Origin of the sequence: Geminisphaera colitermitum TAV2, assembly GCF_000171235.2 — a bacterium.
Taxonomy (GTDB): Bacteria; Verrucomicrobiota; Verrucomicrobiia; order Opitutales; family Opitutaceae; genus Geminisphaera; species Geminisphaera colitermitum.
Genome location: NZ_ABEA03000215.1, coordinates 1 through 40,871, shown reverse-complemented (window position 1 = coordinate 40,871; position 40,871 = coordinate 1). Strand labels below are relative to the sequence as shown.

Annotated in this window: 25 protein-coding genes and 1 pseudogene; 14 read left to right on the top strand and 12 right to left on the bottom strand. The window is 60.4% G+C overall.

Annotation, left to right across the window (positions count from 1 at the left end; genetic code table 11):
- On the bottom strand, positions 1-1,084 hold a 1,084-nt coding region (gene mutL, locus OBACDRAFT_RS24315), incomplete at its 3' end, for a DNA mismatch repair endonuclease MutL (protein ID WP_043589744.1).
- Between the two features lie 72 nt (positions 1,085-1,156).
- A complete protein-coding gene (argH, locus tag OBACDRAFT_RS24310; RefSeq protein WP_052362550.1) occupies positions 1,157-2,632 on the bottom strand; it encodes an argininosuccinate lyase in 1,476 nt (491 codons plus the stop codon).
- 546 nt (positions 2,633-3,178) lie between these two features.
- Between argH and OBACDRAFT_RS24305 the strand changes: the two genes are divergently transcribed.
- Complete coding sequence (locus OBACDRAFT_RS24305) at positions 3,179-3,421, top strand: DUF433 domain-containing protein (protein WP_043589742.1); 243 nt, start codon at positions 3,179-3,181, stop codon at positions 3,419-3,421.
- A 6-nt stretch (positions 3,422-3,427) separates the two neighbouring features.
- On the opposite strand, the gene OBACDRAFT_RS24300 is transcribed toward OBACDRAFT_RS24305, so the two are convergent.
- The 5 genes from OBACDRAFT_RS24300 to OBACDRAFT_RS24280 all read right to left on the bottom strand — a co-directional run bounded on the left by OBACDRAFT_RS24300 (position 3,428) and on the right by OBACDRAFT_RS24280 (position 11,549).
- The gene (locus OBACDRAFT_RS24300; RefSeq protein WP_198529976.1) at positions 3,428-5,326 is read right to left on the bottom strand and encodes a polysaccharide lyase family 8 super-sandwich domain-containing protein; all 1,899 of its coding nucleotides are present in this window, start codon (positions 5,324-5,326) and stop codon (positions 3,428-3,430) included.
- Between the two features lie 128 nt (positions 5,327-5,454).
- A complete protein-coding gene (locus OBACDRAFT_RS24295) occupies positions 5,455-6,873 on the bottom strand; it encodes an MFS transporter (RefSeq protein WP_043589739.1) in 1,419 nt (472 codons plus the stop codon).
- A gap of 85 nt (positions 6,874-6,958) precedes the next feature.
- Positions 6,959-9,709, bottom strand: a complete 2,751-nt coding sequence (locus tag OBACDRAFT_RS24290) for a glycoside hydrolase family protein (RefSeq protein WP_043589737.1) — start codon at positions 9,707-9,709, stop codon at positions 6,959-6,961.
- Between the two features lie 157 nt (positions 9,710-9,866).
- Positions 9,867-10,739, bottom strand: a complete 873-nt coding sequence (locus OBACDRAFT_RS24285; RefSeq protein WP_052362548.1) for a hypothetical protein — start codon at positions 10,737-10,739, stop codon at positions 9,867-9,869.
- 90 nt (positions 10,740-10,829) lie between these two features.
- Complete coding sequence (locus OBACDRAFT_RS24280) at positions 10,830-11,549, bottom strand: prepilin-type N-terminal cleavage/methylation domain-containing protein (RefSeq protein WP_052362546.1); 720 nt, start codon at positions 11,547-11,549, stop codon at positions 10,830-10,832.
- 127 nt (positions 11,550-11,676) lie between these two features.
- Here OBACDRAFT_RS24280 and OBACDRAFT_RS24275 point away from each other — a divergent pair, with 127 nt between their 5' ends.
- On the top strand, positions 11,677-12,792 hold the full coding sequence (locus tag OBACDRAFT_RS24275) for a LacI family DNA-binding transcriptional regulator (RefSeq protein WP_052362544.1): 1,116 nt from the start codon (positions 11,677-11,679) through the stop codon (positions 12,790-12,792).
- 283 nt (positions 12,793-13,075) lie between these two features.
- Here the strand turns inward: OBACDRAFT_RS24275 and OBACDRAFT_RS27185 are convergent, their stop codons facing one another.
- Positions 13,076-15,412: a cation:proton antiporter gene (locus OBACDRAFT_RS27185; protein ID WP_043589736.1), complete on the bottom strand. Its 2,337-nt coding sequence runs from the start codon at positions 15,410-15,412 to the stop codon at positions 13,076-13,078.
- Positions 15,413-15,609: 197 nt separating this feature from the next.
- Between OBACDRAFT_RS27185 and OBACDRAFT_RS30385 the strand changes: the two genes are divergently transcribed.
- The 3 genes from OBACDRAFT_RS30385 to OBACDRAFT_RS24255 all read left to right on the top strand — a co-directional run bounded on the left by OBACDRAFT_RS30385 (position 15,610) and on the right by OBACDRAFT_RS24255 (position 19,672).
- Positions 15,610-16,821 (top strand): ABC transporter ATP-binding protein, encoded by a 1,212-nt coding sequence (locus OBACDRAFT_RS30385; protein ID WP_052362533.1) that lies wholly within the window; start codon positions 15,610-15,612, stop codon positions 16,819-16,821.
- Positions 16,802-17,545: an ABC transporter ATP-binding protein gene (locus tag OBACDRAFT_RS30380; protein ID WP_052362531.1), complete on the top strand. Its 744-nt coding sequence runs from the start codon at positions 16,802-16,804 to the stop codon at positions 17,543-17,545. The genes OBACDRAFT_RS30385 and OBACDRAFT_RS30380 overlap by 20 nt, the downstream gene beginning before the upstream one ends.
- Positions 17,546-17,812: 267 nt before the next feature.
- The gene (locus OBACDRAFT_RS24255; protein ID WP_043589734.1) at positions 17,813-19,672 is read left to right on the top strand and encodes an ABC transporter ATP-binding protein; all 1,860 of its coding nucleotides are present in this window, start codon (positions 17,813-17,815) and stop codon (positions 19,670-19,672) included.
- A gap of 447 nt (positions 19,673-20,119) precedes the next feature.
- Here the strand turns inward: OBACDRAFT_RS24255 and OBACDRAFT_RS24250 are convergent, their stop codons facing one another.
- Positions 20,120-26,788: an autotransporter-associated beta strand repeat-containing protein gene (locus OBACDRAFT_RS24250; RefSeq protein WP_043589733.1), complete on the bottom strand. Its 6,669-nt coding sequence runs from the start codon at positions 26,786-26,788 to the stop codon at positions 20,120-20,122.
- Between the two features lie 714 nt (positions 26,789-27,502).
- Positions 27,503-28,729: an argininosuccinate synthase gene (locus OBACDRAFT_RS24245; protein ID WP_043589731.1), complete on the bottom strand. Its 1,227-nt coding sequence runs from the start codon at positions 28,727-28,729 to the stop codon at positions 27,503-27,505.
- A 152-nt stretch (positions 28,730-28,881) separates the two neighbouring features.
- Here OBACDRAFT_RS24245 and OBACDRAFT_RS24240 point away from each other — a divergent pair, with 152 nt between their 5' ends.
- The 5 genes from OBACDRAFT_RS24240 (at position 28,882) to OBACDRAFT_RS24220 (ending at position 34,176) form a co-directional block, all read left to right on the top strand.
- Positions 28,882-29,346 carry an acyl-CoA thioesterase gene (locus OBACDRAFT_RS24240; protein ID WP_043589730.1) on the top strand — a complete coding sequence of 155 codons (465 nt, stop codon included), beginning with the start codon at positions 28,882-28,884 and terminating at the stop codon, positions 29,344-29,346.
- Between the two features lie 178 nt (positions 29,347-29,524).
- Positions 29,525-30,289 (top strand): type II secretion system protein, encoded by a 765-nt coding sequence (locus tag OBACDRAFT_RS24235; RefSeq protein ID WP_052362529.1) that lies wholly within the window; start codon positions 29,525-29,527, stop codon positions 30,287-30,289.
- A 62-nt stretch (positions 30,290-30,351) separates the two neighbouring features.
- Entirely contained in the window at positions 30,352-31,320 is a 969-nt protein-coding gene (locus tag OBACDRAFT_RS24230; RefSeq protein WP_157837276.1) for a hypothetical protein, read from the top strand.
- A gap of 127 nt (positions 31,321-31,447) precedes the next feature.
- Complete coding sequence (locus OBACDRAFT_RS24225) at positions 31,448-33,232, top strand: glycosyl hydrolase family 28-related protein (protein WP_052362527.1); 1,785 nt, start codon at positions 31,448-31,450, stop codon at positions 33,230-33,232.
- Positions 33,233-33,246: 14 nt separating this feature from the next.
- The gene (locus tag OBACDRAFT_RS24220) at positions 33,247-34,176 is read left to right on the top strand and encodes an alkaline phosphatase family protein (protein ID WP_081722329.1); all 930 of its coding nucleotides are present in this window, start codon (positions 33,247-33,249) and stop codon (positions 34,174-34,176) included.
- Between the two features lie 263 nt (positions 34,177-34,439).
- Here the strand turns inward: OBACDRAFT_RS24220 and OBACDRAFT_RS24215 are convergent, their stop codons facing one another.
- The gene (locus OBACDRAFT_RS24215; protein WP_081722328.1) at positions 34,440-35,702 is read right to left on the bottom strand and encodes a LacI family DNA-binding transcriptional regulator; all 1,263 of its coding nucleotides are present in this window, start codon (positions 35,700-35,702) and stop codon (positions 34,440-34,442) included.
- A gap of 105 nt (positions 35,703-35,807) precedes the next feature.
- Between OBACDRAFT_RS24215 and aroA the strand changes: the two genes are divergently transcribed.
- From aroA to serS, 4 genes are all read left to right on the top strand, one after another.
- Positions 35,808-37,313: a 3-phosphoshikimate 1-carboxyvinyltransferase gene (aroA, locus tag OBACDRAFT_RS24210; protein WP_052362525.1), complete on the top strand. Its 1,506-nt coding sequence runs from the start codon at positions 35,808-35,810 to the stop codon at positions 37,311-37,313.
- Positions 37,313-37,984 (top strand): (d)CMP kinase, encoded by a 672-nt coding sequence (cmk, locus tag OBACDRAFT_RS24205; protein WP_043589726.1) that lies wholly within the window; start codon positions 37,313-37,315, stop codon positions 37,982-37,984. Before aroA ends, cmk begins: the two co-directional genes overlap by 1 nt.
- A gap of 44 nt (positions 37,985-38,028) precedes the next feature.
- Positions 38,029-38,685 (top strand): lysophospholipid acyltransferase family protein, encoded by a 657-nt coding sequence (locus OBACDRAFT_RS24200; protein ID WP_081722327.1) that lies wholly within the window; start codon positions 38,029-38,031, stop codon positions 38,683-38,685.
- 270 nt (positions 38,686-38,955) lie between these two features.
- A complete protein-coding gene (gene serS, locus OBACDRAFT_RS24195) occupies positions 38,956-40,236 on the top strand; it encodes a serine--tRNA ligase (RefSeq protein WP_043589724.1) in 1,281 nt (426 codons plus the stop codon).
- A 197-nt stretch (positions 40,237-40,433) separates the two neighbouring features.
- Here serS and OBACDRAFT_RS24190 read toward each other — a convergent pair.
- Positions 40,434-40,871: pseudogene (locus OBACDRAFT_RS24190) on the bottom strand (hypothetical protein); the annotation flags it as partial.

The window sequence follows — 40,871 nt, the reverse complement described above, 5'->3', positions numbered from 1 at the left end:
GGGTTTGCGGGATGTTGCTGGCGGGTACCGGGGGGGGGAGGGGGGAGGGGTTGTCGGTGGTTGTGTTGGTGAGGCTGGACGCGCCGGGCAGGGGACCGAGTTCGCGGAGGGTTTGCAGGACGCTGCGGATGACGAAGCCGCGCACTTGCGGTTCGCTGCGGAAGCGGACTTCGCGCTTGGCGGGGTGCACGTTGACGTCCACTTGGGCGGGGTCGATGTCGATGAAGAGAAAGGCGGCGGGGTAACGGCCTTTGGGCATCATGTCGTGGTAGCTTTCGATCAGGGCGTAGGTGAGGGTGCGGTTGTCAACGGGGCGCTGGTTGACGAAGGTGATCATTTCGTGGCGCGTGGCACGGCCGGGGCCGGGACGGGCGATGAGGCCGCGTAGTTCCATGCCGTCGTCGTGGGCGTCGATGGGGATGAGGGTGGAGGCGAGCTGGCCGCCAAAGATCTCGGCCACGCGATCCACGAGGGCGGGGCATTCGGGGGAGCGAAAGATGGTGCGGCCGTCTTCGATCAGGGTGAACGACACGCTGGGGAAGGCCAGGGCGTAGAGGCGCACGCAACTGATGATGTGCGCGGATTCGGTGGCGTCGGTCTTGAGGAATTTGCGGCGGGCGGGGACGGAGTTGAAGAGTTGCGCGACTTCAATGCGCGTGCCCACGGCGCGTCCGCAGTCGCGGACGTGGACGAGCTTGCCGCCGTTGATGTGGACCTCCGTGCCGGAGTCGCTGCCGGCGGGACGGGTTTGTAGCGTAAATTTGGATACGGAGGCGATGGAGGGCAGCGCCTCCCCGCGAAAGCCGAAGGAGCCGAGGCTGTTGAGGTCGTCGGCTTCGTTGATTTTGCTCGTGGCGTGGCGTTCGATGGCGAGGACGGCGTCGTCGCGCAACATGCCGTGCCCGTTGTCCTCGATGCGCATGAGCGAGCGCCCGCCGTGGGCGAACTCCACCTCGATGCGCGTGGCGCCGGCGTCGAGGGAGTTTTCCATGAGTTCCTTGATGACAGCCGCCGGGCGCTCAATCACCTCGCCGGCGGCGATTTGATTGGCGACTCGGTCAGTGAGGCGACGGACGTGTTTCATGAAAAGGGCTGAGGGCTGAAGGCTGAAAGGGCGGGGGTGGGTGGTGTGATCCGTGGTTTGTGGTTTCAGCCTTCAGGTTTTCAGGTGTTCAGGCTTTCCATTGAGGATGCGTTCCCAGCGTTTGAGTTGTTTTTTCACTTGCACGGGGCCGGGCATGCCGGTGCCGCGGCGGCGGGTCATGGCGCGTTGGAGGTCGAAGACGGCGGCCCAGTCGTCGCCGTAGCCGGGGTGGAGTTTTTTCACCTCGGCGGTGGGGAGTTGGTTGAGCGGGAGCTTGAGTTGCTCGGCAAGTTTGACGACGGCGCCGACGGCGTGGTGCGCCTCGCGGAAGGGCACGCCGCGGCCCACGAGGTAGTCGGCGAGGTCGGTGGCGAGTAGTGCGGGATCGGATACGGCGGCGGCGCAGGCGTCGCGGTTGACGCGGGTGCCGGCGAGCGTGCCGGCGAGGACGTCGGCGCAGAGGGAGGTCTGGTCAAAGCTGTCGAAGACGGGGGGTTTGTCTTCCTGGAGGTCACGGTTGTAGGTGAGGGGGAGGCCTTTCGTGAGAGTGAGGAGGGTGTGGAGGTTACCCTGGAGGCGGGCGGATTTGCCGCGGAGGAGTTCGCAGGAGTCGGGATTTTTTTTCTGCGGCATGAGCGAGGAGCCGGTGCAGAAGGCGTCGGGCAGGTCGGCGAAGCGAAACTCGGCGCTGGCCCAGAGGATGAGGTCCTCGGCGATGCGCGAGCAATGGACGCCGAAGAGGGCGCAGGCGGTGGCGAATTCGATGAAGAGGTCGCGGTCGGCGACGGTGTCCATGGAGTTTTGCGTGACGCGGGGGCGGCCTTTGGCGTCCACGAAACCGAGTTGCACGGCGCTGTATTCGCGGTCGATGGGGAGGGTGGTGCCGGCGATCGCGCCGGAGCCGAGCGGGGACCAGTTGGCGTGGTCGGCGGTGACAGCGAGGCGTTCGCGGTCGCGTTGGAGCATTTCCATCCAGGCGAAGAGGTGGTGGGCGAGGTAAACGGGCTGGGCGCGCTGGAGGTGGGTGTAGCCGGGGATGAGCACGTCACCGTCGCGGCGGGCGAGGGCGAGGAGGGCGCGCTGGGCTTCGACGATGCGTTCGCCGAGGGTGGCGCAGGCGTATTTGAACCAGAGGCGCATGTCGGTGGCGACTTGGTCGTTGCGGCTGCGCGCGGTGTGGAGTTTGGCGGCGGCGGGGACGCGGGCGGTGAGGGCTTGCTCGATGTTCATGTGCACGTCTTCGAGCTGGGTGCGCCAGGTGAATTTGCCTGTCTGGATTTCGTGCAGGATGGCGTCGAGGCCGGCGTGGATGGCGTCGCGTTCTTTGGGTGTGATGAGGCCGGTGTGGGCGAGCATGGCGGAGTGGGCCTTGCTGCCTGCGATGTCGAACGGGGCGAGGCGGTGGTCAAAGGAGACCGATTCGCTGAATTTGAGCATCAATTCGGCGGGGCCAGCGGAGAAGCGCCCACCCCAGGTTGCCTGGGATTTCCGGGCTTTTTTAGCCGGGGGGGGGGGGGAGGGGACGGTGGTTGGTGTCGCTTTCGCCATGGTATGTGTGAAATTTGGAAAACAAGAAACCTCACTGCGAGTAGCCAACGGGGCAAGCCTGCTCGTGTTGATGGAACAGGCAGGCGCGCCGGGGGGGGGGGGGAGGGAATTTGAGGGCCGAAGGTCCGAACCTATACCAGCCCAGTCCAAGGGGCCGGGATAATGAGTAGAAAACAATATGAACGCTGAAAGCGTATTCCATCAGCAAGGCATGGAGCGCGCTTTCAGCGCTCATCGTCTAAAATAAAAACCTATTTCCCGGCCCTTTAGGCCGGGCTGGTATGGGATTTGACTTTCTCGACGTTTTCAGTGGCGCGGGAGCGCCCGTAGCGCAGGCATCTTGCCTGCCGTCCAGTTTATTGCGCGGAGCGCAGCTTCCCAAAACTAAACGCAGCAAAAGTCACCGCGCTTCGCGCAGTAGATTGGATTGCAGGCAAGATGCCTGCGCTACGGGCGCTTCCGCGCCACCTCTTGCCAATCCACTGAAAACGTCGAAGGGTCATTATTTGACTTCACTTTGAGCTGCATCCGACACCGCATGATAGCATGAGCACATTGAGCAGCGTGACGTTTCCTAAAATCGACAGGGTGACGATCAATCCCTTGGTGATGGGTGGAAAACCGTGCATTCGTGGCATGAGAGTCACCGTAGAAACGGTCGTCAGACTGGTCGCTTCAGGGTCCACGGTTTCCGAGATCCTGCGTCTTTACCCCTATCTGGAAGAGGCCGATATCAAGGCTGCCTTGACCTATGCCGCGAGGCGTTCTGAAGAACGCGTTGTCCAATGAGTTTTCTCAACGCGGGACGGAGACGGTTTGGCCGCCTTCGGATTTGATGCGAAATGATTTTCCCGCGAAACGAAATTCCAACTCTGCGTGTTTTCTGGCCGGGTCCGTCACGTGCAAACGACCGTTGCTGAGCATCGCAAGTGAAGGTTGCATCGCCGTCAGAACACGGTTGTCCGACAGCGTAACACTCCCCGGTTGAAAGAATGCGACCATCGTGACGCCCTCACTCTCGATGGCGTGAATCGTGTCAGAATTTGTTTGGAGTTGACGCACTTCCCTCTCCCCCCCCCCCCCTGCTGCATAGGCAATCGTGTAAAAATAGGAGGCGTTTTGCGGTTTTGTTCCGTGGTCGATGACGATGGAGAAAATGTTTCCAGTCACTGGCGTGTTGGGAAGCGCTGCGGTTACTCGCTTCCAATTTCCGGTGACCTGCTCGCATCTCACGCGGGCGTTTTGCGACGGCACCTGATAACGAAACGCACCGTGAACAAGCGTGCCGTTTTCATCAAAACGGGCGACAGGGGCATCACTCTGCGCGTGATGCTGGGCAACGGTTGTGTAAACAGGCGCGTCGGCATCGCTGGAAATCTGACTGCCGATGCAGGCCATGGTGCGCCCGACAAAAAAGTAACTTTTTAGAGCGCGAAGCCCCTTGTTGTTGAACTCCAAAACACAGAATCCCGAATCGCCATCCGAGACGCCGCCAACGAAAGCAGAGTCGTTGCGATTCAAGGGTGCTTTGCATTCGAGCGAAGAGTTGTCCTGAAGCGAAGTGACGCCCGGAATCTGCCTCCAATTCCACAGCGCGCCCGTCTCTATGATTTCCTTGCGATTGCTCATGACCATCGTTGCGCCAAAGCCGGTCAAGCGGCCCAGCAAGTTTTCCGCATTGGTGCTCTCGCTCCCAATCACGCGGGTGGAACTCATTTTGACTGAGAAAAAACATTCCCGCGCACGATGCACCATGTAATCGCTATCGTAGAAAAAGCGGTTGCCTGAAAAATCGTAAGTGGTCTGGAGGCGATGAGCCGCCGCCGACTGAAAACCTCTCGCCGCGCTGTCAGCGCTGTTGAATTTGCCCTCTATTTGCCGATAGTTGATCTGGCGTCCGCTGGCACTGAAATCCATCTGCCCGTCGAAAAGCGTCCAACGCAAACCGTGGTTAAAATAGTTAACGAGAAGATCGATTTTCTCCTGTGGGAAAGCGAATGCGGTCCCGTCGAGAATTTGCGCCCACTTTGTCATGTCTATCCAATAGGACAGCCCGTAGTTGCCAAATTGAAGTTGGGTCCCGTGCTGGTGGAAACTCCAGTCACTCTGTAGCCCTTCTTTGGTGACAGGTGCGACGACAACTTCGCTTGCGATGAGGCGTGCTCCCTCGCTCACCATTTCGGGGGCCTTGAAGAGGATGCCTTTTTGCAGATGCATTCCTGCAAGCCAGACCTTGTTCTGGCCAGTCATGCCGGGCTTGGAACGGTCGAGAATGAGTTTGAGTTTTGCCTGCAGTTCGGGCGGGAGAAGGTTTTCGATTTCCTCTCCGAGACAGAGGAGAACGACGCAAAGGCTTTTGGGAGTGCCGATGCTTTGGTGCCACCAATTCGGGCTCGTGAAATCATGTTCCAGCCAAAATGAGAGTGAGCGCAAAATCGCCTCGCGAACCTCCGGCTTATGGGAAAAACGCGACTGTTTGTTGGCGTAGGCTTGGGCGATCTTTTCCAATTTGGAAAGATGCTCCCGCGTTTTCCAGTGACCCCGGTTTTTGTTGGCGTAATTAATGCCCTCCCAACTGCCATCGGGCTTCATGCTTTTTAGGGCATTGCTTGCCTCCTTGTCCTGAAAATCTGCTGCGTAAAACCGCTCACAATTCTCCCTGATTTTGGAGAAGTCCGTTTTGGTGTCGGGCATCGACATTGCTTCTGAGAAAATGGTGATAATGGCTAAAAGAAAAAGCGCTGCGATTTTCATGAGGTGCTTATTATCAGGATACCGGCCTGTAGTTGTAAACCACGTTGCGGACAATCATTGATCAGCGGTCAGAGTTTGCCGCGTCGTTGTTCGAGTTGGTTGCGGATTTCCCGGGCACGTTCCTCGGTGATGGGGAACCACCAGAGCAGCGCCAAGGCGATGATCCCGGAGGCGGAGGGGACGATGTAAAACCACCAACGCATTGCATCCACCACGCCTTCGGCCTGTGCCGGGCCGGCCTCGGCCTGATAGCCGGTGATCGTCAAGATGACTCCGGACAGCACGGCGGTGGCCGAGGTGGAAAGTTTGCTGATCCAGGCCGACACCGAGCCGATCGCACCCTCGCGGCGCAGTCCTGTCTTGAGTTCGTCGAAGTCGCAAATGTCGGCCTTGATGGACGCAATGAGCAGCCAGAATCCCGTGTCGGAGGGTATCGTAAAAATAATGACAGCGATGCTGAGCCAGGGATTCTCCGGCGTGTAAAAAAGCCACTTGGCCGGGCCGCTGAGCACGAGCAGAATGAGACAGACGGCGAGTGTCCGGCGCTTGCCAATGTGGAAAGAAAGCTGGTTGAGAACGAAGACACTGGCCAGACCGATGAAAAAGCTGACGTTGCCGGTGATTCCGCTGAGAATGCCTTGCTTCATCTTGTCACCATCGAAGAGATAATAAAGCCCCACATAGAAGCCGAAGATGCCCACCATGCGACTGCCAAGGTTGGTGAAAAGAGTGATGATCACCATCATCAGGAATGGGCCGTTTTTGAGTGTCATCCCGATGGAGCGAAGGATGGGCACCTTTTCCTGATGCTTCGCCCTTTTGAAAAATCGTTCGGTCAGAAAAATGACTGGGATGAGTCCTGTAATAATAATGATGACACTGACGCCGACGCCCATCCATCGCGCTCCGAGCATGGTGTCACCGCCCCAGATTGGAAGCTGGGTAAAGGCAAACGCCCAGGGCACGATGAGGACGACCAGCTTGGCCGTGTAAGCGCGCATCTCCATGAGTCGGGTGCGCTCATTGTAGTCGGGTGTCAGTTCGTAGCCGAGCGCAGTCCAAGGTATGTTGAAGAAGGTCTGCCCAGCGTAAAAGAGAATGGATGTGAGGGTGAGCCAGAGAAAAATAGTGAAGGCAGAGGAGTCTCCAGGAACGCACCAGATAAGGGGAAATGTGAGCCCTGCCGAGATGGCGCCAACGAGCATGAACGGGCGTCTGCGCCCCCAGCGGGTGCGGGCGTTGTCCGAAATGGCCCCGACGATCGGATCGGTGATCGCATCCCAAAATCGCATGATGCCGATGGCCAGTCCGATCAGGCGCGGGTCAACGAGGAGGATGACGTTAAAGATAGGGTTGATATTCCCCATCAGTGTATCCGTACCGATGTGATCGGTAAAGTTGCCGATGCCGTAGGCAATGCGTTTCGGAACGCTCACCCTGTCCTCGGGAGCGGTGGATGTGGTGCTGTGGAAGAGTTTTTGAGACAAGGGTCGAAAAGGGACAGCAGACTGAAGTCCGTCGGGGCTTAAAAAGGGAGAGGGCGGGGGGGGGGGGGGGGACAGGCGAGGCCGATTAGTTGGCGGCAGAGTCGCCGGTTGCGGCGATGATCTCGTAAACCAGAGCCGGCGCATCAAAACGGATTTTTTGCCGGGTGACGGGTGCGGGTGCGGAGGCCGGTTTTGTATCGGCGTTTTTGGGCACGAGCAGCAGGGGCGTTGGTGTATCCGATAAATGGATTTCCCCAGTCACGGGACGGCAGAGCAAATCGGCATCGCGGTCTATTTTGCGGGGATTTCGCCACTTGCGGTCGAAATACATGCCGGCCTGTCCGACGTGCGACACGGTTGCCAGGCGCATGGAGGCGCTTTCGGCAAGCGGACGTCCGTCAAGCGAGGTCAGCGTCACGCAGGCAAACTGGCCTTCATCCAGACGCAAGGTCACGCCATCACCGAGTTGCAGATCCCGGTCGCCGGGAAGATAGCCGACTGCCCATTTGGAGCGCGGGGTCTTGATTAAAAAGTATCCGTCGCGCCACCAGCTTTCGACTTCCCCGCTGTAGTTGATGGCTGGATACGCACTTGCCGGCGGGAGCATCGCTCGCATTTCGCCGCTTCCACCGGCGATGAGACGGCGTCCGTCCGGAGTGCGTCCGGGGGGGGGGGGGGGGAGGGGGGAGTAATCGATGGAGGTGGGTGCCCAGAATGCGGCGCGGGAGAAGTCGGGGAGGTAATCGTTAAAATTGGTTCCGTTGATTTTGTTCAGGAGAATCCCGGCGGGCGGATGGTAAACGAATTCAAAGTCGGGCTGCCGCATGTCGCCCCGCACAAACAGGATCGAGGCGGCGGGGAATAGCGCGGAAGCGGCGGGGTCGTAGCCGATGTTGAGCGAGTTGATATGACTCGCGTCGTAACGCATGGCATCGTGGAAAAGGGCGAACAGGTAGGAGGCGTCGTGTCCGGCGGCGGCGGCGAGGGCGATTTGCCAGATGATCCCGGCTGAGCGGGTGATGGCGCTGCTGTTGCTCATGTTCCATTCGTTATGGACGAGGGGGCGTCCGTGGACCTTGCCGAGGGCGAGGATGGCGGAGCGTCCGTCGGGGCCGTGCGGGGCCGTGCGGTAACTATCGCCCGAGCCGTAAGGATGCAGGGCGGTGTAGTCCATGCCGGCGTTGGCTGCGATGATGCCAAGGCTGCCTTTCCTGCCGTGCATCCAGTTGGTGCCGCTCACGGGAATCCGAACCCCCTCGGTCCGCAGGTATTCGCGGAACAGGTTGTAGTAGTTTCCCATTACGTGAATGTTGAAGGGCGTGGTGAGTTCGCGGGGAGCGGCAAGGTAGCTGACGCGGGGTTGGTTTTGAGCGTCCAGCCAGTCGTGAAACATGCGCTGGAAGGTGTCGCGGTAGGGGGGGGGGATGTGGTCCTTCGGGCCGTGCGTGAAGAGGTCGCTTTCGTTGATGATCTCAGTGGTCACAAACACCGGGTCGTCCTTGTAGGCGAGTCCGGTGTAGGGGTTATGGTGGTTCCACAATTTGCTGAAAAACTGTTTTTGGCGGGAAACGAGGATTTCGTTTTCATAGACGTAGGCGCTGCCTTTGAGTCCGTAGGTCAGTTTGCTGAAATTGGGGATGTCATCTTTGGGGCCGAAACGGACGGAGGTGATGCCGTCGAGGTGGATGTAAACGCCGCGTTTTTTCAGGAGGCTCACGAGGTAATCCATCCGGTCGATCAATTCGTCATCGAAGTTTTGGTGCTTGGCGGGCAGTTCGGAGCGTTTCCAAAGACCGAGGCCGGAGGCGTCGTTGTCGATGTGATGGAGGCGCACGATATTGGCCCCCATCGCGGCGATCCGATCCGCCAAAGCCTGCGCTTTTTGTTTGTCCGGGAATTTGCTGCCGTGCACGAGTTGCACGCCGTTGAAGCGGATGGGTAGGGATGCTTTTTCAAACTGGAATTTTTCGTCCTTCACCGACAGGAAGCCGTATTTTCCCGCGGGCGGGTCGAGCAACACGCTGGAGACATCGTCAAAGGCGGGGCCGAGTGGAATACGCACTGGAAACCATCCTTCATAGGATGGGGCGAACTGGAAGGCGGAGGGCGGGAGGCGCACCGCCTTCCCCGGATCGAGGGTTACTTCAAAGGAGCCTTCTCCTTCGTTTATCCGCTCACGAACAAAACCGATGTAAATATCCCCGTTGGTGTCGTGCGCGAGCGACCAACCGGAGATTCCCGAAAAATCGCGCAGCGAAAACGTCGCCCCGGATGGAAATGTAATCGTGACCTTGCCGGGGCGTTTTTTTCGGAGGGAAGTGGTTGTCTTGTCTGGGCGCTCTGCGAGTGGCAGGGGTTTGTCGTCCACGGATACCGAAACGGGGGTGTTTTTTTCAAGAACGAGGGCGAAGCCTGTTTCGTTTAGCACGCGGTAGTCCTGTTTTTCTTTACGTCCGCGTGTTGTCCAAGCGAGGCGCACACCGGAGGGGACGGCGGCGGTTGCGGATGCGGCGGCTGGCGCGGCGGACATTTCGTATTCGTTGCCGGCTACCATGCCGCGAATTGTAAAGGTGTCCTCTCCTTGCTGCCGGACTTCCGCCGCGCGACTGACCCAAGAACGGTTTTTAGTTTGGCGCTGAAACCGCCAGTTATCCGTCTTGGTGTAAAATTCCAGCAGCACTTCCGCATCCCTGATTCGCAAGCCATCATTGCCGGGCGTGACTTCGCCGATGTGAATCGCGCCTTCGTTTGAGTAACCGATGGCCAGTTGTCGTCCGGCAGCCGGTGCGGACACGTTTGCGGTTGCGGCGATCAAAAAGAGCAGGAGATGTTTCATTTATTTTCCGGTGTATCAGGTATACGAATATATAACACTTCCGTGCCGGCATGGAACCGGAGAAGGCAGGGGAGGAAAGCGGGGCAGGGGGGAGGGGGGGACAAACGAGAGGCAGGGAACACGGTTGTCCTGCCTCTCGTTGTCAGAAAGGACTGGATCAATTTTGTCTGATGCGGCGCGAGCGATGGAGGGCGCACCCGGCAAGACTGAGCAGGGCGATGACAAGCGCGTAAGCGGCGGGTTCTGGGACGGTGGGTGGGGGAGAGGCGAAAGTCACAGTAAGGTTAAAGTTGTCCACGCTGAGAGCTTGTTCAACGCCGTCGATGTTACGGTCCACCCAGCGCAGCCAGAAGGTCTGGCCGTCAGCAATGGAGAGGCCGGTGATGCTGGAGGAACGCGTGCCGGAATAAGCGGGAGTGGTGTGATCCGGGGTTGTGGTTTGGTTCTTGGTGGTTTCATTGGCGGCGAGGGTGAAGGTGGGGACATCAAGGGCGTTGTGATCGATCCACGTGACCAACTCGTCGTTAAGGGAGGTGGCACCGATGGCGTATTGGAAATCGAGGGTGTCGTTGCCGGAGTTTTTCTGCCATTGCTGGGCCAGATAACTGATGTCGAGGGCGGTGATTTCCTTGCCTGTGTTGTTGAGAAAGCGGACACCGAATGCCGCGAATGCCGTGGAAGTGTCGGAGCGTCGGATGGCGAGCGCAGCGCTGGTGCCGCCCTGCCGCGCAAGATAGAGGCCATTCCCGAGTTGTGCGCCCATGTTGGTAGTGATGACCTGCGTGTTCGCGGTGCCAGGTAAGATGGAATACCAGCCGACGATGCTGGTGTTGTCCGTCCATGTGTATGTGGTGGCCGTGGCGATGGTGATGCTGCTGGAAATTTCACTCTGGCTGAACGTCTGCGTATAGCTGCCGTTTCCGGTCAGAATGACTTGCGCGTGCGCGGCGGTTGTTGCGGTGAGGAGAGCGAGGAACGCGAAAAGCGTCCGAAGCGAGGTTCGAGGCGTGATGTTCATGACGGGATTCATGGTTGATGCTTTATGATTGATATTTTGGTGCGAGAGACGCGGGTGAGATGCGGGCAAATGATCAAGACGGCGGGCAAAGGCATCGTTTGATTATTCTTTATTCAGCCAGAGAAGGGCGGTTTTGCCTCCGGCGTCGTTTTTGAAGCCATCCACGGGAAGGCGGGCGACGTGCCCGTCGAAATAGACGAGGTTGGCTTTGCCGCCGTGGCGGTAGGCGGGAGCGTGTGAAGCACCTGTTTCGTTGCCTTTGTATCCCTCCGCTCCATCGGCAAAGAGCTGCCAGTCAACCCCGTCCGCAAAGGCCATGGTTTTCGATGGGCGAAGGATTTCCTCCATCCGAATCTGGCGCATGGGGACGGCGACGCCCGAGACCGTGCTGAAGCGGCTATTCGCATTGATGCCATAGGTGTAGCCCAGGTTGTTACCGGCGGAAATCGCAGTGGGGCAGCGGAGGGCTTTGGGAAAATTTCCCAGCGTGATGTTACCAGGCTGTTTGGAAATGTATTCGAGAAACGCGGGGTTGCGGTGCCACTTTATGTCGCCGCTCGTGATCTGGATGGGCACATAGCCGCCCTTGTTTTCGGTGGCGTAGGCGATGTTGCCTGCCTGGACTTGACGAAGATTGCTGGCGCACTGGGTGGCGCGGGCCGATTCGCGGACCTTGCCAACGGTGGGAATGAGAATCGCCGCCAGAATGCCGATAATGGCAATGACGGTGAGCAATTCGATCAGGGTGAAAGCTTTGGGTAAAGAACCAGAACCAAATGAGGAAGATGGCCGCAGGATAATCGTGGGAGGAATATGGAACATAGTGGGGAGATTTTGGAGGGAAGCTGATCTTGGCATGGTGCGAGACAAGTGTTGCGCCATTTATACGGATAAAATCTGCTCGTGCTTCCATTTCTCCTTTGCCTGCATTGGGCAGAGCTCACCCGACATGACGCAATCATCCAACCCTGTCTCCGCCCCCGTAATCCGCTCCGGCGGCACGTCCCGCCCCACGCAAAAGGACATCGCCCGCGCGCTTGGGTTGACTCAGGCGACCGTGTCGATGGCCCTGCGCGGCGACCCGCTCGTCACACCCGCCACCCGCGAACGCGTGCGCGCCGCCGCCGCCACGCTTGGCTATGCACCCGACCCCTACCTCACCGGCCTCGCCGCCTACCGGCACCGCAAGCGTCCCGTCGAAGTCCGGGCCGTGCTCGCCTGGCTCTCCAACGATGCCGGAGGCGAGAGCTGGAAAAAGAGCGCCACCTTTTGCGACTACCATGCCGGCGCGGTGGACCATGCGCGCGAACTCGGCTACGTGCTCGAAGACCACGCCTTGCGCGCCCCGCGAATGACGCCCGCCCGCGTGGAGTCCATCCTCCTGGCCCGCGGCATCAACGGCCTGCTCGTCGCCCCTCAGCCAGCGCCCGGCTCGCGCATCGAGAATTTTTCCTTCGAGCGATTTTCGTCCGTGACATTTGGATACACGCTTGCCTCGCCGCAGCTTCACCTTGTGGCACTGCATCAATTTCGTGCCATGGAAACGGCGGTGCGCCGCCTGCGCGCCCTCGGCTGCAAACGCATCGGCCTCGCCCTCGCCTCCGACAGCGACGAACGCGCCGACAACAACTGGTCCGCCGCCTTCTGGAGCGAGCAGCGCCGCCTCCCCGCGCGCGAACGCGTGGCCCCGCTCTTTGGCAATCCTCTCACCCGCGAATTGTTTCTCGACTGGCTGGTCCGCCGCCGGCCCGACGCCGTGCTTACGATCTGGCCCGTCGTGTATTCATGGATACATGATGCCGGATTGCGCGTGCCGGATGATGTCAGCTTTGCCCTGCTCTCCATCCCCTCCGGTCCCACGACCGAGTGGATCACCGGGGATCGCGCCCCGGTCTTTTCCGGCATCACCGAGAACCCCCGCCTTATCGGCGCCAAGGCCGTCGAGTTGCTTGTCGAAGCGATCCACCGGGGCGAACGCGGACGCCCGACGGTTCACGTGAGCACGTTGATCGAGGGAACTTGGATCGCAGGCGAAACGGTGGCGGCGAGGCTTGCAGAAAAATAACGTCCCGGTCTCTCTCTCTCCTTCTCTCTCCCCCCCCCCCCCTCCCCCCGGTTTACGCCAACTATCGTTAGGGCAAGGAATTAACAACAGAGACGCAGAGGCACAAAGTCCAATCCAGAGTCAGCCAATGCAGAATCAGAAGGTGTGGGAAAGTCGGTAGTTGATTTTTGGATGCAGACGAGGGGTGGATTGATGTTCTTTGGGAGACGATTTTTTTTTTGGTCGTTCTTTGTGCCTTTGCGTCTTTGTGGTGAATCCCTTCCTTATCTGAACAGTATTGGGTTCACGCCTCTGTCGTTGCCAGCCATTTGCCCAGCTTGCGGATCTTGTCTGGTGCGCCCAGCACCAGCAGTTCGTCGCCGGGCAACAACACCTCGTCCGGACCCGGATTAAGAATGCGTTCCCTGCCGCGATGGATGCCTGCCACCTGCATATGCGGCACGCCCGCGTCCTCCAGTTCACGCAGCGCCCGTCCCGCCGCATGGCTGTCCTCCGGCACCAGCACCGTGTCGAGACTCACACTCTCGAAGTCCGCCGCCGCCGGCTCCCCCGACACACCCGTCAGGAAATGCCGTCCCGCCCTGATCTGCTCCGGCGTGCCCAGCAGCAACACCCGGTCGAGCGGATACAGCGCCGTGTCGGGCGACGGCAGCGAAATCACCGCGCCCTGCCGTTCGATGCTCACCACGATGCACCCGAACGCCGTGCGCAACTGCAACTCCGCCAGCGTCTTTCCCTGGCACTGCGCCAGGTCGGGCAGCACGCATTCGCCGATGCGCAAATTCCACTCCCGGTGCGTGCGCAGCCACGGAGCCGCCGCGCCGTCCTCACCGGAGATTTTTTTCTCCAACATTCCCTGCAACTCCACCTCCAATTCGCTGTGCCAGTAGATCAATTTGCGCCGCAGCAAAAACAATGCGCCCGCCCCGAACACCACCGTGCTTGCGATCACCCACCGCGCCCCGCCCCCGCCCGGCAGTAGTGCCGCCAGCCATACAAACATCGCCATGCCCGCGATGATCTTGATGCACGTCACGATGACCGGCGTAAGCCGCGCAGCGTGCGGATGCCCCCGCACCGACACCTGAGCGTAGATGATGGCGAGCGCCCCGATGTTGCGCCACAATGCCACCAACGGCGCGAGCAACAGCAGGCACAATCCCAGCCAGAAAATCACCGCCGGCGCATGCGTAAACGGCAGCCATTTTCCCAGCCACTGCTCCGACACATCGAAGAGCTGGTCTGCGAACAACAACACCCCCGTCACGAAAACCGCCTCCACGCCGATCTGAATAAACCGCTTCCGGCTCAACTGCCACAACCGGCTCTCCTGACGCCGCACCCGCATTCGCTCCAGCCACCCACGATAGTAACGAATCCACGCCGCCAGCCACACCGGCTGGTGCGACAGCGCCCACATGGCGATGCCCTCCGAATGACGTCCCAGCACCGGCGCGGCCAGCGTGGTGAGCAACGACACCCCCACCACCGCCGGGAAAAACCTCTCCGGCATCACGCCTGACAACACGCCCAGTTGCGCGATGATGAAGGAAAACTCGCCGATCGGCACCAGTTGCAACCCCGCCCGCAACGCCTCCCGCTGTGGCGCGCCTGCGATCAACAACCCCGCCGCCGGCGCCAGCGTGCGCACCACGAGCGCGAACACTGTGAACCCCAAAATTTGCAGCCATGCCTCCGCCAGCAGCGCCGGGTCCACCTGCATCCCCACCGCCACGAAAAACACCGCGCCCAACACATCACGCATCCCTGCAAACGTCCGTTCCACCTGCACCCGCTGCGGCGTTTCCGCCACGATCATGCCCAATAAAAACGCCCCCAGCGCCAGCGAATATCCCGCCCGCTCCGCGATCACCGCCACGCCAAACAACGCCCCCGCCACCATCAACGTCTGCAACTCCGTGCTCGCGGACACACTCATCCGGCGCAGCAGCCACGGCACCAACAGCAACCCCACGATGCCCGCCAGCACGATGAACGCCCCGAAGTGCCCGAGCGTCGTCCCCAACTCCGGTCCGTGGCTCAACCACGGCCCTGCTCCCTGCGCCTCTCCCGTCCCTCCCGCCGCCGCATCGGAAAACTTCACCACCGACGTCAGCACCGCCAGCATCAGCACCCCCACCAAATCCTCCAGCAACGTGAACCCGAGCGCCAGTTGCCCCGACCGCTCATGCGACGTCCCGGTTGCGCCCAGCACCCTGCTCACCACGATCGACGAACTCACCAGCAGCGCCCCCGCGAGGAACATGTTTTGCAACCCGCTCAATCCCGCCGACGATCCCAGCACCCGGGCCAGATAGAAAAAAATACCCGCCGAGGCCAGCACCGCCACAAACATTCCCGTCCCCATCCTTCGCAGCTTCGTGACGCTCAACCGGAGCCCGAGCGAGAACATCAAGACCACCATCCCGATCTGCACCACAACCCCGATTCGCACCTCGCTCATCACCAGCGACAGCGGCGGCGTGTACGGCCCCACCAAAATGCCCGCGAACAAATAACCGGCCACCGCCGACACCCCGATCCGCTTGCAAAACCAGCCCACCACCCCCGCCACCACGAGGATGACCGCCATGTCCTGGAGAAAGCCGATGTTTTGCATGAAAAGACGTGGTGAAGGTTGGGCGGGATGGGATGCAAGACCAGGCGGCGGGACAAACCAAAACAATCCAGAGGACAGAGAACAGAAACCAGAGGACGGAAAAACCAGCCGATTGGCAATCACGCCAACCGCTGGCTTCCATTTTCCCGCTTCCGCCCTCTGACTTCTGTTTTCTGGCTTCCGGCCTCTGCCTTTTCATGACTTCCCAACTCCGCACCCTTTGGCGCCTCATGCGCGGGCAACGCCTCCGCTACACGCTCGCCCTCGTCTGTCTGCTCCTCGCCACCGGACTCAATTACCTCGTGCCCCTCGTCGGCAGCGTCGCCCTCGACCACGCCATCGCCGGCAAACTCGCGCACGACGCCTCCCCGCTCCTCGCCGCCACGCTCTCCGCCCTCGGCGGGCCCGATCATCTCCGCGATCACCTCTGGCTCGCCGTCGTCGCCATGGTTGGCATCACCGCGCTCTCCGGCGCCTTCTCCTATCTCAAAGGCTGGCTTGCCGCCCTGGCCAGCGACGGCATTGCGCGCCGCCTCAAAAACCGGCTTTACGACCACCTCAACCACCTGCCCTCCCGTTACCACGACCGCGCCAGCGCCGGCGACCTCGTCCAGCGCTGCACCAGCGACGTCGAGACCACACGCCAGTTCCTCGCCGTCCAAGTCATGGAAATCGGCAACTCCCTCATTCTCGTCGCCACCGTTCTCCCGCTCATGCTCCTGCTCCACGTGCCGATGACGCTCGTATCCTTCATCCTGATACCACCGCTCGTGATCTACAGCTACGTGTATTTCGTCCGTGTGCGCCACGTCTTCAAAGCCGTGGACGAAGCCGAGGGCGCGCTCACCAGCGTCGCGCAGGAAAACCTCACCGGCATCCGTGTCGTGCGCGCCTTCGCCCGTCAGGACTACGAGATCGCCCGCTTCGCCACCCCCAACGCCGCCTATCGTGACACCAGCCTGCGCATGCTCCGCCTCATGGCCTGGTACTGGTCCATCAGCGACCTCGTCTCCATCATCCAGACCGGACTCACCCTCATCATTGGCGCCTGGTGGGTGGCCCGGGGAGACATCACTGTCGGCACCCTTTTCGCCTTTATCACCTACCTTGGCATCATGCTCTGGCCCGTCCGCCAGATGGGCCGCATCCTCACCGATCTCGGCAAAACCACCGTCTCCCTCACCCGCATCCGCGAAATCCTCGACGAACCCGTGGAGTCGGAAAGCGACACCATGGAGTGCGGTGATTCATCACCGCTTTGTCCCACGCGCTTCAGCGCGTCCCCCGCCTCCCCCCCCCCCCCCTCCCGCCATTCCCACACCTCCCACCCCGCCCGCCACCGGCTGCTGGGGCATCTCTGTCCGCAACCTTACCTTCACCCACCCCGGCATGTCGCGTCCCGCGCTTGACGACATTTCCTTCGACGTCGCTCCAGGCGAGACGCTCGCCATCATCGGTCCCTCCGGTTCCGGCAAAAGCACGCTCATGCACCTGCTCCTGCGCCTCTACGATTACGACGCGCCCGCCAGCATCCGCATCCAATCATCCACGACGAACCAATTTCCTGCCGGGGACGGACACGGACGCGAACTCCGCACCATCCCGCGCAAGGAAATCCGCGCCCATACCGGCGTCGTCATGCAGGAACCCTTTCTCTACGCCAGGACCCTGCGCGACAACCTTCGGCTCGCCCGCCACGACGCCCCGCAGAATGAGATCGAGGACGCCGCGCGCGCCGCCCGTATCCATGAATCAATTACCAGCTTCGAGAAGGGTTACGACACCCTTATCGGCGAGCGCGGCATTACGCTCTCAGGCGGACAACGCCAGCGCATGGCCATTGCCCGCGCCCTCCTCAAACGCCCTCCGCTCCTCCTCCTCGACGACGCCCTCAGCGCCGTCGATGGCGAGACCGAAACACTCATCATCGACGCCCTCCGCCAGCGTCATGGACGCGCCACCACGCTCGTCATCGCGCACCGCCTCTCCACGCTCGCCCATGCCGACCGCGTGCTTGTCCTTGACCACGGCCGCATCATCCAAACCGGCACGCATGCCGACCTTGTTGGCCGCGACGGACTCTACCGCCGCCTCTGGCAAATCCAAAACGACAGCGAAGCCGTCCTTTCTTAATTCCTAGAGCCGTTTCATTTAAACTGTAGCCATTTGATACCTGGTAGGGAGGCCTCTCCGAGGCCTCCGAAATCACGCTCCAACCACCTATGAGTTTTGCATCCTCTCACCACGCACAACGGAGGCCTCGGACGGAGCGCAGCAGCGCGGAGATGGCATCGCCGAAGGCGATGGCCCGAAGGGCTGCCCTCGGCAGAGGGCACAAAGGCCTCCCTACCGCAAGACAACGGACACAATTCAACTGAAAACGCTCTAATTTCCTCTCCCATGCCCGACCACTCACATCAGGAGGACGAATTCAAGTCCCGGCTCGACGCCGGCCTCTGGCTCAAACTCTTCAAGCGCGCCCTCGGCATGCCACGCTACCTCGTGCCGCTTCTTGTCACCGCCGTCATCATTGCCGCCGCCGAGACTGGACTCGGCCACGTCACCCGTTGGGTCATCGACGGCGTCGCCGCGCACGGAGCCGATGCTCCATTTTTCCACTACGCCGCTGTTTTTCTCGGACTCACGCTCACCCTCTGCGTCTGCGTGTGGACCTTCATCGAGATGGCTGGCAACCTCTCCAACCGTCTCGCGCACGACATCCGCCGCGACGGATTCCAGCGTCTGCAAGAGCTTGAATTTGCCTACTACGACACGCGCCCCGTCGGCTGGCTCATCTCGCGCCTCACCAGCGACTGCGACCGTCTCGCGCGCATCATCGCCTGGGGTACGCTCGACATCGTGTGGGGCCTCATCTTCGTGAGCATGATCGCCGCCAGCCTCCTCTGGATGAACTGGCGTCTCGCGCTCATCGTCCTCGCCGTCCTCCCGCCGCTCATCGCCGTCTCCCTGTGGTTTCAGAAACGAATGCTCCTCTCCGCCCGCGAAATCCGGAAATACAACTCCCGCATCACCGCCGGCTACAACGAGTCGATCCAAGGCGTGCGCACCACCAAAACCCTCGTCCGCGAAAAGCAAAACCTCGCCGAATTCGAGGAACTCTCCGCAGGCATGTTCGACGCCTCCGTGCGTAACGCCCGCCAGAGTTCGCTCTACTTTCCCGTCGTCATGACCATTGGCTCCCTCGCCGGCGGACTCGCTCTCTGGCGTGGTGGCTGGCTCGTGCTTAACGACGTTCTCACGCTTGGCACGCTCGTGGCCTTCATCCAGTTCACCGGCCAGTTTTTCCATCCCATCAACCAGATGGCGCGCATCCTTGCCGAAATGCAATCCGCCCAGGCCGCCGGTGAACGCGTCATGGGTCTGCTCGCCACCGAGCCCAGGATCAAGGACAGCCCCGCTGTCCTTGAACGGTTGAAGGCTGAAGAACTGAAAACTGAAACGGAGAGGGAACCGGGCGCGGCGGCGGATGGCCTTCCCGACCGCATCGACACGGTGGAGTTTCGCAACGTCACCTTCCGTTATGAAACCGGTTCCGTTGTCCTGGAAAACTTCAACCTCACCGTGCGTGCCGGCGAAACCATCGCGCTCGTCGGACCCTCCGGCGGGGGCAAGAGCACCATCGTCTCGCTCGTGTGCCGGTTCTACGAACCCGTTTCCGGCTCCATTCTCATCAACGGCGTGGACTACCGGGAACGTTCGTTGCGCTGGTTCCAGTCGCAACTCGGCATCGTGTTGCAGGCTCCGCATCTCTTCAAGGGCAGCGTCCGTGAAAACATCCGCTACGGCCGCCTTGACGCCACGGACGCCGAAGTCGAATCCGCCGCCCGTCTCGTCAACGCGCACGACTTCATCATGCAATTAGAAAACGGATACGGCACCGGGGTGGGCGAAAACGGCAACCGCCTTTCGACCGGTCAGAAGCAACTCGTATCCTTTGCCCGCGCCTTGCTGGCCGACCCGCAAATTTTCGTGATGGACGAGGCCACGTCCTCGATCGACACCGAGACCGAGCAGCTTATCCAGCGCGGCCTTGAGACCGTTTTTCGTGGCCGCATCAGTTTCGTGATTGCGCATCGTCTGAGCACGATTCGCAACGCCGATCGCATTTTGGTCATTGGCAAGGGGCGTATCGAGGAAAGCGGTACGCATGCCGAATTGTTGTCACAGCGCGGTCACTACCACGAACTCTACACCAGCCAGTTCCGCCGCGAACGCGAAGAAGAGGTCTTGCGTTCGTAGGCGGGGGGGGGGGGGGGGGAGGGGGCTAACGAGTGAAGGTATTCTTCACGGCTTTTTCCTTTCCATTCATCGATTGGCGGGCGGGACGCCTGCGCCATGGTAGGGGCTTCGCTTGCGAAGCCCGCGCATGTGATTTGTTGCCTCGACCGGCTTGGCACGGGCGTCGCAAGCGACGCCCCTACAGCGGGCGGGACGCCCGCGCCACTTTAGGGAATTTCAATTTGAGATGTAGCCGTTGGCTTTAACGGTAGGGAGGCCTTTGTGCCCTCTGCCGAGGGCAGCCCTTCGGGCCATCGCCTTCGGCGATGCCATCTGCGCGCTGCTGCGCTCCGTCCGAGGCCTCCGCCGTGCGTAGTGTGAGAATGCGAAACTCGTAGGTGCTTGGAGCGTGGTTTCGGAGGCCTCGGAGAGGCCTCCCTACCAGGTTGGTGATGGCTAGAGATTTCTTTAAATTGCTTTGCGATGGTGGCGGCGACGATAGAGGACGCCTGCTAGGGCGATTGCACCGAGGCACAGGCCGATGGTCGCTGGCTCCGGAATTGCCGTGGCCGCCACGAGCGAGATGCCGTGGCCGAGGCTTTCCAAATAATAATTCTGGCCGCCCAGATTGATCGTGGTGCCTTGGTTGTTCGCGGTGAGCAGAGTGTCGTTTACCATCAACGAGAAGTTCGTGTCGGTGAGGGTGCCGGATAGGAGGTCGAAGCGCTCTGCCATTGTGGCGTCAAAGCCGTTGCTCAGTAGCGTGAGCGTCGGGGTTGCGCCTGCAATGGTGATGGAGCTGGCTTCCAAGTGGCTGTAATTAACGCCGGTGCCGTCGCCGAGATTGAAGAGGAGCGTGGCGTTGGTGTTGAGCGTGAGGTTCCCGTCGATGTGCAGGGTGCCGATGGTGGCGCCAAAGGCATCGGCAGCAACGACGAGTGTGCCGCTGACCGTGATGTCGCCACCATAGGGACCGGTACCGTAGGCGGTCGCGGCGTTGTCGATGGTGAGCGTGCCGGTGAAGTTGCTCGCATCCACAATGACGACCTGACCCGCCGAAGCGCGAATGCCAGCGGTGCCGGTGAGTCCGTTGAGCGTGAGGAGGCCGGTGCCGGTTTTTTGGAGAGTGCCGGTGCCGTTGAGTTGCGCGGCGAGGGTTTGGTTTCTGTTGGCAACATCAAAGGTCGCGGTGACGCCAGCGTCGATGGTGGTCGTCTTGGTGAAGGTGCCGGGCGTGGTCATCGTCATCTTGAGCGTGGAGTCGCCTGTGAAGTGCAGGTCGCCAGAGCCGAGGCGTGCGTAGGTATCGATTTGAACGGTGCCCGCGTTGATCTTGGTGCCGCCGGTGCTGGTGTTGTTGCCGTTGAGTGTGAGCGTGCCGTTGCCGGTTTTGGCTAAAAGGCCCTCGCCGGAAATGTTGGAGATGTTGGCGTTGGTGTCGCCGGAGACGAGCAGGGTGGCGTCTTTGGCAATGGTAATCATGCGCGTAACGTAAGCGTTGCCGGGGTTCAGGGCGTCATAGACGTAGCCAGCAAAACCGTCGGTGCCGTTGAGTTCGAGCGTGCCTGCCTGAACGTCGAGTTTGCCGATGGCAGTCATGCCGATGTTTTTGGTGAGCGTGAGCGTGCCTTCGCCCAGTTTGGTCAAGGCACCGCTGCCGCCGCGCGGAGACGATGGATCGTAGCTCACGCCGCTCGTCTGGCCGTTGTCGATGTAGTCAAAGGACATGTCGATGGCGGTGGAAAATCCGTTCGTATCGACGACAAATCCGTTCCTGCCAACGAAGATGTCTTTGACGGTGCCGGTGGTCGATATCAGGTGGTCAACGTCTGCGGTGAGAACGATTTTGCCGCCGTCAATCGTCATGAAGGCTCTGTTGGCCATTTCGATTCCCTGCGAGGTTTTCAGCGTGGAACCCTGGTCGAGCATGAAGGTGGCTTGGGTGAGTTTCGAGCGTTCCCATTCTTGATTAAACACGGCATGGCTCATGTTCGGTTTTGGGAGACCGGTGGCGCCGTAATCGAGATAGGGATTAAATGCGCCGCGCGCATCCAATTTCATGGCCTCGGTGCCGCGATAATCGAAGGTCGCACCGTTTTTCAAAAAGATGCCGGAGCCGGTGTAGAGGCTGGCGTCGCTGCGTGTATCGACATTCAGGATCGTCAGGTTGCCGCGCTGAATCCAGATGCTTTCGCTGCCAGTGCCATTGTTCCATCCGTCACCCGTGGCAATTGCCGCAGTGGCATCACGCGCCATATAAATTCTGCTGAAATAGCCCAGGATCAGATCGCCGCCGTTATCGACATAACCGTTGGCATGCAGGACGGAGGCGTGAGTGTTGTTTGTGCCGGAGTCGCCGTTGGTGACGTTGCCGAGGGTGATTTTCTGCGTATCGGGATTGTCGGTACCGACGACGATTTTGCTGCCAACGTCAAAGACAACATTGGCCCCCATGAATTCGCCGGATGTGCGGTGGGCAGGGTTGATGAACCATCCGCCGTCCGCCGCGCTTTGGTCGCCTTGGACAACAAGGGCAATGCGTGTGGCGCTGGTCGGTTGGACAAGTGCCGTGCCACCAGCAACGATGGTGCCGCCTTTATGAGCGGTGGGCGCGGTAAGTGTCGTGGTCGTTCGATAGGGATCGCTGCTGAACGCATCATACCAGTCGTTTCGTGTGAGAATTTTCAGGGTGCCGTCGCCTGTAATGGCAGTGTCGATACTGGTGGTGGTGGACGCGGTTCGCCTGTCGATGGTCAGGATGGTGTTGGCTCCTGCGATTTCAACGCTGCCAATGCCATTGGCACCTCCGGAGAATCCGTTCGCAACGGTGGTGTCGGTGCTGAAGCGCAGGACGGCGTCGCGGTCGATGTTGTAGCCGGAGGATCTGTTGGTGCCTGTGAGTTCAAGCGTGCCGGCGTTGATGTTGGTGACGCCGGTGTAGGTGTTGTTGCCTGCGAGTGTGAGTATGCCCGCGCCGTTTTTGGTGAAGGAGCCGGAACCGGCAATGATCCGGTCGATGGTGGTGTCGAAGCCGTTTGTGTCGATGATGCCGCCGCCCGTGCCGAGCGTGAAGGTGCCTGTAGTGGAAATGATACTACCGGTGGGCGCTGCGTTGAGTTTGATCGTGCCACCGTTGGTGAGCGTGAGGGTGCCGCCTTGGATATCGATGGATTTCCCGGCAGCGAGGCCGATGGTGCCGCCGCTGATGGTGCTTGTGCCGCTCGTGAGCGTCCATCCGCCGTCAGCGGCAGTGTTGTCGCCAGTGACGGTAATGTTGCCCGCGGAGATTGTGCCGCCTTTGTAATCGTTGGTGCCGGAGAGCGTGAGCGCGGTAGAGGTCGTTTTCGATACCCCCCCCCCCCCGGTGATGTTTGCACTGATGGTTTGCGCGGCGGTGTTGGCGATCGTGAGGCGTGTGTCGTTGTCGATGGCGACAAGGCCGTTGCCGCTTACGCTGCCGGTGATTGTGCTGTCGGCAGTGATGTGCAGGTCGGCGTCGGCGGCGATAATCAGGTTGGACGAGTTGTTGGTGCCGCCAGCGAGTTCGAGGGTGCCGGTGTTGATGTTGGTGACGCCGGTGTAGGTGTTGTTGCCGGTGAGCGTGAGTGTGCCGGTGCCGTTTTTGGTGAGAATGCCTCCGCCGCCAATGAGGGTGGCCGCCATGGTTTCGGCGTCGTCGATGTTAAGCGTAAATATTTTTCCGGATGCGATGGAAACGGTGCCGGTGTCGGAAATGGCGTGCTTGGTCGTGAGGTCGTTTTTGACGGAGAGGGTCGCGCCGGAAGCGACGGAGATGGCGGAGTCGGCGGCGATGGCGTTGGCGGTGCCGATTTCCAAAGTGCCGCCGTTGATCGTGGTCGCGCCGGTGTAGGTTTTCGCAGTGGAAAATGCGACGATGCCCGCGCCGGTTTTGGTGAAGCTGCCTGCACCGGTCAGGGCGCGGTCAAAGGTGAGGGTGCCCGATGTTTTATCGATGGCGAATCCGGCTCCGGCGGAAATGTTCACGCCGCTCGTGCCGGTGAGCGTGCCGGTGTTGCCGAGTTCGAGGGTGCCTTGGGTGATGTTGGTTGCGCCGGTAAAGGTGTTCGAGGCGGCAAGGGTTGTTTTGCCTTCGCCGGTTTTGGTGAAGGCACCGGTGCCGGTGAGTTTTGCAGTGATCGCGTCTTCGGCGTCGGTGGCGTTGTTGATGGTCAGGAGGGTGGTCGCGCCGTTGAGGGTGACGGTGCCTGCGCCCGCAATGCCTTGGTTGGTTTGCAGGTTTTTGTTGAGCGTCAGCGTGCCTGCAACGGTCAGCGCGGAGTCGGCGGTGATGGCGTTTTCTGTATCGAGTTGCAGGGTACCAGCGGCAACAGTGGTCGCGCCGGTGTAGGTTTTGGCGTTGGTGAACACGATGGTGCCGGTGCCGTTTTTCTCGAAGTTGCCCGCGCCCGTGATGGCTTGCGCGACATTGCTGCTGCCGGTGCCTTTGTTGATGCGGATGGTCGCGCCGGACGAGACGTCGATGCTGCTGGTGGTGAGCGCAGCGGTGTTGGTGCCAGTGGCAGAAAGGAGTTCGAGCAGGCCGTCTTCGACGCGTGTTGCGCCGGTGTAGCTGTGTGCGCCGCTGAGGATCAATGTGCCTGCGTCGCGTTTTGTGAGGCTGCCTGCACCGGCGATTCTCACGGCGGAGCTGGCGTTGTCGGCGTTGTTGATCGTGAGGGTGTCGGCTGCGTTGGTGATGTTAACGATGCCGCTGCCGGTGATGGCTTGGTTGGTCGTGAGGCTTTTTTGGAGCGTGAGCGTGCCAGCGACGTTGATCGCGGAATCGGCGGAGATGCCGTTTTCCTTGGTCACGACCAGGGTGCCTGATGTGACGTCGGTGGCGCCTGTGTAGGTGTTGACGTTGTTGAGCGTGAGGGTGCCTGCGGATTTGTTCATTTTCAGGCCACCCGCACCGGAGAGGACTTGGTTGATGGTGCCGCCGTTGAGCGATTCGAGTGTGCCGCCGTTGAGGTTGATGGTGTAGGTGTCGTTGATCGCGTTGGAAAGTTGGAACAGTCCGTCGTTGATCGTGATGCTTTGGAGTCCGGCGGGGATCGTGCTCGACAGGGTCAGGGTTCCTTGGTCGAGCGTGAAGGTCTGGATGTTGGTGAGGGGTGTCGAGAAGGTGAGTTTTTTCTCGCCGGTCTTGATGATGTGTTTGATGGCGGCGTCGAGGGCGGCGGATTGCGTGGAGTCTGCCGCGATGGTGTTGAAGGTGAGGGTGTCGCTCGCGTTGATAAACTGGACGCTGCCGGTGCCGGTGATGCCGCCGTAGAGTTGGTTGGTGTCGTAGAGTCGCAGGGTGGTGCCGCTGGCAACCGAGATGCTGCTCGACTGACTGGTGCCGCGGATTTCCAAAATGCCGCCGCTGAGGGTGGTGGCGCCGGTGTAGGATTCGTCGGCAAGAAGGACGAGCGTGCCCGCGCCGGTTTTGGTGAGGCCGCCGGCAATGGTGCCGTTTTCACCGGCAAGAAATGCGTTTTCGCGGGTGAGGGTTCCGCTGGCAACGTTGAGGGAGAGGATGCCGCCTTCGAGTCGGATGCGGTCGGGGTTGGCGATGTTGGTGATGTTGGTCAGGGTGAGCGTGCCAGCGCGAATGGTGGTGTCGCCGGTGTAGGTGTTGCTTGTATTCAGAGTTAAATTACCAGCGCCGGTTTTCAGGAGGGAAACGTCAACGCCGTCGATGGTTTTTCCGAAGGTGATGTTGCTGGCGTTGTTGATCGTCAGTTCGCTGCCATCGAGGATGTTGAAGGCACCGGCTCCAGTGACGTTGCCGCCGATGCTGGCGTCGCCAGCGATGTAGAGTTCCGCGCCGTTGGAGATGTTGATGGTGCCGGATTTGTTGCTGCTGCCAGCGGCGAGGGTGAGTTTGCCTGCGGTGACGTTGGTGTTGCCTGCGTAGGTGCTTTGCCCGGCGAGGATGACTTCGCCCGCACCGGTTTTGCTCACGATGGTGGATGTGTTGCCGCCGGTAATGCCGGGGTTGATCGTGATGTCGTCGGAGATGTTGGCGTTGGCGAGCGTGAGGGTTTTGGCGTTGGCGATTGCGATGCTGCCGGTGCCGTAAATGCTGCGGTCCAAGGTGGTGTTGTCCGTGAACGAGAGGGTGCCACCGGAGTTCACCGTGACGGAAGAGGAGGTGTTGATGGGGGCGAAATTCGTCATCGCGAGCGTGCCCGCTTCGACCGTGGTTGTGCCGGTGTAGGTGTTGGCTCCGGTGAGCGTGACGGCGCCGGTGCCGGTCTTGGCGAGGTTGCCGTCACCTGTGATGGCGGTGGCAATGGTTTTGCCGGAGCCGCTCAGGGAGAGGGTTTTGCCGGCGTTGATGTCGATGGTGCCCGCGCCTGTCGTGGCGGCGGCAAAGGTGGAGTCGTCGGTGACGTTGATTTTGGTGCCGTCGGCCAGAGTAAAGGTGCCGCCGCCAGTGTGGTTGCCAGCGAGTTCGTAAGCGCCACCAGTGTTGAGGGTGAAATTGCCCGCGCCCGAATAGGTGCCTTCGAGTTTGTAGGTGCCGCCGTTGATGATGACGTTGCCCGCGCCGGAGTGCGTTCCGGTGAGGCGCAGGAGGCCGGATTCGAGCGTCGTGCCGCCACTGTAGCTGTTGGTTCCGGCAAGGATGAGGGTGCCGTCACCGATCTTGGTGAGTTTGCGGGATGAACCGGTGATGTTGCCCGCGATCGTCAGGTCGCCAGCATCCGCGCCGACATTGACTTCCATGTCGGTGCCCATCGTGAGCGCGGACCCAATCGTGACATTGGCCGCACCGGAGAGGATCAACTTTGAGCCGCCAGCGCTGCTGAGGGTCAGTGTGTTGCCGGTGATGGAAAACGCGTCCGCCATTGAGGTGATTTCCAGCGAGCCGATGGTGCGCGTTGCTCCGAGTGCAATGGCTTTGCCGTTGAGCGCGGCATCGGTGTCGTCGAAGAGGACGTTGGTGGTCGCGTTCCATGTGGTGTTGCTGGGCGACCAGTTGGTGCCCGTGGCCCAGAGCGAGGTGCCCGCGCCGCCGCTCCACGTAATGGGATTGGTCAATGTCGTGTCAGGAGCGGCTCCGAGTTGCGTGACGAGGAATGTCAGCAAAAGGGTGAAGCCAAGGTGAGATATGGTTGTTTTCATTTTTAAAATTATGCGGCAGATTGACCGGCAATTGCCTGTTTGCGGTGGCACCTGAGAGAGGCGAGGGATGGGGAGGAGAGCACACCGGTACGATTTACGGGCGAGGTTACGGATAACATTGGGTTTCCAGCGGATGATTCCGTGGATAACTGGGCCGCGCATGCGTATAAAGTGGTGGTGTGCATCGTAATCGACAGGTGTCAGGTGAATTACCAAACTGCAGATACTACTAAACGGAGGGGGTGGTTCGGTAGTCGGGTAAACGCTGTATATTTTTAGTCTTAGAAATATTAATGAAACTGCCCAGCGCCCTGGCTCGGATAGGTTCTTCGACGTTTTCAGTGGAAAGACGAGAGGTGGCGCGGAAGCGCCCGTAGCGCAGGGCGGGAGGTCTTGCCTGCAATCCAATCTACTGCGCGAAGCGCCGCTTGCCTTGACGTAGTTCGGAGCTTTAGCCCGAACCGTTACCTCTGCGTATTCGTGAGTCGCACGGTTCGGATTGGCAATAAAGCACCGAACTACGTGACAAACCGATGTCACCGCGCTTCGCGCAATCAATTTAGATGGCAGGCAAGATGCCTGCGCTACGGGCGCTACCGCGCCACCTCCCGCTATATCAACTTATCGAGTTTCCACTGAAAACGTCGAAGAACCAAGAAGGGCGCGCTTTTGGCGCGCCCTTGCGTGGATGGTTATGAATAATCAGAGACGCCTTTAGACCTTCGGGCCGCCTTGCGAGAGGCTGCGGGCGCGGAGGCGCAGGCCGTTGAGTCGGATGAAACCAGTGGCGTCGCTCTGGTTGTACCAGCTCTTCACGCCTTCCATCGACGCGATCTTCTCGTCGTAGAGGGAATACTTCGATTTGCGACCACAGGTGATGATGTTGCCCTTGTAGAGCTTGAGGCGGACGGTGCCGGTGACGAATTTCTGGCTTTCGTCCACCAGCGCCTGCAGGGCCTCGCGTTCGGGAGCGAACCAGAATCCGTTGTAAACGAGTTCGGCGTATTTCGGGATGAGCGAGTCGCGCAGGTGCTCGACTTCGCGGTCAAGCGTGAGGCTTTCGATCTGCTTGTGCGCCTGCATGAGAATCGTGCCGCCGGGGGTCTCATACACGCCGCGGCTCTTCATGCCGACGAAGCGGTTTTCAACGAGGTCAACGCGTCCGATGCCGTGTTTGCCGCCGAGTTTGTTGAGGGTTTTGAGGACTTTGCCGGGCGTGAGTTTTTTGCCGTTAACGGCGACGCAGTTGCCTTGTTCGAAATCGAGTTCGACGTATTCGGCCTTGTCCGGAGCGTCCTCGGGCGAGACGGAGAGTTTGAACATGGCCTTGTTCTCCGGCGTAGTCGGGTCGAACCAGGGGTCTTCGAGGATGCCCGCTTCGTAGGAAATGTGGAGCAGGTTGCGGTCCATCGAATAGGGTTTCTTGAGCGAGGCTTCGACGGGGATTTTGTATTTTTCGCAATAGGCGATCATCTCGGCGCGGCCTGGGAAGAGTTTGCGGTATTCCTCGATTTTCCACGGGGCGATGATGGTGAGGTCGGGGGCGAGCGCCATGTAGGTGAGTTCGAAACGGCATTGGTCGTTGCCTTTGCCGGTGGCGCCGTGGGCAACGGTATCGGCTTTTTCCTTACGCGCGATTTCGACCTGCGCCTTGGCGATGAGGGGGCGGGCGATGGAGGTGCCGAGGTAATACTGGCCTTCGTAAACGGCGTTGGCGCGGATCATCGGGTAGATGAAGTCGCGGGCGAATTCCTCAACGAGGTCGAGGGTATAGTGTTTGGAAGCGCCGGTCTTCTTGGCTTTTTTATCGAGGCCTTTGAGTTCCTCTTCCTGGCCGACGTCGGCGGCAAAGGTGACGATCTCAGCGTCGTATGTTTCTTTCAGCCATTTGACGATGACCGAGGTGTCGAGGCCACCCGAGTATGCGAGGACGATTTTCATAGGTTGTGCGTAATGTGAATGCGTGCGGCGGATGCGTGGAGAAATGACGAGAAAGGGCGGATGCAATACCGTGCCGGAACGGGAATCAACGCGGATATTGCGGCGTTGCAGGGTTGCGGCGGGGGGGGAGGGGGGCTTGGATGCGCGTTCGCATGTTGCAGCATCAATCCAGCATCCAGGTCCGTTATGCCGAAACCGACATGATGGGCATCGTTTATCACGCCAATTACCTGCCTTGGTTCGAGATCGCGCGCACCGATTTGTTGAAACACCACGGGTTGCCGTATCGCGATTTGGAGGCGGAAGGTTTTTTCCTGCCGGTGTTGGAGGTGAGCGTGCGTTATCTGAAATCCGCCCGCTATGACGACGCGATCACGGTCATCGCAACAATGGCAGAAAAACCGTCCTTGCGTTTGCGCATCACTTACGAAGTGCGCCGTGGCGCGACGGCGGGGGGGGAGGGGGGGGGAGGGGGGCAGACAGGTAATGGCGACAAGGGCGAGTTGTTGGCAACGGGTTGGACTACGCACGCCTTCATCGACCGCGAGGGGCGCCCGGTGCGTCCGCCGCCGCGCTTCGTGGCACGGATGAGCGAGTTGTTCGCAAAGGCAACGTAACGCGAGAGCGTGGGCGTGGATCGGAGGGCGGGAAGGCGAGAGGAAGGAGGGCTGGAGGTGGAAAGGCGGGAGGTGGGTGCTGCAAAAAGGAAGGAGTGTTATGTAACGCAAAAGCGCTCTTTTCTATGCAGGCTGCGCGACTCTTTAATGCGTCACGTTCAAACACTGCTTTTGCCCTATGAAAAACTCGCGCCATTCATTCCTCCACAATAGAAATTTTTCGCCGCAAGTTCGCGGCTTTACCCTCATCGAATTGCTGACGGTGATTGCGATCATCGGCATCCTCGCTGCGCTCGTGATCGCGAGCGTCGGCGCGACGCGGAAAAAAGCGCATCAAGCCCGCTGCGTTGCCAACCTCCGCCAAGTCGGCGTCGCCATCATCGCCTACTCCGATGAACACAAGGGCATGCTGCCCGGCACGACGGAGACAGCCAACTGTCTCCAAAAAGGAGCCAAGTCGGTTTACTACAACTCGGACTGGTGCCGGAAAAGGCAACTGTCCGCCTACCTCGCCCCGTATCTCGGCAGCCCGGATTCCATGACGCTGGGCTCGGGCGTGTATGTGGACATCCCATTGCTGCGCTGCCCATCGCGCACCTTTCCCGGAGTTCCGCCCGGGGGGGGCGTTTTTGATGCCATGCCAATGTCGTATTTCATCCAATGTTACATGAACAGCGGCGCGCCCTCCTATTCGGATTTCTCGCCGTTTGGAGACAGCAGCAATCCGCCGATAGCGTATTCGGCGCTCGAAAATTTCGGTGGCGCGGCGCGCGTCTGGGCGCTGATGGAATACGACAAAGGCGTCACCTACAGCGCAGTCGCATCCCTCGGCTCGCAAGCCGACGCACCCGCAACACCTCCGCACGGCGGCGCGCGCACCACGCTTTATTTCGACGGCCACGTCAAACTCCTCGCGCAGTTGCCCGAAAAACTGCGCCCGTAAACGCCCGCATTTTCCCACCCAATTTTCCGCTCACTCACCGCATGAAAACCGAGATCACCCATATGAAAAAAACCAGAATTGCCCTGCCAATTCCCTCCATCGCCGCGCTGTCTGCATTGACGCTACTGGCAACATTGTCCGTCTCTGCGAACGCCGCCGAGATCAGTTTCGTCAACGAGAGTTTCGACAACGCAGCCAAAGTCGTGAGCACGAGTGTTAACGTCCTCAAATACGACGGTTGGTTCGGCCACAGCGGCACCGCGACAAACTACACTGTGGATACCACCGCTGGCACGCTCACCGTCGGCAACGTGCATGCGCTGACCTATTTCAACAACGTCGCAACGCTCGCCACTGTCGGAGATTCGCTCACGGCGACGTTTCACATCGTCTTCAACGCGCCTGTTGACGGCAGCAATGGAATCCGCGTCGCGCTTTTTAATTCTGGCGGAGTGGCCAACCGCGTCACCAATAGCGGGCACGGCAACGGCAACAACCTCTTCTACCCCTACACGGGCTACCTCGCGAACACGATTTTCAAGGGAGATGGTTCGCAAAAAGCGGTTCAACTTTTGCATCGCGACGCAATGAACCTTTCTTACGGGAACAACTCGTTCATGCATTCCATCGGCACCGTGGGCGCAAGCAACAGGTATAAAAAAGTCGGCGCCACCGATTCGGGCGGCACGTCCGCCACGCCAGTCAACGGCGGCACTTACACGGGCACGTTCACCATCACACGAGTTGCCGAGGGCACGAAAGTTTCCTTCAGCCTCGTCGGCGAAGGACTTGCCAGTTTCGCATACGAAAGCATCGACGCGACCGCCCAAAATCCGTTCACGACATTTGATACATTTGGCATCTTTCTGAACAGCGCGGCGACGAGCCTGACCTTGCAGGACGTCACTGTCGTTGGGAACATCGCCGCAGCCATTCCCGAACCGAAAACGAGTGCGCTAACGCTGGCGGCGTTAGGCGTGCTGGCGGCAATCGGTGCAAAAGCGTTTCGCGCAAAACAAGACCGCGAATAACGCGCATCACACACGAGCCGACCGCTCCACAACGACAACGGAGCGGCGGCCTTGCCTGCCTCATCCTCAGTATGTTCAAGCCCCCCTCCCCCCCCCCCCCCCCCCCCCTCCGATCATTCTTTTTCCAGTGAACAAAAGTCCCCTCAAAATCGTTCTCACGATTGTCGGCATCGCGGGCCTTGCCGCAGGCCTTGCTGTGTGCGCAAACATTGCCCGCGCCACACTCTGGGACGAATACGCCGCCGCGCCTGACACTCACCCAAACATCCCCAACTGTTCATTCGCCGGCTACCATTACGGCGAAACGCCCTTGCCCGAAAACACCGCGACTGATGCACCGGCGACACGTTTTGCACCGCGCATCAACGTCAAAAACTTCGCTGCAAAAGGCGACGGTAACACCGACGACACTGAGGCAATCCGAGCCGCCCTCGCCTCCGTCAAACCCGACACCGGCGGCGTGATCTTTTTCCCAAACGGACGCTACAAAATCAGCGGCGTGCTCTTTGTTCACACCAACAAAACCGTCCTGCGCGGCGAGACCCGCGACGGCGTCGAACTGATCTTCACAAACCCGCTCGATCGCGCTTATCACGAATGGCGCATCCCGCCGCCGGACTTCAGAAAACAGGATCGCACCAACAGCCACTGGAGTTACATGGGCGGCCTGATTTGGTTCACCCCACTCAAACGCGGCACCACCTATTTCCCCCCAGACACGCCAACCGAAGGGATCTTCCCCGCCGTTTCCCGGCGCGCTTTTGATGGCCCCGCCCTCCCGCTCTCGCCGGCAAAACGCGGCGACAACACTGTCAAAATCGCCGCGAAAAACACGGACTCCAACGCATTCGCGGCAGGCGATTTTGTCCGCCTCCAACAACGCGACCCGGGCGATTATTCCCTTCTGAAACACCTCTGCGGCGGCGGCTCCTGGGCGGACGCCTTTGACTGGCAAAACGCCTCCTACGGCGGCGCTTGGAAAACCCCCGACCCGCAGACATGGATCGTCGAAATCGCCGCTGTTGCGCACGACAAAACCACAGGGGAAACCACGCTCACGCTACGTCAGCCCCTGCGATTTGATGTGCAGACCAGGTGGCAGCCAACCGTGCAAAAACTCATCCCGCTCATTCGCGAAAGCGGCATTGAAAACATGACGCTGCGATTCCTGCGCGACTACACGTGGACGCCAAAAGACCACCACAAAGAGAGCGGCTGGAACGCGCCCTTTTTTAACTACGCCGTTCACTGCTGGCTGCGCGACGTGACCATGCTCGACATGGAAAACGGACCCGGCCTGGCCGACGCCAAATGCATCACCATGACGCGATTCAAACTTGGCGCGACCTCGCCCGCACGCCTGGCGCATCACCACGGCACGATTTGCCGGATGAGTTATGATAATTTGTGGAGCGATTTTCTCATCGAGTCGCAACCTGCGCACGGCCTCAACGTGGAAGCCTTTGCGAGCGGCAACGTCTGGATGCGCGGCGTCCTTGAGCATGGAGTTTTGGATACACATCGCCGGATTCCTCACGACAACCTGCACACGGACATCACGCTCGTTCGCAACGATGGCTGGCATGGCGGCGACGGCGGCCCAGCGCTTGGCGCACGTTCGGTGGAGTGGAACATTCGCGTCGAAAATGATAAAAACTCCGACCGCACAGATGAGCAGACGAGCTACATGGTCGGATGGGCGAACGTGCATCCGTGGGGAGCGATTGTGGGTTTGCAAGGCGCGGAGCTGACGTGGCACGGAGGCCCGAAGCGGGCCACGGCGTCGAAATACTCGCCGGTTGGCGAAGGCGTTTCAAAGTGCCGTATCGAAAGCGAGAATACAATCCCGACGCCTGCTAACCTTTACGAAGCACAACTCCAATTGCGTCTCCAATCACTTCGTGAAAATTAAGACCCAGCCCACTCATGATACCTAACGCCCGCCCTCGTTTCCTTGCCCTTGGCCTCTTGTCACTCGTTCTCGGCTTCGTCGCCTCCACCGCCGTCGGATCGGCCACAGCCGCCCGCCGCGCCGATCACGTCTTTATCATCAGCTTCGACCAAGGCGCCCCCGCTGGCATCGCGAAGGCGGACATGCCGCTCTTCAAAAAAATGGCGGACGAAGGCGCCCACACTTGGGAGGCCTGCACCATCGTGCCGAGCCTCACGCTGCCCTCGCACACCTCGATGCTGACCGGCGTCGGCATCCAGAAACACCAGATCCAGTGGAACGACATCTGGGCTCCCGCCAAACCCCAGCTCACCGTCCCCACCGTCTTCAACCTCGCCAAGGCCGGCGGCTTCATCACCGCCGCCTATGTCTCCAAGCAAAAATTCCGACTCTTCGAATATCGTGGCGATATTGACCGTTTCGCCATGCCGGCCAACACCAGCTCCCTCGGTATTGCCGCCGCCTTTGCCGATGATGTGGCCAAGGTGAGGCCCAACCTCTGCTTCATCCACTTTGGCGAACCCGACGCCATGGGACACAAATACGGGATCAATTCGCCCGAAAAAATGAAGGCACTGGCCGACAGTGACGCCGCGCTCAAGATCATCCGCGACGCCATCGAGAGCGCCGACCTGACCTCCAGCAGCGTCATCATCCTGTCGGCGGACCATGGCTGCCACGACTCCGTGAACAAGGAAGGCAAAACGGTGGGCGTGCACGGTTCGGCCAGCCTCGACGACGTGATCATCCCGTGGATCGCTTGGGGTCGGGGAGTGAAGTCTGGGTTCACGATCACGGCCTCCGTGGTGCAATACGACACCGCCGCCACCGCGCTCTGGCTGCTCGGTCTCCCGGTCCCCGAGAGCTTCTGGGGGCGCCCAGTGACCAGCGCGTTCGCGCCCTGAGCCTCCCGCCCGCTGTAGGGGCGTCGCTTGCGACGCCCGCGCCCGCCATTCGATGCCACATCCTGCATACGCGGGCTTCGCAAGCGAAGCCCCTACGCGTGGCGCGGGCGTCTCGCCCGCATCGGAACAGAATGCAGGCGGGACGCCCGCGCCACTTTGCCATCAGCACGATGCCGGCAGGATGCCGGCGCTCCCAGACGCTACCGCGCCAAATCCAACCTTTTCCGCGTGTCCCTCCCCCCCCCCGCTAAACGGTTATTTTTTCAACCAGCCTTGTGTTTCAAGGTGCGGCCAAAACGCCATTCGCCGTGGATAAACGTCTCGTGTGTGATTTTGGGAATCCCCCGTTCGTTAGCGTGCAACATGCCGATAACCTGACGCACGGCTTGGGCACCGATCTCGCGCTTGTTTTGCCAAATCCCAGCCCAATCCGCGCAATCGTCGTCCAGTGCCAAGTGCGCGACTCCGATGTCTTGCGGCACGCGCAGATCGAGCGCGGCCAGCCAGTTTAACATGAAACTGTGTTGCCCGACGATCACGTCGGGACGCTCCCGTTCGATCCACTTGCGCAGCAAGGCGGCGTCCGTCGTGAACGACGTGCCGTGCGGTTCCTGTTTCTCGCGCAGCATCCATTCGCTCAGCGGCAAATGCGATTCGAGGATGCGTTTGTCCATCATCGAAAGGCGTCTGTAAACGAAGGGGCGGACGTGTTCGGCGGCCGGGAGCTTGTTTTGAAAATAACCGAGTGCGGCAAGGTATGTGTGCCCGGAGCGTTGTTCCTCGATTGTTTGCAGGCACAGGCCAATGCGACGGTAGCCGAGGCGGCGTAAATTTTTCAACGCGAGCATGAGGTTGTGGAAGAAGTGCGGGACGACTTTGTTGAGGCGCGGCGAGAGCAGACCGTTCTCAAATGTGACCACGCTGAATTGTTCCCATTTGAGTCGCAGGTGGTGAATGCCGGGGGCTGCCGTTGCGGGTGTTATGATGACGCCGCGAATGCCTCGCGAGGCGAGGATTTGCGACATGCGCCGTTGCGTCATGCCTGGCTGCATCAGCCAGTGTTCCTCGAGTTTGAAGCCGTGTGTGGTGCACTCTTTTTGCGCGCCTTCGAGGTAGGGCGAGAGCCAGTTGAATTTTCGCCACAGGCCGCGTTCTTCCGCCGTGTTGAGCCAGGCGATGGGCAGCAGTTCCCGGCGTTTGGACATCCGCATGCCCGACATCACTGCGGCCATGCGCGCATCGGGAACGTAGCCTAATCGGGCCGCCGTTTTTTGTATGAGCGCAAGCGTCGTCGGTTTTACTCGCGTCATGGAGCGCAGGGCGCGCGACACCGTCATCCGCGAGAATCCGGTGGCCTTCGCAATCGCAGTCAGTCCGATAACTTCTTTTGTCGTGCTGTTGTCCGTTGCGTCCGCCGAGTCCGCCTTTGCTGCCGCTGGTGTTGCTGCTGGTGTTGCTTTGTTGTCTGTGGTGCCTGACGCGCTACGCGTTGTTTTGGACGCTTTGGCTTTCGTTGGCGTTCTCATAAAAATGCGATTTCGGCGGAAGCCATGGGAGGAAGCGAACAAACTGCCGAAAGGGTCGAACGGGTCAACCGGACAAGCGAAAGCGGGAGGACGTTATTTTAGCTTTTGGCTTTTCAGGTTTTCGGCTTTTCCCTCAAGGCGATGCTGCCCGATTCGCTGCCTGACTTGCTTCCTATAAAACCGTTTCGCCACCCGGTGCGGGGTGAGGTTTTGCTGCCCGGTTCCAAGAGCCTGACCAATCGTGCGCTGTTGCTCGCCGCGCTTTGTCGGGAGCCGGTCCTGCTCACGGGCGCCTTGTTCAGTGAGGATACGCGTTTGATGGCAGAGGCCTTGCGGCGGCTGGGGTTTCGCGTGGAGGCGGATGAGGCGGCAGGCACCGCACGCGTCGAAGGTCAGGAAAACGCTTTGAAGGGAAACGGTGTCGGGGGGGGGGGGGAGGCGAGAGATACTCAGGAGGTTCAAGCGGTGGAGTTATTCGTCGGTCTGGCGGGCACGGCGGCGCGGTTTCTCACGGCCTTGTGCGCGGCGGCGCGTGGCGGCGTTTACCGGATTGATGGCATCGCGCAGATGCGCAAGCGGCCCATGCGCGGGTTGATCGAGGCCTTGCGGACGCTGGGCGCGGATATTCGTTGCACGGGCGAGGAAGGATTTTTCCCGATCGAAATTCATGCGCGCGGGTTGCGCGGCGGGCCGGTGACAATCGACGCGAGCGAGAGCAGCCAGATGTTGTCGGCGGTGCTGATGGTCGCGCCGCTGGCGGATGCGCCAGTAGAGGTGACAATCGCGGGCGGGGTGCGCTGGCCGTTCGTGCAGATGACGACGCGGTTGATGGAGCATTTCGGACAGCCTGCGGTGCAGCGTCTCGCGGATGATCGTTTGCGCGTCGTCAGTGGACATCCGTGGGGATTGCAGGCGGCGGCGGCGGGAGGGAGGCGTGGCGAAAGAAATGCTGTTTACGCAATCGAACCGGATGCGACGGCGGCGAGTTATTTTCTGGCGCTGCCCTTGGTTACAGGCGGCGAATTGGACTTGCCGGGATTGCGCGGGCCGGGCGGCGGTTTGCAGGGCGACACGCGTTTCGTCTCCGTGCTGCAACGGGTCGGCGCAGTCGTAACTGAGACGGAGGGGGGGGGGGGGAGGGGGCTCCATGTTGCGTTTTCCGTAGAAAAATTGGCGGGAGGAGCTACGGCGGGAGGGACGCGCACGGGCGTGACGGAAAATTTTAACGAGTTTTCGGATACATTTCTGACGCTCGCCGCCATCGCGCCCTTGCTCGACGGACCAACGCGGATCAGCGGCATCGCGCACACGCGCAAGCAGGAAACGGATCGCGTGGCTGGCATGGCGCGCGAGTTGCGGCGGCTGGGACAACAGGTGATCGAGGAGGAGGATTCGCTCGAAATCCATCCGCGTCCGCTGCTCGCCGGGCAGGAAATCGAGACGTACGGAGATCATCGTTTTGCAATGAGCTTTGGGATTCTCGGTTGTCACGATTTGCACGGCGACGGGCGTCCGTGGCTCTCGATCAAGGACCCGGCGTGCTGCGCAAAGACGTTTCCCCACTTTTTTGAGTTGCTGGAGTCGCTACGCAAAAAATCCTCCGAGGCCTGATGCGCTCATCCAAATTCATAATCGTCGCCATCGATGGCGGCGCCGCCTCCGGCAAATCGTCCACGTCGCGTGCGTTGAGCGAGCGCTTTTCGCTGATGCATGTGGACACCGGTTCGTTTTATCGGGCGGTCTCCGCCGAGTTGCTCCGGCGCGGCGTGCGTCCGAGCGATGTCGCAGGCGTGCACGCGGCGCTCGCCGGGCTGGCGCTCGGCACGCGGATCGACGGGCGACTGGCACGCATGGAGCTTGGCGGGCGCGTGCTGCCGGAGGAGGAGATTCGCAGCGCGGAGGTGAATGCAGCGGTGTCGCATTTCGCGGCGATTCCCGAAGTGCGGGCGGCTTTGCTGGCTTACCAGCGCGGGCAGGCGGATGTGGCGCGCGAACGTGGTTTCGCTGGTCTTGTCATGGAGGGACGCGACATCGGTTCGGTGATTTTCCCGGATGCGGATTTGCGGTTTTTCCTGCACGCCGATCCTGAAGAACGCGCCCGTCGTCGCGCCCGCGAGGGAGTGCAGGATGCCGTGGCCGAACGCGATCGTCTGGACACCACGCGCAAGGCCGCTCCGCTGGCCTGCCCGTCCGGCGCCATCGACATCGACTCGACTCACCTCACGCTGGAGCAGGTCGTGGAGATGATCGCCGGGACGATTGCGGAAAAACTGAAAGTCTGAAAAAAAAACAAAACGCCTCCCGCGCTCCCGCCCTCCTCCCGCCTATGTCCGCCTTCCCTCAAGTCGAGATGCAACCCCTGTATGGTATTTGTCACTACGCACTGCGGGTCATCTATGATCTTTTCTTTCGCGGCGAAGTGGCGGGCTTGGACAACGTGCCCAAGGACGGCGCGTTTCTCGTGGCGGCCAACCACGCTAGTCACCTCGATCCGCCGATGATCGGGTGCCACATCCCGCGTCAGATGGCGTTTTTTGCCCGTCGTACACTCTGGAAAGGCGGCATCAGCACTTGGTGGCTTGATGGCGTAGGTTGCGTGCCGGTGGACCGCGACGGCGGCGCCGACGTGGGCGCGATCAAGGGCGTGTTGCGCGTGTTGCAAGCGGGCAAGGCGCTGACGCTTTTCCCCGAGGGAACGCGTTCGGCGGACGGACGTCTGCAAGCGCCCAAGGCCGGCGTGGGCATGATCGCGTGCAAGACGCGCGTGTGCGTGTTGCCGGTGCGAATTTTCAACTCGCACATCGCCTTCGGGCGCGACGGACGCCTGCGCCTCGGAACGCGGGTGGACATCGTCTATGGGCGTCCCTTGCAACCGGCCGATTACGACAACCCCGCCGATGGCAAGGATCGTTACCAAAAGGCGAGCGAGCGCATCATGTCCGCCATCGCCGCGCTGCGCCCTCCGCCGGTGCAGGTTATTTAACAATAGAACAGCAGCTACGTGGAGAGTGGAAATTAACCACAGAGGCACGAAGGCACAAAGTTCAAACCAGAGAAGACCTTATGCGCCTCTTCGCGTCTATTGAATCCTGACTCCGGATCGAACTTTGTGCCTCGGTGTCTCTGTGGTTAATTCATTCCCCTCCCCCCCCCCCCGCCTCGCCTACTGTCTGACATTTATTGGACGGCTTTTCCACTTGCTGGCGGGGGGGGGGGAGGGAAAAGTGAACGACTTTTATTTTCCATACGCGCCATGCTCGATCCGAAACTCCTCCGTGACTCGCCAGACCTAGTTCGTGCTGCGATTGCCAAAAAGCACCTCGACGTTGATCTCGACGCCCTGCTCGCACTCGACGCCGCCTGGCGCGCCCAACTCGCCGAGGTCGAAGCCCTGCGCGGTCGCCAAAAGGCCGCCAATGCCGAGATGGTGAAGCTGCCCAAAGGCTCGCCCGAATTTATCGCCAAGGTGCAGGAAATGAAAACCGTCTCGGCGGAAGTCAAAGCCCGCGAAGCCGGCCTCACCGAAATCGAGGCGCGTCACAAACAGGCGATGCTCAGCGTGCCCAACCTCCCCCACGCCAGCGTCCCGGAAGGCCGCACGCCGGAGGAAAACGTGGTATTTTCCACCTGGGGCGATCCCGCCGCCATTCCCTCGACCGTCGCCAACAGCGCACGCGCACACTGGGAAATCCCAGGTTTTGAAAACCTCTTCGACTTCGGTCGCGGCGCAAAAGTCACCGGTGCCGGATTCCCTTTTTACGTTGGCGACGCGGCCCGACTCGTGCGCGCGCTGCTGCATTTCTTTTTGGATGAAAACGGCAAGGCCGGTTACCAGGAGGTCAACCCGCCGATCTTCGTCAACGCAGCCAGCGCCACCGCCACGGGCCAGCTTCCCGACAAGGAGGGGCAGATGTATGAGGCGCAGACGGATGGTTTTTATGCGGTGCCGACCGCCGAGGTGCCGCTGACCAATTTTTTCCGCGACGAGATTTTGGATGAAGCCGCGCTGCCGGTTTACCGTTGCGCCTACACGCCGTGTTTCCGCCGCGAGGCGGGCAGTTACGGCAAGGACGTGCGCGGCCTCAACCGCCTGCATCAGTTCGACAAAGTGGAACTCCTCAAGTGGGTGCATCCAAGCACGAGCTATGACGAACTCGACAAGCTCCGCGACGATGCCGAGCGCCTGTTGCGCAAACTGGAACTGCCCTATCGGGTGCTTCTCATGTGCGGTGGCGATTTGGGTTTTGCGCAGTCGAAAAAGTATGACCTCGAAGTGTGGTCTGCCGGGCAGAAGCGTTGGCTTGAGGTGTCGAGCTGTTCCAATTTCGAGTCCTTCCAAGCGCGTCGTGCGCAGATCCGTTTCCGCGGCAAGGACGGCAAACCCGAACTCGTGCACACGCTCAACGGCTCCGGTCTCGCCGTGCCGCGCGTGCTGGCCGCTCTGCTGGAAAACAATCTCCAACCCGACGGACGCGTAAAGGTCCCGGCGGTGCTCGTGCCGTATTTCGGAAAAGACTACGTGACGTTCGCCTGAGCGGAGCCGCAGAGGAAATTTAGAGCAGTTTCATTTAAGCGATAGCCATTTGATACCTGGTAGGGAGGCCTTTGTGCCCTCTGCAGAGGGCACAAAGGCCTCCCTACCGTTAAGACAATGGCTACAGTTTTGAATAAAATGCTCTAAGCCAAAACTCTTTTTGGCATTACAGTTTCACTGCTCCACAAAAATGATTTTTACAATCCGCGTATTGCCGCAGCCATGACATCGCAGGCGCGATCAATCGCCGCGCCTTCATGGGCGGTGCTGAGGAAACCGGCTTCGTAGGCACTGGGCGCAAGATAAACGCCAGCATCAAGACAGGCATGGAAAAAGCGGGCGAAGAGTTTCGCGTCGCCTTTGAGCGCGGTGGCGTAGTCGCGCACCGGCGTATCCGTGAAAAAAATACTGAACATCGAGCCGCATTGCGGCACTTGCACGGGCAGTCCTTTGACGCGGGCGGCGTCGAGCACGGCGTCGCGCAGACGGCGTCCGAGCACGTCGAGGCGGGCGTAGGGAGAGGAGGGAGGGGGGGGGGGGGGCGGGCTTCGCCGCAACGTCCAACATCCAACGTCGAACATCCAACATCCAATGCGGAACACTGAACATTGAACGCTGAACGTTGAACATTGAAT

Coding starts and splice junctions, on each gene's coding strand:
- argH (WP_052362550.1), bottom strand. CDS start 2,632: ATGGCGAAAGCGACACCAACCACCGTCCCCTCCCCCCCCCCCCCGGCT.
- OBACDRAFT_RS24305 (WP_043589742.1), top strand. CDS start 3,179: ATGAGCACATTGAGCAGCGTGACGTTTCCTAAAATCGACAGGGTGACG.
- OBACDRAFT_RS24300 (WP_198529976.1), bottom strand. CDS start 5,326: ATGCCCGACACCAAAACGGACTTCTCCAAAATCAGGGAGAATTGTGAG.
- OBACDRAFT_RS24290 (WP_043589737.1), bottom strand. CDS start 9,709: ATGAAACATCTCCTGCTCTTTTTGATCGCCGCAACCGCAAACGTGTCC.
- OBACDRAFT_RS24285 (WP_052362548.1), bottom strand. CDS start 10,739: ATGAATCCCGTCATGAACATCACGCCTCGAACCTCGCTTCGGACGCTT.
- OBACDRAFT_RS24280 (WP_052362546.1), bottom strand. CDS start 11,549: ATGTTCCATATTCCTCCCACGATTATCCTGCGGCCATCTTCCTCATTT.
- OBACDRAFT_RS24275 (WP_052362544.1), top strand. CDS start 11,677: ATGACGCAATCATCCAACCCTGTCTCCGCCCCCGTAATCCGCTCCGGC.
- OBACDRAFT_RS27185 (WP_043589736.1), bottom strand. CDS start 15,412: ATGCAAAACATCGGCTTTCTCCAGGACATGGCGGTCATCCTCGTGGTG.
- OBACDRAFT_RS30385 (WP_052362533.1), top strand. CDS start 15,610: ATGACTTCCCAACTCCGCACCCTTTGGCGCCTCATGCGCGGGCAACGC.
- OBACDRAFT_RS30380 (WP_052362531.1), top strand. CDS start 16,802: ATGTCGCGTCCCGCGCTTGACGACATTTCCTTCGACGTCGCTCCAGGC.
- OBACDRAFT_RS24255 (WP_043589734.1), top strand. CDS start 17,813: ATGCCCGACCACTCACATCAGGAGGACGAATTCAAGTCCCGGCTCGAC.
- OBACDRAFT_RS24250 (WP_043589733.1), bottom strand. CDS start 26,788: ATGAAAACAACCATATCTCACCTTGGCTTCACCCTTTTGCTGACATTC.
- OBACDRAFT_RS24245 (WP_043589731.1), bottom strand. CDS start 28,729: ATGAAAATCGTCCTCGCATACTCGGGTGGCCTCGACACCTCGGTCATC.
- OBACDRAFT_RS24240 (WP_043589730.1), top strand. CDS start 28,882: ATGTTGCAGCATCAATCCAGCATCCAGGTCCGTTATGCCGAAACCGAC.
- OBACDRAFT_RS24235 (WP_052362529.1), top strand. CDS start 29,525: ATGAAAAACTCGCGCCATTCATTCCTCCACAATAGAAATTTTTCGCCG.
- OBACDRAFT_RS24230 (WP_157837276.1), top strand. CDS start 30,352: ATGAAAAAAACCAGAATTGCCCTGCCAATTCCCTCCATCGCCGCGCTG.
- OBACDRAFT_RS24220 (WP_081722329.1), top strand. CDS start 33,247: ATGATACCTAACGCCCGCCCTCGTTTCCTTGCCCTTGGCCTCTTGTCA.
- OBACDRAFT_RS24215 (WP_081722328.1), bottom strand. CDS start 35,702: ATGAGAACGCCAACGAAAGCCAAAGCGTCCAAAACAACGCGTAGCGCG.
- cmk (WP_043589726.1), top strand. CDS start 37,313: ATGCGCTCATCCAAATTCATAATCGTCGCCATCGATGGCGGCGCCGCC.
- OBACDRAFT_RS24200 (WP_081722327.1), top strand. CDS start 38,029: ATGTCCGCCTTCCCTCAAGTCGAGATGCAACCCCTGTATGGTATTTGT.
- serS (WP_043589724.1), top strand. CDS start 38,956: ATGCTCGATCCGAAACTCCTCCGTGACTCGCCAGACCTAGTTCGTGCT.